General features: G+C 67.7%; 53 protein-coding genes (2 of these 53 cut by a window edge). 26 read left to right on the top strand and 27 right to left on the bottom strand.

Going from position 1 to position 57,002, the window contains the following annotated elements; translation table 11 throughout:
* A protein-coding gene (gene dnaN / locus ACOGXI_RS11980; RefSeq protein WP_419939078.1) for a DNA polymerase III subunit beta crosses the window boundary here: on the bottom strand, positions 1 to 122 show its beginning. 1,006 nt of this gene lie to the left of the window's left edge; 122 of the gene's 1,128 nt are visible here — the first part of the coding sequence; the start codon lies at positions 120 to 122; its stop codon lies off the left edge, out of view.
* 315 nt (positions 123 to 437) lie between these two features.
* A complete protein-coding gene (gene dnaA / locus ACOGXI_RS11985; protein WP_419939079.1) occupies positions 438 to 1,820 on the bottom strand; it encodes a chromosomal replication initiator protein DnaA in 1,383 nt (460 codons plus the stop codon).
* A 250-nt stretch (positions 1,821 to 2,070) separates the two neighbouring features.
* Between dnaA and rpmH the strand changes: the two genes are divergently transcribed.
* From rpmH to yidC, 4 genes are read left to right on the top strand one after another with little or no spacing between them, the layout of a single operon-like run.
* Positions 2,071 to 2,244: a 50S ribosomal protein L34 gene (gene rpmH / locus ACOGXI_RS11990; RefSeq protein WP_419939080.1), complete on the top strand. Its 174-nt coding sequence runs from the start codon at positions 2,071 to 2,073 to the stop codon at positions 2,242 to 2,244.
* Positions 2,210 to 2,614, top strand: coding sequence for a ribonuclease P protein component (locus ACOGXI_RS11995; protein ID WP_419939081.1), 405 nt, complete (start codon positions 2,210 to 2,212; stop codon positions 2,612 to 2,614). Before rpmH ends, ACOGXI_RS11995 begins: the two co-directional genes overlap by 35 nt.
* Positions 2,611 to 2,823, top strand: coding sequence for a membrane protein insertion efficiency factor YidD (yidD, locus tag ACOGXI_RS12000; protein ID WP_419940194.1), 213 nt, complete (start codon positions 2,611 to 2,613; stop codon positions 2,821 to 2,823). Before ACOGXI_RS11995 ends, yidD begins: the two co-directional genes overlap by 4 nt.
* Positions 2,823 to 4,544, top strand: a complete 1,722-nt coding sequence (gene yidC / locus ACOGXI_RS12005) for a membrane protein insertase YidC (protein ID WP_419939082.1) — start codon at positions 2,823 to 2,825, stop codon at positions 4,542 to 4,544. The genes yidD and yidC overlap by 1 nt, the downstream gene beginning before the upstream one ends.
* Before the next feature lie 47 nt (positions 4,545 to 4,591).
* Here yidC and ACOGXI_RS12010 read toward each other — a convergent pair whose 3' ends face one another.
* From ACOGXI_RS12010 to pyrF, 3 genes are all read right to left on the bottom strand, one after another.
* Entirely contained in the window at positions 4,592 to 5,428 is an 837-nt protein-coding gene (locus tag ACOGXI_RS12010; RefSeq protein WP_419939083.1) for a DUF1207 domain-containing protein, read from the bottom strand.
* Positions 5,425 to 6,222: an Fpg/Nei family DNA glycosylase gene (locus ACOGXI_RS12015; RefSeq protein ID WP_419939084.1), complete on the bottom strand. Its 798-nt coding sequence runs from the start codon at positions 6,220 to 6,222 to the stop codon at positions 5,425 to 5,427. Before ACOGXI_RS12015 ends, ACOGXI_RS12010 begins: the two co-directional genes overlap by 4 nt.
* Positions 6,223 to 6,436: 214 nt before the next feature.
* Positions 6,437 to 7,126, bottom strand: coding sequence for an orotidine-5'-phosphate decarboxylase (gene pyrF, locus ACOGXI_RS12020; RefSeq protein ID WP_419939085.1), 690 nt, complete (start codon positions 7,124 to 7,126; stop codon positions 6,437 to 6,439).
* A 434-nt stretch (positions 7,127 to 7,560) separates the two neighbouring features.
* On the opposite strand from pyrF, the gene ACOGXI_RS12025 reads away from it, so the two are divergent.
* From ACOGXI_RS12025 to ACOGXI_RS12055, 7 genes are all read left to right on the top strand, one after another.
* A complete protein-coding gene (locus tag ACOGXI_RS12025; RefSeq protein ID WP_419939086.1) occupies positions 7,561 to 8,325 on the top strand; it encodes a ParA family protein in 765 nt (254 codons plus the stop codon).
* Position 8,326: 1 nt separating this feature from the next.
* On the top strand, positions 8,327 to 9,223 hold the full coding sequence (locus ACOGXI_RS12030; protein ID WP_419939087.1) for a ParB/RepB/Spo0J family partition protein: 897 nt from the start codon (positions 8,327 to 8,329) through the stop codon (positions 9,221 to 9,223).
* Complete coding sequence (locus ACOGXI_RS12035) at positions 9,220 to 10,032, top strand: M23 family metallopeptidase (RefSeq protein WP_419939088.1); 813 nt, start codon at positions 9,220 to 9,222, stop codon at positions 10,030 to 10,032. The genes ACOGXI_RS12030 and ACOGXI_RS12035 overlap by 4 nt, the downstream gene beginning before the upstream one ends.
* Positions 10,033 to 10,083: 51 nt before the next feature.
* Positions 10,084 to 10,479 (top strand): bactofilin family protein, encoded by a 396-nt coding sequence (locus ACOGXI_RS12040; protein ID WP_419939089.1) that lies wholly within the window; start codon positions 10,084 to 10,086, stop codon positions 10,477 to 10,479.
* Between the two features lie 86 nt (positions 10,480 to 10,565).
* A complete protein-coding gene (locus ACOGXI_RS12045) occupies positions 10,566 to 11,561 on the top strand; it encodes a calcium/sodium antiporter (protein ID WP_419939090.1) in 996 nt (331 codons plus the stop codon).
* A 92-nt stretch (positions 11,562 to 11,653) separates the two neighbouring features.
* A complete protein-coding gene (locus tag ACOGXI_RS12050) occupies positions 11,654 to 11,857 on the top strand; it encodes an AbrB/MazE/SpoVT family DNA-binding domain-containing protein (protein WP_419939091.1) in 204 nt (67 codons plus the stop codon).
* Positions 11,858 to 12,328 carry a type II toxin-antitoxin system VapC family toxin gene (locus ACOGXI_RS12055; protein WP_419939092.1) on the top strand — a complete coding sequence of 157 codons (471 nt, stop codon included), beginning with the start codon at positions 11,858 to 11,860 and terminating at the stop codon, positions 12,326 to 12,328.
* 7 nt (positions 12,329 to 12,335) lie between these two features.
* Here the strand turns inward: ACOGXI_RS12055 and ACOGXI_RS12060 are convergent, their stop codons facing one another.
* The 9 genes from ACOGXI_RS12060 to ACOGXI_RS12100 all read right to left on the bottom strand — a co-directional run bounded on the left by ACOGXI_RS12060 (position 12,336) and on the right by ACOGXI_RS12100 (position 22,016).
* Positions 12,336 to 13,076: a succinate dehydrogenase/fumarate reductase iron-sulfur subunit gene (locus ACOGXI_RS12060; RefSeq protein WP_419939093.1), complete on the bottom strand. Its 741-nt coding sequence runs from the start codon at positions 13,074 to 13,076 to the stop codon at positions 12,336 to 12,338.
* Positions 13,077 to 13,080: 4 nt separating this feature from the next.
* Entirely contained in the window at positions 13,081 to 14,877 is a 1,797-nt protein-coding gene (locus ACOGXI_RS12065; RefSeq protein ID WP_419939094.1) for a fumarate reductase/succinate dehydrogenase flavoprotein subunit, read from the bottom strand.
* A 36-nt stretch (positions 14,878 to 14,913) separates the two neighbouring features.
* Positions 14,914 to 15,696, bottom strand: a complete 783-nt coding sequence (locus tag ACOGXI_RS12070) for a succinate dehydrogenase (protein ID WP_419939095.1) — start codon at positions 15,694 to 15,696, stop codon at positions 14,914 to 14,916.
* Positions 15,697 to 15,774: 78 nt separating this feature from the next.
* Positions 15,775 to 17,265, bottom strand: coding sequence for a dihydrolipoamide acetyltransferase family protein (locus ACOGXI_RS12075; protein WP_419939096.1), 1,491 nt, complete (start codon positions 17,263 to 17,265; stop codon positions 15,775 to 15,777).
* Positions 17,266 to 17,300: 35 nt separating this feature from the next.
* Entirely contained in the window at positions 17,301 to 18,275 is a 975-nt protein-coding gene (locus ACOGXI_RS12080) for an alpha-ketoacid dehydrogenase subunit beta (protein ID WP_419939097.1), read from the bottom strand.
* A 56-nt stretch (positions 18,276 to 18,331) separates the two neighbouring features.
* The gene (locus ACOGXI_RS12085; protein WP_419940195.1) at positions 18,332 to 19,411 is read right to left on the bottom strand and encodes a YgfZ/GcvT domain-containing protein; all 1,080 of its coding nucleotides are present in this window, start codon (positions 19,409 to 19,411) and stop codon (positions 18,332 to 18,334) included.
* Positions 19,412 to 19,523: 112 nt separating this feature from the next.
* Positions 19,524 to 20,162, bottom strand: coding sequence for an OmpA family protein (locus tag ACOGXI_RS12090; RefSeq protein ID WP_419939098.1), 639 nt, complete (start codon positions 20,160 to 20,162; stop codon positions 19,524 to 19,526).
* 26 nt (positions 20,163 to 20,188) lie between these two features.
* Positions 20,189 to 20,860, bottom strand: coding sequence for a hypothetical protein (locus ACOGXI_RS12095; protein ID WP_419939099.1), 672 nt, complete (start codon positions 20,858 to 20,860; stop codon positions 20,189 to 20,191).
* Positions 20,861 to 21,104: 244 nt separating this feature from the next.
* The gene (locus tag ACOGXI_RS12100; RefSeq protein ID WP_419940196.1) at positions 21,105 to 22,016 is read right to left on the bottom strand and encodes an NAD(P)H-binding protein; all 912 of its coding nucleotides are present in this window, start codon (positions 22,014 to 22,016) and stop codon (positions 21,105 to 21,107) included.
* Positions 22,017 to 22,067: 51 nt separating this feature from the next.
* Between ACOGXI_RS12100 and ACOGXI_RS12105 the strand changes: the two genes are divergently transcribed.
* A complete protein-coding gene (locus ACOGXI_RS12105) occupies positions 22,068 to 23,846 on the top strand; it encodes an SLC13 family permease (RefSeq protein ID WP_419939100.1) in 1,779 nt (592 codons plus the stop codon).
* A 29-nt stretch (positions 23,847 to 23,875) separates the two neighbouring features.
* Positions 23,876 to 25,900, top strand: a complete 2,025-nt coding sequence (locus ACOGXI_RS12110; protein ID WP_419939101.1) for an aconitase family protein — start codon at positions 23,876 to 23,878, stop codon at positions 25,898 to 25,900.
* 22 nt (positions 25,901 to 25,922) lie between these two features.
* Here ACOGXI_RS12110 and fdhF read toward each other — a convergent pair whose 3' ends face one another.
* The gene (gene fdhF / locus ACOGXI_RS12115) at positions 25,923 to 28,652 is read right to left on the bottom strand and encodes a formate dehydrogenase subunit alpha (protein ID WP_419939102.1); all 2,730 of its coding nucleotides are present in this window, start codon (positions 28,650 to 28,652) and stop codon (positions 25,923 to 25,925) included.
* Positions 28,653 to 28,761: 109 nt separating this feature from the next.
* The gene (locus ACOGXI_RS12120) at positions 28,762 to 30,426 is read right to left on the bottom strand and encodes an NADH-ubiquinone oxidoreductase-F iron-sulfur binding region domain-containing protein (protein WP_419939103.1); all 1,665 of its coding nucleotides are present in this window, start codon (positions 30,424 to 30,426) and stop codon (positions 28,762 to 28,764) included.
* Positions 30,427 to 30,560: 134 nt separating this feature from the next.
* Here ACOGXI_RS12120 and fdhD point away from each other — a divergent pair, with 134 nt between their 5' ends.
* Complete coding sequence (fdhD, locus tag ACOGXI_RS12125; RefSeq protein WP_419939104.1) at positions 30,561 to 31,394, top strand: formate dehydrogenase accessory sulfurtransferase FdhD; 834 nt, start codon at positions 30,561 to 30,563, stop codon at positions 31,392 to 31,394.
* Positions 31,395 to 31,404: 10 nt separating this feature from the next.
* Here the strand turns inward: fdhD and ACOGXI_RS12130 are convergent, their stop codons facing one another.
* Positions 31,405 to 32,874 carry a dihydrolipoyl dehydrogenase family protein gene (locus ACOGXI_RS12130; protein WP_419939105.1) on the bottom strand — a complete coding sequence of 490 codons (1,470 nt, stop codon included), beginning with the start codon at positions 32,872 to 32,874 and terminating at the stop codon, positions 31,405 to 31,407.
* A 181-nt stretch (positions 32,875 to 33,055) separates the two neighbouring features.
* Here ACOGXI_RS12130 and ACOGXI_RS12135 point away from each other — a divergent pair, with 181 nt between their 5' ends.
* The 10 genes from ACOGXI_RS12135 to ACOGXI_RS12180 all read left to right on the top strand — a co-directional run bounded on the left by ACOGXI_RS12135 (position 33,056) and on the right by ACOGXI_RS12180 (position 45,045).
* Positions 33,056 to 34,258, top strand: a complete 1,203-nt coding sequence (locus ACOGXI_RS12135; protein WP_419939106.1) for an aminotransferase class I/II-fold pyridoxal phosphate-dependent enzyme — start codon at positions 33,056 to 33,058, stop codon at positions 34,256 to 34,258.
* Between the two features lie 16 nt (positions 34,259 to 34,274).
* Positions 34,275 to 35,405: an N-acetyltransferase gene (locus ACOGXI_RS12140; protein WP_419939107.1), complete on the top strand. Its 1,131-nt coding sequence runs from the start codon at positions 34,275 to 34,277 to the stop codon at positions 35,403 to 35,405.
* Entirely contained in the window at positions 35,405 to 36,358 is a 954-nt protein-coding gene (locus ACOGXI_RS12145; RefSeq protein ID WP_419939108.1) for an NAD-dependent epimerase/dehydratase family protein, read from the top strand. Before ACOGXI_RS12140 ends, ACOGXI_RS12145 begins: the two co-directional genes overlap by 1 nt.
* Complete coding sequence (locus ACOGXI_RS12150) at positions 36,355 to 37,239, top strand: phosphatase PAP2 family protein (RefSeq protein ID WP_419939109.1); 885 nt, start codon at positions 36,355 to 36,357, stop codon at positions 37,237 to 37,239. Before ACOGXI_RS12145 ends, ACOGXI_RS12150 begins: the two co-directional genes overlap by 4 nt.
* A 49-nt stretch (positions 37,240 to 37,288) precedes the next feature.
* Positions 37,289 to 37,846 (top strand): RNA polymerase sigma factor, encoded by a 558-nt coding sequence (locus tag ACOGXI_RS12155; RefSeq protein ID WP_419939110.1) that lies wholly within the window; start codon positions 37,289 to 37,291, stop codon positions 37,844 to 37,846.
* A gap of 26 nt (positions 37,847 to 37,872) precedes the next feature.
* On the top strand, positions 37,873 to 38,568 hold the full coding sequence (locus ACOGXI_RS12160; RefSeq protein ID WP_419939111.1) for a hypothetical protein: 696 nt from the start codon (positions 37,873 to 37,875) through the stop codon (positions 38,566 to 38,568).
* Between the two features lie 2 nt (positions 38,569 to 38,570).
* Entirely contained in the window at positions 38,571 to 39,686 is a 1,116-nt protein-coding gene (locus tag ACOGXI_RS12165; RefSeq protein WP_419940197.1) for a PDZ domain-containing protein, read from the top strand.
* Positions 39,687 to 40,285: 599 nt separating this feature from the next.
* Positions 40,286 to 40,795, top strand: a complete 510-nt coding sequence (locus ACOGXI_RS12170) for a hypothetical protein (protein ID WP_419939112.1) — start codon at positions 40,286 to 40,288, stop codon at positions 40,793 to 40,795.
* 212 nt (positions 40,796 to 41,007) lie between these two features.
* A complete protein-coding gene (gene icd / locus ACOGXI_RS12175; RefSeq protein ID WP_419939113.1) occupies positions 41,008 to 42,261 on the top strand; it encodes an NADP-dependent isocitrate dehydrogenase in 1,254 nt (417 codons plus the stop codon).
* A 30-nt stretch (positions 42,262 to 42,291) separates the two neighbouring features.
* On the top strand, positions 42,292 to 45,045 hold the full coding sequence (locus ACOGXI_RS12180) for a M16 family metallopeptidase (protein ID WP_419939114.1): 2,754 nt from the start codon (positions 42,292 to 42,294) through the stop codon (positions 45,043 to 45,045).
* A 36-nt stretch (positions 45,046 to 45,081) separates the two neighbouring features.
* Here ACOGXI_RS12180 and ACOGXI_RS12185 read toward each other — a convergent pair whose 3' ends face one another.
* The 5 genes from ACOGXI_RS12185 to ACOGXI_RS12205 all read right to left on the bottom strand — a co-directional run bounded on the left by ACOGXI_RS12185 (position 45,082) and on the right by ACOGXI_RS12205 (position 51,715).
* Positions 45,082 to 47,649, bottom strand: coding sequence for a DPP IV N-terminal domain-containing protein (locus ACOGXI_RS12185; protein WP_419939115.1), 2,568 nt, complete (start codon positions 47,647 to 47,649; stop codon positions 45,082 to 45,084).
* Between the two features lie 181 nt (positions 47,650 to 47,830).
* Positions 47,831 to 48,238: a hypothetical protein gene (locus tag ACOGXI_RS12190; RefSeq protein WP_419939116.1), complete on the bottom strand. Its 408-nt coding sequence runs from the start codon at positions 48,236 to 48,238 to the stop codon at positions 47,831 to 47,833.
* A gap of 152 nt (positions 48,239 to 48,390) precedes the next feature.
* Complete coding sequence (locus ACOGXI_RS12195; RefSeq protein ID WP_419939117.1) at positions 48,391 to 49,881, bottom strand: amidohydrolase; 1,491 nt, start codon at positions 49,879 to 49,881, stop codon at positions 48,391 to 48,393.
* A 74-nt stretch (positions 49,882 to 49,955) separates the two neighbouring features.
* Positions 49,956 to 51,317 carry a hypothetical protein gene (locus ACOGXI_RS12200; protein WP_419939118.1) on the bottom strand — a complete coding sequence of 454 codons (1,362 nt, stop codon included), beginning with the start codon at positions 51,315 to 51,317 and terminating at the stop codon, positions 49,956 to 49,958.
* A gap of 23 nt (positions 51,318 to 51,340) precedes the next feature.
* Positions 51,341 to 51,715: a VOC family protein gene (locus ACOGXI_RS12205; RefSeq protein ID WP_419939119.1), complete on the bottom strand. Its 375-nt coding sequence runs from the start codon at positions 51,713 to 51,715 to the stop codon at positions 51,341 to 51,343.
* Between the two features lie 142 nt (positions 51,716 to 51,857).
* Here ACOGXI_RS12205 and ACOGXI_RS12210 point away from each other — a divergent pair, with 142 nt between their 5' ends.
* Positions 51,858 to 52,997: a diaminopropionate ammonia-lyase gene (locus ACOGXI_RS12210; RefSeq protein WP_419939120.1), complete on the top strand. Its 1,140-nt coding sequence runs from the start codon at positions 51,858 to 51,860 to the stop codon at positions 52,995 to 52,997.
* A gap of 142 nt (positions 52,998 to 53,139) precedes the next feature.
* Entirely contained in the window at positions 53,140 to 54,513 is a 1,374-nt protein-coding gene (locus tag ACOGXI_RS12215; RefSeq protein ID WP_419939121.1) for a dipeptidase, read from the top strand.
* A 31-nt stretch (positions 54,514 to 54,544) separates the two neighbouring features.
* On the opposite strand, the gene ACOGXI_RS12220 is transcribed toward ACOGXI_RS12215, so the two are convergent.
* The 5 genes in view from ACOGXI_RS12220 to sufU are tightly spaced (at most 34 nt apart) and all read right to left on the bottom strand, a layout consistent with a single transcriptional unit that may run on beyond the window.
* A complete protein-coding gene (locus ACOGXI_RS12220; protein ID WP_419940198.1) occupies positions 54,545 to 54,817 on the bottom strand; it encodes an OsmC family protein in 273 nt (90 codons plus the stop codon).
* Positions 54,818 to 55,012, bottom strand: a complete 195-nt coding sequence (locus tag ACOGXI_RS12225) for a hypothetical protein (RefSeq protein WP_419939122.1) — start codon at positions 55,010 to 55,012, stop codon at positions 54,818 to 54,820.
* On the bottom strand, positions 55,009 to 55,620 hold the full coding sequence (locus ACOGXI_RS12230) for an NUDIX hydrolase (protein ID WP_419939123.1): 612 nt from the start codon (positions 55,618 to 55,620) through the stop codon (positions 55,009 to 55,011). Before ACOGXI_RS12230 ends, ACOGXI_RS12225 begins: the two co-directional genes overlap by 4 nt.
* A complete protein-coding gene (gene rsgA, locus ACOGXI_RS12235; protein ID WP_419939124.1) occupies positions 55,617 to 56,588 on the bottom strand; it encodes a ribosome small subunit-dependent GTPase A in 972 nt (323 codons plus the stop codon). The genes ACOGXI_RS12230 and rsgA overlap by 4 nt, the downstream gene beginning before the upstream one ends.
* A 34-nt stretch (positions 56,589 to 56,622) precedes the next feature.
* On the bottom strand, positions 56,623 to 57,002 hold the 3' portion of the coding sequence (sufU, locus tag ACOGXI_RS12240; RefSeq protein ID WP_419939125.1) for a Fe-S cluster assembly sulfur transfer protein SufU. Its footprint extends 118 nt past the window's final position; the window shows 380 of its 498 coding nt (coding positions 119–498); its start codon lies beyond the right edge, outside the window; it ends in the stop codon at positions 56,623 to 56,625.

Here is a 57,002-nt window from a genome sequence, read left to right on the forward strand (position 1 = left end):
GCGTCGTCCTCCGCATGGATCAGGATGTTCGAGAGAACCGGGAGAGCGGCTCGGGTCGGGACGGCGGCAGCGCTTGCCGCCAGACCCTTCTGGAGTGCCTCTCGGGTGATGGAGAATCTCATTTCAACTCCGGCGGTGTCGGTTCGGGTTTTCCACCCTGGGTTCTACGGTGGCGTATGATATACGTATCAACGAAGTAGTAGTAGGGCCTGTCGAAGTGTCGAAAATTCGGGTTTTCCCGTGTTTCTCGTGGCTTGCGACGCATCCGTCCGCTGTCGACACCTGTCGAGACGCCGACACGGTTTGTCGAAGCTCCGGCGAAACCTCGCCGTCGCCGCGGAGACCGTGCGCTCGATGGTGCGCATGAGGAGCGAGTCTTCGTCCGGTTTTGCACAATAGTGGCACATGTGGGACATGGTAATGGACGGGTGGGGGCCTCAGGTTCGGAATAACTCTTGCTGCAGCTGGCCGACGCGGCCGCGAAGCGTGGGATCGGAAGCCATGTCCGCCTCGACCTTGTTGACGGAGTGGATGACGGTGGAGTGATTCCTGCCACCGAAGAGGTGGCCGATGTCGGAGTAGGGAAGGTCGAGATGTGTCTTGATGAGGTACATCGCGACCTGCCGCGGCACGGTCACGGTCCGGTTCCGCCGTTTTGAAACGAGTGCTTCCACGGAGACGCCCCACGAAGCGGCGATGCGGGCACGGACTTCCTCCGCGGACACTTCGATCACCTGCTCAGCGGCGCCGTTGCCCTCCGGCCCCAGCGCGTCGCGCGCCATGTCGAGCGAAATCTCGCGGCGCGTGAGTGAGCTGAAGGCGAGGAGCTTGATGAGGGCCCCCTCGAGTTGCCGCACGGACGTCCGCCGACTCCGCGCCACATACTCGATGACATCGTCGTCGATCTCGATCCCGTCCTCCCCGGCCTTCTTCCGCAGGATGGCGGAGCGCGTCTCCAGGTCCGGGGGCTGGATGTCGGTGACGAGACCCCACTCGAAACGGGAAACGAGGCGCTCCTGGAGCCCGGGGATGTCCTGCGGGGGCCGGTCGCTCGTGATGACGATCTGTTTCTTGGCGTCGTAGAGCGCGTTGAACGTGTGGAAGAACTCCTCCTGAGTTCCTTCCTTGTTCGCGATGAAGTGGACGTCGTCGATGAGCAGGATGTCGATCCGGCGATAACGCTCGCGGAAAAGAGCGGTCTGCCCGGTCCTGATCGCATCGATCATCTCGTTCGTGAACTGCTCCGAGGGGACGTAGGCGACCCGGCAATCCGGGAGTCGGTCGAGAATCGTGTTGCCGATGGCGTGCATCAGGTGTGTCTTGCCGAGACCCGTGCCGCCCCAGATGAAGAGCGGGTTGTATGTCGTGGCCGGTGCGGCGGCCACGCGGTCCGACGCCGCGGCCGCGAGTTCGTTGCTGCCGCCGATGACGAAACGCGCAAAGGTGTAGCGTTCGTTCAGCGCCGCCGCCGCCGGCAGGCCGCCGCGATTCGGCGTCTGCGAAGCCAGCGCATGACCCGGGTCGCCGGGATAGGGTTCCGTGATTTCGGGGAAGTCGAGACGCTCCTCGGCTCCCTTGTGCTCGAAGCGGAGTCGAAGGCTCGCGCCGAGCTCTCGCTCGGAGATCTCCCGCAGCAGCGGCCCGTACTTATCCTCGACCCATTCGACCGCGAACCTGGTGGGGGCGGAAACGACGAGCGTGTCGTCGGATAGCGAGACAGCCTCGGTCGATCCGAGCCAGGTGCGATAGGTCTGCTCCGGGAGCACGAGCTTCGCCGACGCGCGAATCTTGATCCAGGCCTCGTGTGCAGTCAGCTCCATCCGTGACGCGCTGGCATGAGAAAAAGACGGTGGGATAGGGGTTCTGATCTTAGGCGAATCCGCCGACGAGTGTCAACGAAGGGGAAGGGGCTCGCGCCGCGCCGCGCGGAGGGCCGACGGAAGACGGGCGGAGGCGGGCGCCGGGGCCGGCGTCGACGGGTCGAATTGACAGTATCCCGCGTCACGTCTAGACTCCCGGGCTGGCCTCGAAAACTTGACGAGATGACCGGAAAGCCTCGGGTGATGTGAGATGGGAAAGCCCACATACAGCAAGCCGACCAACAGGAAGCGCGTTCGCGATCATGGATTCCGGGCGCGCATGAAGACGAAGGCGGGCCGCCGCACGCTGTCGCGCCGCAGAAGGAAGGGTCGAACTCGGCTCACCGTCAGTGACGCGTTCCGTCGCAAGCGACGAAGCCGCTAGCGGGCGTCCGCCCGAAGGCTTTCGACGGCCTCGCGCGGCTCGGCTGCGCACAGCACGGGAGATTCGCCGAACCGTCCGTGCGGGCCGATGCAGCCGGGGCCGCATCGTGGACGTGTTCTTCGTTCCGTCTCCCTCCGGTCGCTCCAGAGTCGGGGTTGTGACGCCTCGCCACGGGCGCGACGCGGTCGCGCGAAACCTTGTACGCCGACGTCTGACCGAGATCGTTCGCATTCACATTTTGCCCGCCCTTGAAGCCCGCCGGCTCGACCTCGACCTGGTCGTGAGAGCGAAACCGGCCGCCTATGACGCCTCGTATCAGAGGCTTCAAGTGACGTTGATGGATTCGCTGGAGGCCGTATGCGCAGGATGATCATCGGAGCGATTCGCGGCTACCAGCTGGTTGTTTCTCCCTGGTTGCCGCCCGCTTGCCGATACGAGCCGAGTTGCTCGGAATACGCCTTGACCGCGGTGCGGCGCTTCGGCGCCGCCCGGGGGGCCTGGCTGTGCGTGCGGCGTCTTCTTCGCTGTCACCCCCTCGGATCGTGCGGCTACGATCCGGTTCCCGCCCGGGAGCACTGATGGAACGCAGGCTCCTTCTGGCCATAGCGCTGATGGTCGGCGTGATGATCCTCTCGAACGTGTTCTTCCCGCCGGCCGAAAGGCCGCTGGAACCGGTGTCGCCCGACAGCGTGGAGGCGCCGGAAACCCCGAACGCGGAGGACGAGGTGAGCCGTCTTTCCGCCGAGGAAAGGGCGGCTCGGGAGGTGACGGCGGCTCTGGCCGAGGCGGAGGAGACACCCGCGGTGGCGGGGGAGGCGGAGGAAACCGCTCCCGCAGCCGCGGAAGGCTCGATCGTCACGGTTCGGTCGGAGCTGTACGAGTACCGGTTCGACACGCGGGGCGCGCGACTCGTGGGCGCGACGATGCTCGCGCACGAGAACTTCGCCGAGGGTGGACACGGCGGCCCCAACGTCGAGTTGGTGCGGCCCGACGATTCGATCCTCGCGTACGCGTTGACACTGCGTGGCGACACCGTCTCCCTCGCCGCGATTGCGTTCACTGCGTCGACGGACAGGCTCGAGGTGAGGGATGGGCCCGCGGAACTGCGCTTCGAGACCGTCATCGGCGAGGTCACCTTCGATGTCTCGTATCGCTTCCAACCGGACGATTACCGGATCGACGTGAGCGGCGGGCTGCGTGGGCTGGGGGATGTGGGGCACGTCGTTCTCGTAGGGCTCGGTCGCGGGATCGAGCGAAACGAGGCGGTGCCCCGCGAGGACAGGGCTGCGATGTCGCTCGTCACCCGGAGTCGCTCCGGACAGATCGCGGCCGAGCGATTGGACCGCGTGGACGCCGGCGAGAGGCGGCCGGCCTCCGGCGCTCCTTTCAGTTGGGCCGCGTCGAAATCGAAATACTGGCTCGCCGCCGTCGTGGCGCCCCCGGAGGGCCCGGGCATCGGGGGGGTGATGCTGCGGGGCGTGCCCGAGGAAGACGCAGCGGAAATGCAGGCGGCGCTGCCGGTACCCGCGGGCAGTTCCGGCTTCGAGTACGCGGCGTACGTCGGGCCACAGGATTTCGCGCGGCTACAGGCCATGGGGCAGGAACTCCACAACGTGAACCCCGTCGGCTGGCGCTGGCTCCGGTGGTTCACCCGGCCGTTCGGGAACCTGATCGTCGCGATCCTGATCTGGATGCACGAGTCGTTCTCGCTGGCGTACGGCTGGGTTCTGATCCTGTTCGGCGTGGGGTCGCGGATCATCCTGTCGCCGCTGTTCCACATCTCGGGCCGCGCGCAGATGAAGCAGATGGCGCTGCAGCCGGAGATCAAGAAGCTGCAGGAACGCTACAAGGGCGACGCGCAGCGACTGCAGCAGGAGCAGATGAAGTTGTTCCGCGAACACGGGGTCAACCCGCTGGGCGGCTGTCTGCCCATGCTCCTGCCCTTCCCGATCCTGATCACGCTGTTCTTCGTGTTCCAGAACACGATCGAGTTCCGGGGCGTCCCCTTCCTGTGGCTTACGGACCTGTCGCTGAGAGATCCGCTCTTCATCGTCCCGGTCCTGATGGGCGGCTCCATGCTCGGGTTGAACTGGATCACCCAGCGGGGCATGCAGACGAACGCGCAGATGAAGATGATGTCCTACGCGCTGCCGGTCGTCTTCACGTTCTTTTTCGCGAACTTCGCGGCCGGGTTGAACCTCTACTACACCGCCTCCAACATCATGTCGCTGCCGCAGCAGATGTACCTCTCCCGGGCACGAAGGAAAGCACAGCCGCCGTCCGCCCGAAAGAAGGAATAGCGCCGGGGCACGCCGGAGGGGGTCGGCGCCGCCTCGTCAGCGCCTCGTCAGCGCACGTGGGAGACGGAGAGCCCGATCAGGCGCTCGGACTGCCGAAGGAACTGCTCCGCGCGGGAAGGACCGAAGCCCAGGAGCAGTCCGACCCGCGTCCCCCGACCCAGCCCGGCCCCGAGTTCCGCCGCAATGGCGGGCTCCCAATCCAGCTCCGCCCAGCCGAAGTAGTCGACCGAAGCGTGGAAGCGCGCCCGCGCACCCGGCGCCGACTCCCAGGCGGCGCCCGCGCGCAGCGACAGGGGCTCGAAGTCCGGCGTGGCGCGCAGCAGCACCCCCGGGCCTCCGTAGACGGTGAGGCCCGATACCGGAGATCCCTGGAGCAAGAGTTCCAGGCCCTCCCGGCTCGTGCTGATGGGACGGGCGCCGGTGTCGAGGAGGAATTCGTCTCCGAGATGCGAACTCAGGTGATAGAGTTCCGCACGAGCCGCAACCTCCCCGAAACGCGCGCGGAGGAGAGCCCCGATCCGGTAGTGCACTTCGATGAGGGCCTGATCCGGACCTCCGAGGTCGAAGCGGGAGAACACCCCTCCGTGAATCGCTCCCGCGTACTCCACGTCCCCGTCCGGGTCGCGCCGGATCCAGAATCCGAGGCGGTCGCCGACGTCGGCGAGAGCGATGCCGTCGCGGAGCGAGTCACGCGTCGCGCTCAGCAGCGCGAGACGATGCACGGGCTCGAGGGGGGAGCCCGCAGGCGTGCGGAACGGATGGCCGCTCGCGTCCCGGATGCCGCTTGCCGCACCGCGGTTCGCCTGCGCGGCAAGGGGGCGCACCACGGCGACGGGCACGGCCAGCAGCAACAAGCCGACCGCGAGACCGCGCTGGAGCTTCAAGCGGCGCGCTGACACCTCGGGCAGAGCACGGTCTTTCGGCCAGTCACGCGGACGGACGTCAACTCATGTCGGCACCGCGGGCAGGCGCCCCCCGACGAGCGTGAGTTGATCAGCCACCCGGGGTCGGAATGGGCCGCACTCCAGTGCAGTGTGGCCCGCCTCAGGACCCGCCTCAGGTAGCGGTGAAGCCGATCGAGGTGCGCAGGCTCCAGTTGGCCGACCCGACGGTCGGGGCGGACGCCGGCCTGGAAGCAGATTTCGTCCGCGTAGTCGTTGCCGATCCCCGCAATCGCTTTCTGGTTCAGGAGAAAGCCTTTGACGCTGGATCGGGCATTCCCCTCCGCAAGCGCCTCGAAGCGCGCAAGCGTCAGATCGTCGCTCAGCGGGTCGACCCCCAGGCTCTGGAGCGCCCCCTTCTCGTTGAATTCGCTTCCCGCTACGGCCTGGACCGTCCCCTGCGAGCCGGACGACGAGAAGCGGAGTTCTCTGCCGGCCGCAAACTGGAAGCGGATCCGCGTCCGGTCGGTGGGAGGCGCCGTCTGGGATTCGAGGCGCAAGAGACCGTCATCCCCCATGTCGAACATGAGGCTGTAGTCGGAACGGAAGCGGAGGACGACGTAGCGACCGTGGCGTTCAACAGAGTCTACGGCGTGGTTCTCAAGGTGATTCTCGACGATATCGCGCTCGATTGAGGCGACAGCCGGATCGTCGATCCGGATTATGGAGATCGTTTTGCCGGTCGTGTAACCGGCAATGCGCTCGATCATTCTCTCAACATCGGGAAGTTCTATCATTGCATCACGGCTCCGGTGGGCAAGACTGAGTGCAGGTAGCCGTACCCCCGTACGGAAGAAAAGTGCCCCGTGCTTCACGGGAGGCCGAGCAACGAGTATTGCCACCGGGTCTCAACGCCGTGTCAACACTGCCGCGCAACTCCGGGCGCCCGGGGTGCCGTTAATAGGTATAACCGTATGTGAGGCAAGGGGTTATGGTATTTCCGCCGTGCGATTAGCCGACGCGTTGAAACCAGGCGGATATTCTCTCCTGAACCGACGCGGCGGCCCGTGCGGGATCTGCGGCGTTTCGGATGGGTCGGCCCATGACGATGTAGTCGGCCCCGGCCTCGAACGCGGTCTCCACATCCACGGTCCGTTTCTGGTCATCGGCGCCGGCCGCCGTCGCCGCGCGGATGCCCGGGACGACGATGCGAAACGGATGGGACACCGCGGAGCGAATTCGCGCCGCTTCATGACCGGAACTGATGACACCGGCGCAGCCGATACTCTCCGCCCGACGGGCGCGCGAGAGGACGACGGCCCCAATGTCGGCTTCAAAGCCCAGGTCGTCCATGTCCGCCCGGTCGAGACTCGTGAGAACGGTCACCGCCAGGATTCCGAGGTCGCCCTCGGCAGCGTCGCAGGCCGCACGCAGGATCGCATCGTTGCCGTGCACGGTGACGAAATCCACGTCCCGGGTTCGGAGCTGTCGGACAGCGGAGCGGACGGTCTGGGGAACGTCGAAGAGTTTGAGGTCGGCAAACACTTTCTTGTCCCTGGAGCGAAGCCAGTCGGCCAGTTCGAAGTACCCGCCGGAGAGGAAGAGTTCCAGGCCGATCTTGTAGAAGGAAACGGTGTCGGCGAGCGAATCGACGATCTCACGCGCCTCCGAGGCAGTTGGAACATCGAGCGCGAGGATCAACCGGTCGGTTACGGGGACTGTTGTGGAGATATCGGCCTCCCGAAGCAGGGTGCGGCATTGGAGCCAATTTGGGGCGAGTGGAGGACGAAGCTCTTTTCCGGCGTGCATGCCTGCAAGGGGGCCGACGCCGATGTCGAGTAATGGTTTCACGTGAAACGTTGCGTTTCCCGCGCCCGGAGCGGATTGGCTCATCGCCACGTTCATCGCATGTTTCACGTGAAACATGTCCCGCGAACCCGATCCAGGTCGCCCGGGTCACGAGAGCGCCGTATATTGGATTTCTCACGGGAAATGACGTTCCGTAGCGCGATGAACCTACTCTCCGCGCTCGATCGTCATGACACTAATTCGTTACGAAGTATACGCTTACAAGTGCATGTCGGTTCACATCGCCACGTGCGGCGATCAGCAGGGGGCGGATTGATTTGGGTCGGGTGATCGCGATTGCAAATCAGAAGGGTGGGGTCGGCAAGACCACCACGGCGATCAACCTCGGCGCCTCGCTGGCGATCGCGGAGCGCAGCACGCTCGTCATCGATTGCGATCCGCAGGGGAACGCGACGTCCGGGTTCGGACTGCGCAAGGATGGAGATGTCCCCAGCGTGTACGACTGTCTCGTAAACGGACAGCCGCTTCAGGCTGCGGTGCGGCCGGAAGTCCACTTCCCGTGCCTGTCCGTGGTGTCCGCGAGCCGGGACCTGACCGGCGCCGAAGTGGAGCTGATCGACCGGTCGGATCGCCAGCGAATCCTCGGCCGGAAGATCGAAGCGCTGAAGGATGACTTCGAATACATCCTGATCGACTCACCGCCATCCCTCGGACTCCTCACGCTGAACGCGCTGGCCGCTGCGGACGCCGTGCTCATCCCGATTCAGTGCGAGTTCTACGCGCTGGAAGGGCTCAGCCAGCTCCTGAACACCGTGCGGCTGGTGCAACGCAGCATCAACCCGGAACTCGAGATCGAGGGGGTGCTGCTGACGATGTACGATTCGCGCCTCAACCTCGCCAAACAGGTCGCCGCCGAGGCGCGTGAGTACTTCGGGGGCAAGGTCTTCGACACCATGATCCCGAGGAACATTCGGCTCGCCGAGGCCCCGAGTTTCGGAGAGCCGATCGCCCTGTACGACGTCCTGTCGAGTGGGGCCCGGGGATACCTGAGTCTGGCCCGGGAACTGATCGATCGGCACAGGAGTTCGTAGGTTGGCCAGGAACGAACGCCGGCTGGGCAAGGGGCTTGCGGCCCTGTTGAGCGAAAACCTCGGAGCGGAGCGCGTCGCGGGGGAAGCGGAAATTCCCGTGGAGGCCATCCGGGCGAATCCGTTCCAGCCTCGCGGCGACTTCGATCCGGCCCGCCTCGCGGAACTCGCGGACTCCATCCGCGAAAACGGCTTGCTGCAGCCGGTCGTCGTCAGGCCAGTGGGGGAAGCGTTCGAGATCGTCGTGGGCGAGCGACGATTCCGGGCAGTTCAGAGTCTCGGATGGACCTCGGTTCCGGCCCTGGTGCGGACGCTGGACGATGAGCAAATGCTTGTGGTCGCTCTCGTTGAAAATCTGCAACGTCATGACCTGTCAGCACTTGAAGAAGCTCGCGGGTATCGTCGACTGATGGAGGACTTCGGTCTGACGCAGGAGGAAGTGGGGCGGCACGTGGGGCGGGACAGGTCGACCGTGGCAAACGCTCTTCGACTGCTCGCCCTGCCGGAGGCGGTGCTGGGTTTGCTCGCGAATGGGCAACTGTCCGCGGGTCACGGCCGCGCCCTCCTGACGTTGTCCACGCCGGAAGAGCAAACCCGGGTCGCACTGACGGCGGTGGAGCAGGGGTGGTCGGTACGGGAGACGGAACGTCGTGCGCGCCGGGGCCGCACGGCGCGACGGGGGCGGGGGAAGACCAGGAAGAAGGGGCCGGCAGGGTCGGGCGATCCCTTTGTGAGACGGGCCGAACTGGGGCTGGAGCGGGGCTTCGGCACCCAGGTGCGGATCCGGACGCGATCGGATGGGGCCGGCGAAGTCGTCGTGCGCTTCCACGATACGGATGATTTTCTGCGGCTCGTCGCCTTGATGGGTGGGGACGAACTCGCGGCGGAGCTTCGTGAATGACCATCCTCCGGCGATGGACGCTGCAGTTGGTCCGGCGGGATGGCCGGCGGGTGCGGTCTCTGTCGCTCAGCCGCGCGCGGCTGCTTCTCTCGGTGGCGGGCACGATCATCGGCTTGGCAGGCCTGGGGTTTCTGGGAGGTTTCCTTACGGCTTCGCGGGCCGAGTCCAGGCGCGTCCTCGAACTGGAGGCGGAAGTCGCGACGCTCGAGGGCGAGCGCGAAAGGACAAACCGGTTGGCGGGCCGCTTGAACGAACTCGAGGAAGACTTCGGTCTCCTGCAGGATGCGGTAACCTCGGGACGCCCCGCCGAATCTCCTCCGGTGAACGTCGTCCTCGGGGGAGGCGTCGAGATCAGGTCACGGACCTCGGCCGAGGCGGCGACCCCCGCCTGGCCCCTTACGCAGCGCGGATTCATCACCCGGCACTTCGGCTCACGGCCTGCCGATTCACGCGAAGGCCACACGGGGTTGGACATTGCGGTATCGACGGGGTCGTACGTGCGGGCGATTCAGGCGGGACGCGTCGAGGCGGCGGGCGAAGACCCGATCTACGGAAAATTCCTGCGGATTGCGCACGCCGACGGGCTAACGTCATTGTATGGCCACAACGCCTGGCTGTTCGCCGCGGCCGGGGATGCAGTGGAGCGGCTCGAGGTTATCGCCCTCACGGGGAACACGGGAAGATCCTCGGCTCCCCATCTGCACTTGGAACTGGCTCGCAACGGCGTACTATTGGACCCACTCTCGCTGGTGGCGGACCACAGCGGTCGCGATAGCACCGGGGCCCCGGCGGAGAGGCAACCGGAGTAAGGATTAGAGCAAATGGCTAGAGATTCTCGACATGGCGGGCACACCCGTAAGTTGAGCGACGTCGTTTCGGTCGTCGCGCCCGGAATGACGATCCTCGGGGACGTAAAGTGCGACGGTACCGTCCGGGTCGAAGGCAAGATCGAAGGTTCGATCAAGGCAACGAAGTCCGTTGTCGTCGGCAAGGGCGGACGTATTACCGGGGATATCGAGACGCAGGACGTCGTGGTAGCCGGCACCGTGGTGGGCACCGTGGTGGGAGCCAGCCGCGTGGAATTGCAGGAAACCTGCAAGATCGAGGGCGACATCCGGAGCCGCCGAGTGAAGCTCGAAGAGGGAGGCCAGATTGAGGGTCGTCTCCACATGACGGCCAAGGCAGCGGACAAGAAGCCGACTGCCGCTCCATCGATCCAGCCGAAGAAGCCTCAACACGCGGCCGGGCGCAGCTGAAGCGAGGCTTCCACCCGGCCTCCCGATTGCAGGGGTCGCGCCGAACCGGGGCGGGCGATCCGCTTGACGGAATTCCGTAACCGCGGATGAGCGACACCCTCCTCTTCGCCTTCGCGCTCCTGCCCCTGACACTCGGCGCGGACTGGCTCGTTCGCGGCGCCTCCGGCCTGGCGCAGAGATTCGGCGTCAGCCCGCTCGTCGTGGGCCTGACCGTGGTCGCTTTCGGCACCTCGGCACCGGAGTTGGTCGTCAGCGCAATTGCATCGCTGGAGGGTCAACCGGACGTTGCCGTCGGCAACATAATGGGCTCCACGGCGGCGAACGTAGGCTTGATCGTGGGCGTCGGCGCGCTGATTCGGCCGATCGAAGTCCACCGTCGCGTCATCGTGCGCGAGACGCCGCTCGTTATCATCGTTCTCTCTCTCGTGATGGTGCTGTCCCTCAACGATGCTGTCGGGCGTCTGGACGGATTCATACTCGTATCCGGATGGGCGCTCTACCTGTTCTTCCTCCTGAGGTGGGAACGAGTGGGCCTGTTCCGGAGGGCAGGTCGCGCGCAGGATCCGGACGATCCGGACGCGCCTCCGCCGGGTGGCGGCACCGATCCCGAAGCGACCGCCGCGGCGGCGCCGGGAGTCTGGTGGTCGCTCGTACGGATCGGCCTCGGCCTTCCGTGCCTCACCTACGGGGCGACCTGGCTGCTGGAGGGCGCGGAGGGGATCGCCCGTTCGCTGGCCGTGCCGGAGGCGGTGATCGCCGCCACCATGATCGCGGTCGGCACTTCTCTTCCGGAATTGGCTTCCACGCTGGTCGCCGCCTTCCGGCGAATGGGAGACATCGCGATCGGAAACGTGATCGGCTCGAACGTGTTCAATCTCGGCCTCGTGCTCGGGACCTCCGCGCTCGTCCGCCCGCTCGTACTCCATCCAAGCATCGTGGTCGGCTACGTGCTTCCGGCCCTCGCCTTCTCCGTTATCCTCATCCCCCTCGCGCTGCACCGGGGGACGGTGCAGAGGTGGGAGGGCGGGCTGCTCCTGCTCCTGTATCTCGCCTACATCGTGCTCGTCTGGTTGTTCAACTGACCTGAAACGTCCCCCCAAGTCCGCTTTCGGCATCGGGTTGCCAAGCGACACCGTAAAGGGCTAGGGTTTGTCGTATGGTCGTCTCGGTAAAGATGAGCAGCAAGAACCAGATCGTGGTTCCGAAAGCCGCCAGAGAGGCGCTGGACCTGGCGCCCGGCGACCGGCTCGCGGTGTCCGTGGACGGTGACACCGTAAGAATGGAAAAGCTGCCGCCGGCCCGGGAGGACCGCCTGCGGGGCATGCTTCGGGATGTGGTGGACGCCGGAGACCTCTGGCCGGAACTCGAGGAGGCCTGAATGGCGGACGCCGCGAACCACACCGGCCTCGAGGAACGCCTGACCCGGGCCGGGCTCGTTCACGTCGACGCTCGCGTGTTTGCACTTCACTTGATCGGCAGGGGTCCGACGAGACAGACGAGACAAACGGATCTCGCCTTCTCGGGCATTGCGAGCGGCAGCATCAGGGCCCAGACGTCGAGCCTGACGCTGTATCAGATCCTCGTGGAAGTGTATCGGCAGGGGAAGCCGTCATCGGCTCGCGACGTGGCGCGGAACGTGCGACTCTACCCTCGGTTGGACATCGTGGAGGCCAGCGCCGAGATCGCCGTTCAGGCCGCCGAAGTACGCGCGCGGCTTGGCGGTCGGCCGGAACGAGCCCTGCAGATTGCAACGGCGCTCGTGGCGGGCGCCGAGGTGTACCTCACATCAGGTTCGGGACTCCGCCGGATTGCCGGGATGCACGTATTGAACGTTGAAGATTTCGGCTAGCGCGACACTAGCGTCTCCGCACGAGTCTCACGAGCGCCTTCAGCGGGTCGTAGAAGCGGTCGACCACGCGCTCCTTGAGGGGAATGATCGCGTTGTCGGTGATCGTGATGTGCTCGGGGCACACTTCCGTGCAGCACTTCGTGATGTTGCAGTAGCCGATTCCCGCCGCGTCCCGGAGGAACTCGCTACGGTCCTCCACGTCGATCGGATTGAGGCTGTACCCGGCCGTCCTCACAAGGTAGGTGGGGCCGATGAACTCCTCGTGCTTGTTATGTGACCGAAGGACGTGGCAGACGTCCTGGCAGAGGAAACACTCGATGCACTTCCGCATCTCCTGGGCCCGGTCGATCTCGAACTGCTGCATGCGCCAGCCGTCGTCCGCATCGCGCGGGCGCGGCTTGAAACGCGGGATGGAGGCGTTGTTTCGGTACGCCTGAGAGACGTCGGTGACGAGGTCCTTGATGACGGGAAAGGCCTTCATCGGCGTGACCGTGATCGGTTCTTCGTCCTCATAGTCCGAGAGCCGCGTCATGCAGGTCAGGCGGGGCCGCCCGTTGACCTCGCAACTGCAGGATCCGCACTTGCCGGCCTTGCAGTTCCAGCGCACCGCGAGATCCGGCGCGTGCTCCGCCTGGATGCGGTGGATCGCGTCGAGCACGACCATGCCCTGATCGATCTCGACCGTATAGGATTCGAGCTGCCCGTCGTCGTCGGACCCGCGGTAAACCTGGAAAGTTCGTTCCGCCACCTCGCTACACCCCTTCCTCGATGAGCTGCGTCAGATCGGCCGGCGGTTCCGATACCGGTTCCGTGTCCGTCACCATACGACCGTCGGACGCCTGGATGACGACATTGACCCGCCCGAGCGAGGCGTCCGAGTCCGGATAATCGATCCGGGTGTGCGCGCCGCGGCTCTCCCGGCGCTCGAGCGCGGAGAGGACGACCGCCTCGGCCACGGTGAGCATGGCGTGGAGATCGACCCAGGTGTGCCAACCGGGGTTGAAGGCTCGTCCGCCGTGGACCGAACAGGTGTCGAGCGCCCCGCGCAGTCGGCGGACATCCCCGAGGGCCTCGCGGAGTGCCCCCTCCGTGCGGGCGATTCCGACCTTGTCCTGCATGATCTGCTGCAGCTCTTCCTGCACGCCGAACGGATTGCGGCCGTCCTCGCGCGCGAACGGCGCCGTGGCGGCTTCGGCGGCGGTGGACAGCTCCGCGGCCGGGATGTCGGCAAGTTCCACTCCCATCGCCTCCTCCGCCGCCGCCGCGCCCGCGCGCTGCCCGAACACGATGAGGTCCGACAGCGAATTCCCGCCCAGCCGATTTCCCCCATGGAGGCCCGCGGCGACTTCGCCCGCAGCGTACAGGCCGGGAACGCGTGTCGTGGCGGTCTCCGGGTGGACCTTCACGCCGCCCATCGCGTAGTGGGTCGTCGGCCCCACCTCCATCGCGTCGGTCGTGATGTCGACGCCCGCGAGCTCCCTGAACTGGTGATACATGCTCGGGAGCTTGGCCTTGATGTACTCGGGGCTCCGCTTCTCCGAGATATTCAGGAAAACGCCGCCGTGCGGGCTCCCGCGCCCGGCCTCGACCTCCGCGACGATCGCCTTTGCCACGACATCCCGGGTGAGCAGTTCGGGCGGGCGGCGGTTGGCCACGCGGTCGCCTGCCACCCACCGGTCGGCCTCTTCCTGGCTCTCCGCGTAGTCCCCTTCGAACATCTCCGGGACATACCGGAACATGAAGCGGTCGCCGTCCCGGTTCGTGAGCACGCCGCCCTCGCCGCGGACCCCCTCGGTCACGAGAGTGCCGCGCACGCTGGGCGGCCACACCATGCCCGTGGGGTGAAACTGGACGAACTCCATCCCCAGGAGTTCGGCCCCCGCGTCGTAGGCGAGCGCCACCCCGTCGCCGGTGCACTCCCAGGAATTGGAGGTCACCTTCCAGGCCTTCCCCAGTCCCCCGGTGGCGAGAATGACGGTCCGGGCCCGGAAGAGCACGAACTCCCCCGTCGGACGCCAGTACGCGAGCGCGCCCGCCACGCGGCCATCCACTACGATGAGCCGGAAGACCGTGCACTCCATGAAGACGTCGGCGCCTTCGTGCACGGCGTGGTCCTGGAGCGTCCGGATCATTTCCAACCCGGTCCGGTCGCCGACATGCGCCAGCCGTCCGTAGGTGTGGCCTCCGAACGGGCGCTGATTCATGCGTCCGTCTTCCGCCCGGTCGAAGAGGGCGCCCCAGGCCTCGAGCTCTCGCACGCGGTCCGGCGCCTCCCTGGCGTGCGCCCGGGCCATGCGCCAATCGCACAGGCCCTTTCCGCCCCGCATCGTATCGCGGAAGTGTACCTGCCAGTTGTCTTCCGGGCGGTTGTTGCCGAGCGCGGCCGCCATGCCGCCCTCGGCCATGACCGTGTGCGCCTTGCCGAGCAGCGACTTGCCGACGAGTCCCACCGATGCGCCGGCCTCGATGGCCGCGATCGCGGCGCGAAGCCCGGCCCCCCCGGCTCCGATCACGAGGACGTCATGCTCGTGGCGTTCTGAAATCTCCATGCAGAGTCCGCTGTGCCTCAGTTGTGCGTCAGTTAGTCAGAAGAGCCGGGGGTCCTCGAACACGCCCATGGCGACCAGCCGGATGTACAGGTCCGTAACGCAGACGAAGACGAGGCTCAACCAGGCCCAACCCATGTGACGCCTGTTGAACCAGCTCACGCCCTTCCACGCCTTGTATCGAGCCTTGCCGCCGAGCGTGCACGAGTAGCAGTCGACGTTGCCGCCGATCAGATGACGGAGCGAATGGCAGCCGAACCAGTACCCCGACAGCAGGACGAGGTTGACGAGAAGGACGACCGACCCGAGCCCGATGCCGAAGCCGTCCTCGAAGAAGAAGCCGTGCACCGTGTCGTACGTCAGGAAGAGCCAGATGATGATCGAGGCGTACAGGAAGTACCGGTGCAGGTTCTGGAGAACCCACGGAAGCCGGTTCTCGCCCACATACCTGTCGCCGCGGAACTCGCCCACGGCGCAGGCCGGCGGATCGAGGAAGTAGGCGCGGTAGTACGCCTTCCGGTAGTAGTAGCAGGTCCCCCGGAACCCGAGGATCACGCCCATCATCAGTATGGCCGGAGAGAACGGCCACCACTCGATGCCCAGCAGGCGGATCTGCTCCGGACAGCTGGCGGCGATGCACGGCGAGTAGAGGGGGGACAGGTACGGGTCGGCGAAATAGTTGCCGCCCTGCAGGACCGACCAGGTGGCATAGCCTCCGAAGAGGCCGAGCCCCAGCGCTACGCTCAGGGGCGGTACCCACCAGCGATCCCTGCGGAGGGTCTTGCCGAACCCGCGATCTCGAACCGCGACCGAGCTTTCCATCGTCTATCGTCGACTCTTCGTGGGGTGGGGCCGGACCTTGGAGGACGCGGCCAGCCTACCGGGCCGTCAGGATGACTGTCAAGCGGAGTCGTCCGGGAAACCCTCGAGGTATTCCTGGACCCGGTTGAGGAAAAACGCCGCCATGGCGCCGTCCACCACGCGATGGTCGTAGGAAAGACCGAAGTAGGCCCGGTTGCGGATCGCGATCACGTCGTTGCCCAGTTGGTCCTGAACGACGACCGGCCGTTTCTCGATCACCCCGGTGCCGAGGATGGCCACCTGAGGCTGGTTGATGATCGGGGTCCCGAACAGGTTTCCGAAGACGCCCACGTTCGTGATCGTGAACGTCCCGCCCTGGATGTCGTCGAAATCCAGAGCCTTGCCGCGGGCCTTCTCGGCGAGCTCGTTGGAGCGCTGCGCGAGTCCCAGCAGGCTGAGCTGGTCCGCGTCCTTGAGCACGGGCACGATGAGCTCGCGGCCGTCGTTGATCGCCACCGCGATCCCGAGATTGATGTTGCCGTGATACACGATTCGCGATCCGTCGACGGACGAGTTGAGGATCGGATACTCGCCCAGGGCCTCGATCACGGCGCGATAGATGAAGGGGCCGTAGGTGAGCTTCACGCCCTGATCGGCGAAGCGCGACTTGAGTGAACGCCGGAGTTTGACGATCCGCTCGAAGTCCACCTCGGTCACCGACGTCACATGCGCGGAGACGCGCTTGGACATGAGCATGTGTTCCATCGTCCGCAGGCGGACTCTGCTCATCTCCTCGACCCGGTCGCGCTCCCGAATCGGCACGGAACCGAGCCGGACATCGAGCGTGGCCCCGTGGATCGGGATCCGAAGCGTGCCGGGCGTCGCCGTCGCGGGCGCCGTCGTCTCGGGCAGCGCCGGCTCCGACGCCTTCACATCGGGGGCCGGGGCCGGGGCCGGCGGCGGGACCGCGGCGGGCGCCGCGGTGGGAGCGGGCGCCGCGGCGGGAACGGTGGAAACGGGCGCCACGTCCGTCCCGCCGGCGGAGATGAACGCCAGAATGTCATCCCGGGTCACACGACCGGAGGTACCCGTTCCGGGCACCTGGTGGATGTCGACCCCGTGCTCCGCGGCGATCTTCCGCACCAGCGGCGTCGATCGTGTCCGCAGCCGCTCATCCCGGCTGGCCGGTGGCGCCTCCGCCGTCGACTCCGGGGATACGGGCGTGGCGCGCGCTGGCGCAACTGCGGGGATTGCCGCCGCCGCGGTCGAGGTCACGGGGTCCGCCGCCCTCGCCTCCGCCGGCGGGTCGGCCGCGGGCGCCGACGGTGCGGCGGATGTCGCGACTGTGGCGTCGGTCTCGATGCGGGCCACCACGGTGTTGATCTCCACCGTCTCCCCGCTCTGCACCAGAACCTCGGCCAGCACCCCTCCCGCCGGAGACGGAATGTCCGCGTCCACCTTGTCAGTGGATATCTCGAACAGGTCCTCGTCCCGCTCGACGGCATCCCCGACATTCTTGAGCCAGCGCGTCAACGTCCCCTCCGCGATGGACTCCCCCATCTGCGGCATGATGACATCCACTTTGGACATGGTGTTCTTCCCCGGCTTGAAGCCGCGTGGGTTGTTCAGTAACTGAGTTGCAGGCGCGCCGCCGAGACGACGTCCGCGACCTGGGGTAGATGAGCCTCCTCCAGCTCCGCCGCATAGGGCACCGGCGTGTCGAGCGCGGCGACGCGCCGGATCGGAGCGTCGAGCCACTCGAACGCACGCTCGCTGACCAACGCGGCCACCTCGCCGCCGAACCCGCCGAACCGCGGCGCTTCGTGCAGGAGGAGAACTCTCCCCGTTTTCTTCACGCTCTCGAGGATCGCCGCGCTATCAAGCGGTTGCAGCGTCCTCAAGTCGATGATCTCGATCTCCGCGCCATCCTCCGCGGCCAACTGCTCCGCGGCCTCCTGCGCCGTGTGGACCATGGCGCCATACGTGACCAGCGTCAGGTCCGTTCCTCCGCGGTGCGTTCGCGCCTTCCCCAGCGGAGTCAGGAAATCCTCGCCTTCCTCCAGCTCTTCACGGAGTCTTCGATACAGGTACTTGTGCTCGAAGAAGAGGACCGGATCCGGGTCCCGAATCGCGGCCTTGAGCAGTCCTTTCGCATCCCGCACGGTGGCCGGGGCCACCAGCTTGAGACCCGGCACGTTGGCGAAGTACGACTCGACATTCTGGGAGTGAAACGGCCCTGCGCGTACGCCCGCGCCGCAGGGTCCCCGAATCACCAGCCCGGCCCCCACCCCCGTCCGGTACCGGACCTTGGCGGCGAAGTTGACGATCACGTTGAACGCCGGCGCGATGAAGTCGATGAACTGCATCTCGCACACCGGCTTGAGGCCCATCTGCGCGGCCCCGATCGCCGCGCCCACGATCGCCGCCTCGCTGATCGGCGTGTCGATGACGCGATCCTCACCGAATTCCGCGAGCAGGCCCTCCGTAATCTTGAAGGCGCCGCCGTAGGCGCCAATGTCCTCGCCCATGACAAAGACATCGTCGTCCGCCCGCATCTCCTCACGGATCGCCTGTCGGATCGCCTCGAGATAGGTAGCCACGGCGCAAAGAATAACCGCGCGCCGTCCGCATCAGCAACGCCTCGCGTTGCGCCCCTTTACCCGTGCGTAAAGGGCACATCCGTCACATGCAGCGCGACTCCCGGATGGTCTACCGGCTCGAGTACGGCGCCGAGGGCGATCTCCCGCCGAACGTAGCCCAGGCCGATGGGGCCGAATCGTGGAGAATGAACCGCGGACGTGACGACCCCGACGGGCCTGGCGCCATCGGAGGGCGCGTGAAGGTCGGCCCCCACGAGGTCGCGTGCCTGACGGAGGGCGTCCGGGGCCCAGCGGAGCCCCCTCAGATGACGGTTCACATGGCCGCGGTAGTGGATGCGGGCGACGACCTCCTGCCCCGTGAAGCACCCCTTGGAAAAGCTGATCGCCCGGCCATCCTGGCCCGCCTCCTGCGCCAGTCGCTCCGCGCCCAGCTCGGACCCGAAGACCGGCAATCCTCGCTCCAGGCGCAGGATTTCCCAGTCTCCGCGGCCGGCGGCGGCTCCCCCGACCCGCGCAACGGCGTCGTCCAGTTGTCTCAAGAGCGGTTTGGCGTCGCGTGCGTCGCCAGCGTGATCGACATACAGGTCGAACCCGGCTCCCTCGATTTCCTCCCGGCGAGCCGCGAGGGCTGCCTTGCCCCCGACATGCACGGTGGTCGCTTCGAGAGGGGCCAATTCGCCGGCGGGGCGCAGGAACGAGACTCCCGCAGCCGCTCCCCAGCGTTCGAGCGCTTCGGTCGCCCGCGGTCCGATGAGCGTATGCACGGCAACGCTCGTCACGCCGTGCCTGGCAAGCATCGGAGGCACGTATTTCCGAAGGTGATCCTCCAGAGCCGGCAAGGCATCGCCCGGCGTATCCAGCCACAGCGTTTCCGTTCCCGAGTCTCCGGCGTCGCGCTCGAAGCCCGCCGCGGGGAGAATCCGGAGATCGACGACGACGCGGCCGCGGCGATCCAGGAGGAAGGAATAGACGCCCCGGCCCGACGGGACATCCTTCACATCGTTCGAGGCGAGGCCGTTCACGACTCGCAGCGCCCCCGCACCCGAGACCGCGACGACACCGCGCCGAGAGCTCGAGAACAGTCCCACGCGTTCGACCGCGGCACGATACCCTTCCGACCCGGAGCCCCCCGGCATCACGTCGACGCGGCCCGCCGGGTCAGGCGATGCGGCAAAAAAAGCTCCCGGGCCGAAACCCGGGAGCCTGACTCCAACCTGGCCATGAAGTGCAACTCAGGACATCGCCGATCTAATTCGAGCCTGATCCGGCCCACTCGACCACGAACGTCGCACGTCGGTTCTCGATCCCGCTCTGGCGATCATCGACCCCGGTGTCCTCGTTTACGAGGCGCGTTTCACCCATGGCCGCAATGCCGATGTTATCGGCGTTCATCCCCGCGGTCTGCACGAGATAGTCCCTCACGCTCTCGGCGCGCTCCCGAGACAGGCTCAGGTTGTACGCTGCGGATCCGGCCCGGTCGGCAGAGCCTTCCACGGTGACTCGGGCCTGGGGGAAGGACCCCTGGATCGCCGCCGCGAACGCGTCCAGAATCGGGCGGTCGACCGCGCGCACCTCGGAACTGTTGAAGTCGAAATGCACCGGCAGGGAAACGGCGAGTCCCGCCCCGTGCATGTCGTCGTCACTGACGTGTCCTCCGAACTCCTGCTGCAGACGATCAAGCTGATTCCGCAGCTCCTCTATGTCGCCCTGAAGCGCCTCCACCGCAGCCGTATTGGCGGCGATGCGGGTCTCATGATCGGCCAGTTGCCCGTTCACGGGCTCCATGACGCGATCGAGTTCCCATTGGCGTACGAGCTGCATGCAACCCGCAGACAGGAAGGCTAGAGTCACCACAACCATCGGCACCCACACCCTGTTCTGGCGCATCCTGAACTACTCCTTCTTTTCTCGACTCAAGGGAAGTTGACCCGGAGGCCAACGGAGAGCGGGATTTCCATGATGGCGCTGAACCCGGGCGAGTTGTTGAGTGCACCGTACACGGCCGTCGCCGACTCGTCCGCCATGACGTAGCGGAGGTCGGCCGACGCGAAGAGCGTGACCATCGGAACTCCGCTGTCGGCGTGTCGGGCGAGGTTGAACCCCGCCTTGATGCCGGCGTTGACGGAGGGGTACGACCCGTTTACGAGACCCACCTTATGGCGTCCCGGACTCGGGTCGTTCAGCAGCAGAATCGGGTCCGAGTCGAGCGTCGAAGCACCCACGCCGAAATCGACCGCCACGGTGGCGCTCCCCATCGGATCCGTGAGGTGATACTCGATCCCGCCGGTCAGGTGCAGGATCTGAAAGTTCGGGTCGACCGCTCCCTTCGTGCCGAGCATGTCGAGCGCTCCCTCGGCCCGCAGCGCCAGCCGCGGACGCAGGAAGTAGGATGCCGCGCCCGAGAACGAGGGACCCGACTCGGCGGCATCGGCGATGTCGCCCATCGGCATGGCCAACCCGACGCCGCCCTCGAAGGACCAGAACATTGGAGAGTAGGGACTCTGGGCCTCGGCCCGGATCGGCAGAAAAGCGAACGCAGCCATCGCGCCAACCGCCAACACCAGCTTCTTGAACACATCCTTCATATCGACCTCCTGCGAGTTGTGAGGCCGCCGAGGAACGCGCGGGCTGTCTGATTCGCCACGCAAACCAAGCACGAACATCCAACTGCAACCAACGACACCCGGCCTCCGATGTCGCTGGAAAAATCAATCCAAGCTAAGCCCTATGTCGAATAACATGCAAGATATCCAACGCGTACTCCGGCGCGTGCCGGAACCTCGTTCGGGGATGGCCGATCAGGCTTCCGAACATGCGAAGATCCGCGGTTCAGGTGCGGGAGACGTACTCCGCCAATCCGGTCGCGAGGTCGCGCGGACGGAACGCCGGAAAGCGACGCCGGGCCGGGTCCGAATCGGCGACCCCATCCTGGGTTACGAAGTCCACGGCGTCGCGCGACAGGACCTGACCGGGGAGAAGCTCCGCACACGCGGCCCCGAGCTTTGCGAGACCCGCCGGGATGTGGAGAATCGCCCGGCGCCGTCCGAGCGCCGCCATGGCCGTTCGAACGACGTCGTCCAGCGACAGGACATGCGGACCGCCCGCCTCGAGCGTGAGTCCGTCTCCGGCCGAACCCAGCGTCGCCTCGCACACGAGGTCCGCCAGATCATTCACGTGGATCGGGGTGATCCGCCCGGAACCGTCCCCGAGTTGGGGAAAAACGAGCGGAATCCCGCGAATGAGCGCGATGAAGCGATTCAGGCTCCGGTCCTCGGGGCCGTAGACCCATGAGGGTCGGACGATGACGTGGTCGAGGCCCGAGTCCCGCACGGACGCCTCCGCCAGCCCCTTTGCGCGATACCAGGTCCGCGCGGAGCCGGGATCGGCGCCGACCCCGGACAGGTAGACGAGCTTGCGCGCGCCCGCCTCCGCGGCGGCCTCCACCAGGGCGGCGGTGCCGCGGGCGTCGACCTCCATGAACGTCCGGCCCCGCGCGGGCGCCTCCACCGGATAGCCCGGGAACTGGACGGAAAGGATGGCTGCGTCCACGCCGCGCATCGCCGCTGCGAGCGCGCCGGGCCGCCGCACGTCTCCCTGGACGTATTCCGCCGGGAGCCCGAGACGCCCGGCGCCGGCGGGGTTTCGGGTCAGCACGGCGACCTGCGCCCCGCGACGGTGCAGCCCCCGGACAAAGGCCCGCCCGAGGAAGCCGGTCCCGCCCGCGACGAGGACCCGCGGCATCACTTCACCTCCCGGCTGGCGCCGGGGCGCGCATCGCCTGAACATCCCCGGATGACGTTCGACATCGTATTCGTGCTCGCACTGGCGCTCGCGGCCCTGGTCCTGTTCGCGATCGACCGGCTCCGCCTCGACCAGGTCGCCATGGCGATTCCCGTCGCCCTGCTCCTCGGCGGCATCCTCACGCCGGCGGAAGCGGTGTCGGGCCTTTCCTCCACCGCCACGGTCACGGTCGGCGCGATGCTCGTCCTCGGTCTGGGGCTCCGCAAGACCGGCCTCGTGGCCGCCATCGGGACCTGGGCGCGGACCGCACCGCTCGGCGGGCCGCACCGCCGCATGTTCGTCCTCTGTCTCATCGTCGCCCTCCTGTCCCCTTTCCTCAACAACACCGCCGTGGTGATGGTGTTCATCCCCGTCTTCGTTTCGCTCGCGGAACAGGCGGAGGAACCGGCGTCGATGTACCTCATGCCGCTTTCGTTCGTCTCGATTCTCGGGGGCACGGTCACCCTCATCGGCACGTCCACGAACCTCGTCGTCCATGGAGAGGCGGTGCGGAGGGGGTACGACGACCTCGGCATGTTCTCCATCGCGCCGCTGGGGCTGATCATGCTCGCGATAGGTCTCCTCTACATGTTCACGATCGGCCGGGCCCAGATGCCGCGGCGCACGCGTCCGCCCGACCTGTCCAGCAAGTACGACGTCCGGCGCTTCGTCACCGAACTCCTCGTGACGCCGGACTCGCCCGCCGAGGGAAGGTCGCTGGCGGAGCTGAAGTGGGGTGAACGGTACGGCGTCACCGTGCTGGGGATCGAGAGGGGTGAGCAGGACATCACCACGCCGCGCGGCGAACGCCACATCCGGCCGGACGATATCCTCTATGTACAGGGCGCGGCCGATCGACTGCTGGACCTTGCGCGTCGGCAGCGGCTCGTGACCCCGAGGGAGCGCACGCGGCGCCAGCTCAAGCTCACGTCCGGCGGCGGCCGCATGGTGGAGATCATCGTCGCCCCGAGCTCGCCCCTCGTGGGCCGAACCCTGCGAGACCAGGGTTTCGCGCAGCGCTACGATGCGACGGTGCTCGCGATTCAGCAGCACGGCGTCACGGTGACCGAACGGCTCGCCGAGATCGAGTTCGGCGTCGGCGATCTCCTCCTCGTGCACGGTACCACGGCGGCCCTCGAGCGCCTCGCGGACGACCCCGCCTTCATCCCGATGTCGGAGGTAAAGACGCCTTCGGGAGACCGGCCGCGCGCCGCCGTGGCCGCCGCGATCATGGTCGGGGTCGTCGCGCTGGCGGGGTTCGGCGTTCTCAACATCATGACCGCCGCCCTGACGGGCGTGGGTCTGATGGTGTTCACCAGCTGCGTGAAGGTCGAGGAGATCTACGAGGAGGTGGACTGGCTCGTGATCTTCGTCCTCGCGGGGCTGATCCCCCTGGGCGTAGCCCTCGAGTCCACCGGAGCGGCCTCGTGGCTGGCCGGGTGGGTGGTGATACTCACCGCGAACCTGGGCGAGGTCGGTCTCATCGCCGCCTTCTACCTGGTGACCGCGATCCTCACGGCTATCGTCTCCAACGCGGCGACCGCCGTCATGCTCACGCCGGTCGCGATCCTCACGGCAATAGAAGCGGGCGTGAATCCGTACGCCCTGCTCGTCGCCGTGATGTTCGGGGCTTCGGCCTCCTTCGTCACACCGTTCGGGTACCAGACGAACGTCATGATCTACGCGCCGGGCGGGTACCGCTTCTCGGACTTCGTGAAGGTGGGCGGGGTGCTCAACCTCCTCCTCCTCGTGGCGGCCGCCATCTTCATCCCGATCTTCTGGCCCAGTTAGGGCGGAGTACAACCAGGGCGGAGTACAACATGCTGGAACATCTGCTCGAGACCGACGTGGCGAAGCGCCCGCCGACCGTGCGCCTCAAGGGCCGGATCCTCTTTCTTACCGAAGATCCGGACCTCATCCGCCGCCAGCTCGCCGGGGAGGACCTCGACTGGGACCCGTCGATCCCTCTGCGCGACGACATTTCGACCGATGAGATCACGCCCGGCTGGGTCTGCTACCACTTCGACGAGAAGCTGGGGGATTACCCGTATGTCGGCCTCCTCTGCGGCGACGAGCGCCCGATCGGCCGCAACGACATCCGGAAGGGCGGCTTCGTGTGTTCCGTGTCCGGGAAGAGGCGCGGGAAAGGGTCGAGTCGGGAGGCTTCGCCGTATGCCGAGCGCGCCGCGGGCCTGCGCGTCGTCATCGGAGAGAACATCGAGCGCATCTATGGGGAGAATTGCGCGAACATCGGCCTCCTCGCATCGACGGATTTCTCTCTGATCGAGAAGATCCGGCGCGGGGAGGAAATCCCGCTCGACGCGTTCATCGGAGACGCGGGGCGCATTCAGCGCGACATCATCGAGTACGGCGGGTTGCTCGACTACGCCGTGGCGCGGCTGAAGGGACTCGTCGCGCTCCCGGACATCACGACCCCCGCGGACCGCCCGCAGACGATTGCGGAAAAGATCATGGCGCGGCACTGGGTCGCCGACGCGGCCTCCGGCAGGCTGGGCGTTCCGGCCGTGCAGCCGGGCGACACGGGCTTCCTCCGGGCCGATCTTCGCTTCTCCCACGAGTACGTGACTCCGATGGCGTCGACGTTCTGGGAGGACTTCGCGGGCGATGCGGGTCTGAACCACACCGAGTCCATCGTCTTCTTCCGCGACCACCTCGCGTTCCTCGACGAGGTCATCACGGAGGAGAGGAAGGCGGCCGGCCTGCTCGACGCGGCGCACGCCCTGCACGACCGCCAGCGGGAGTTCGCCGCCGCCAAGGGCGTGCGCCTGCACGGCGAACTGCCCGACCGCACGGGGAGCGAGGGGATCTGCCATATCATGGTGCAGGACCGCTACGCGCTCCCCGGCCAGATCATCATCGGCAGCGATTCGCACACCCCGCATTCGGGTGCGCTCGGATGCGTGGCCTTCGGCGTGGGCACGTCCGCGATCGTCAACGCCTGGGCGACACGCGACGTTCGGCTGGAGGTGCCGGAATCGATCCGGGTGAACGTCACGGGCGAGCCGCCGCCCGGAGTCGTGGCGAAAGACCTCATCCTCGAACTGCTGCGTCACCCGACCGTCAGGAGCGGCGAGGCGATCGGACGGATCATCGAGTTCACGGGGGAGGCCGTGGAGGCGCTGTCCATCGACGAACGCGCGACGCTGACGAACATGGCGGCCGAGGTCGGGGGGTTCACCGGCATCATCGCCCCGGACGCGAAGGCCGTGGCCTGGATCGCCGGGCGGCGGGGGGTGTCGGCGGACGAGATCCGGGCGCTGTGCGATGGACTGTACAGCGACGCGGGGGCGGACTACGCGGCGACGATCGAGATGGACGCGAGCGGCATCGAACCGATGGTCGCGACCCCCGGCGATCCCGGGAACGGCGTGCCCGTCTCGGCCCTCGGCGGGGACGTGAGCGTGGATACCGTGTTCGTCGGGGCCTGCACGGGGGCGAAGCGGGCGGACTTCGAGATGTACGGGACGGTGGCGCGCGAGGCGGTGGCGGCGGGGAAGCGCGTGCCCTCGGCCGTCCGCGCCTATGCCCAGTACGGTTCCATCGATGTGGAGGCGTGGAGCCGGGAGCAGGGGCACGACCGGGCCCTCCGGGATGCGGGGTTCGACGTTCTCGCTCCCGGCTGCGGCGCTTGCATCAACGCGGGGCCCGGAGTGTCGACGACCGCCGGGCAGGTCACGATCAGCTCGATCAATCGGAACTTCCCGGGCCGCAGCGGTCCGGGGCAGGTGTACCTGGCGAGTCCGCTGACGTGCGTGGCCTCGGCGATCGAGGGGCGGATCGTGGCGTACGGCGAGCAGGAGTGGAACCGCGGGGCCGCCCGCTGACAGCGGGGTCCGGCCACCGCGTCTAGGCGGGTTCGACCCTCACCGGACACACCTTCAGTTCCGCCGTGTGCGTGACCGGATCGTAGCCGCCTCCGGTGAGGAAGTTCACCGGCACGTCGTTGAAGCTGAATGAGGCGAAGACGGTTCCGGGGGGGGATCGGTCGTTGGCCTCGACCTTGATCCGTACCTGGCCGCGCGGGCTCGACATCGTTGCCCAGCCGCCGTCCACGAGACCCCACTTCGACACGTCCGCCGGGTGCATCTCGAGGCGCTCCTCCGACAACAGGTACTCGATGCCGGCCGACCGCCCCGTCTGCGTCCTCGTGTGATAGGCCGGCAGCCGGCGTCCGGTCGTGAGCCAGATCGGATACTCCTCCGAGATCGTCTCCGCCGGATCCCGGTATCGGATCAACTGGAAGATCCCGCGTCCGTTCTCGAACTCGCCCTCGTGAAGGATGGGCGTGCCGGGGTGACCCCGCTCCGGCACCGGCCAGTGGTACTCGCCGCGTTCGATGAGATCCCAGTCCAGGCCGGCGTAGATCGGTGAGAGCGAGCAGAGTTCGTTGAACACCTGTTTTGCCGACTCGAACTCGAAGCCCTCCAGCCCCATACGCTGCGCGATACGGGACACGCACCACCAGTCGGGTTTCGCCTCGCCCGGCGGATCCACCGCCTTCCGCAGGCGCTGGACGCGCCGCTCCGTGTTCGAACACACGCCATCCGTCTCCGCCCAGGCAGTGGCCGGCAGCACGACATCGGCCAGTTGCGCCGTCTCGGTGAGGAAGATGTCGATCACGACGAGGTGGTCGAGGCTCCTGAGCGCGTGCTCGCAATGCTCCCGGTCGGGGTCGGTGACGACCGTGTTCTCGCCGTTGATGATCATGGCGCGGATCCGGTCGCCGCACATGTCGAGCGCCGTGACCTTGGTGGGCCCCAGTTCGAGGTCCGTCTCCCGGCCGTAGGCGGCGGCGAACTTCGCCTGAGACGCCGGGTCGAGCACGTCCTGGAAGCCGGGGTAGTTGTTCGGCAGCGCCCCGCAGTCTCCCGCGCCCTGGATGTTGTTCTGGCCGCGCATCGGATTGATCCCGGTTCCCTCGCGGCCGACGTTGCCCGTCATGAGGGCCAGATTGCAGAGACTCTGCACGTTGTCCACGCCGCAGATGTGCTCCGTGATCCCGAGCGTGTAGTAGATCGCTCCGCGTTCGGCCTTCGCATACCAGCGCGCCGCCTCCGCGATCAACTTCGCGTCCACCCCGCTGATGGATTCGGCCCATTCCGGCGGGTACTCCAGGACGTGCTCCATGAAGTCGCGGCCTTCCGTCGTGCGGTCGGCCACGAAGCTCTCGTCCATCAGCCCCTCGCGCACGATCACGTGGGCCATGCCGAGCAGGAGCGCGACGTCCGACCCGACGCGGAGCGGCAGGTAGATGTCGGCCATCTCGGCCAGCGGAATCCGTCTCGGATCGGCGACGATGAGCTTGGCGCCCCGCGCCACCGCGCGCTTGATGCGGGTGGCCGCGACGGGGTGGCACTCGGTCATGTTGGTCCCGATGCAGAAGATCACATCGGGCTTTTCCATGTCCGCGAGCGGATTCGACATCGCCCCCCGTCCGATAGAGGCCGCCAGACCGGCGACCGTGGGGGCGTGTCAGGCACGGCTGCAGTTGTCGATCTGGTTGGTACCGAACGCGCCCCGGATGAACCGCTGCATCATGTAGGCCGCTTCGTGCGGCGCCCGTCCGGAGGCGACGCCGTACACGGAGTGTCGGCCGTGATTCTCGACCGCCGCCGTGAAACCCGCCGCCGCGCGGTCGAGCGCCGTGTCCCAGTCGGTTTCGTGGAGTTCGCCGTCGTCGCCGCGCACCATCGGATAGGCAAGCCGGTCCGGGTGCTGCACGAAGTCGAACGCGAACTGCCCCTTGACGCAGAGCGCGCCCTCGTTGGCGGGGCCATCCATCGCCGGCAGGACGCCGATCAGCTTGTCGTCCCGCGACATGAGGTCGACGGAACAACCGACGCCGCAGTAGGGGCAGACGGTCCGCGTCTTCTTCGTCTCACCCGGGACGGCGGCGTTCGCGAGCGCCTTGATGTCCGCGAGGGCGCCGGTCGGGCACGTCTGGATGCACTGACCGCAGAACGTGCACGCGGAATCATTGAGCAGTCCCTCGAACTCCGTCGTGATCCGCGTCTCGAAGCCACGATTCATGACCGAGATCGCGTAGTCGCCCTCCTGCTCCGCGCAGACCCGCACGCACCGGTAGCAGGAGATGCAGTTGTCGTAGTCGCGAAGGATGAACGGGTTGTCGTCGTCCGGCCGGCTGCGGCCGGAGGTGACCCCGGCGAAGCGGCCCGTCCGGGCCTCGTAGCGGTCGAGCAGCACCGCCATCTCCTGCGAGGCGTATCCGGAGAGCGGGTCGACGTCCGTGTCGCGGTTCTCGGAGGCGACCATCTCCATGAGCACGCGGCGGTGCATGTCGAGCCGCGCCGAGCGGGTCGTGATCCGCATCCCGGGCTCCGCGCGCATCGTGCAGGAGGCGACCGGGTTGCGGGCGCCCTCGAGTTCCACGATGCAGAGGCGACAGGCGCCGAAGGCCTCCAGGCGCGGGTCGTAGCACAGCGTCGGGATCTCCTTGCGGTGCCGCTCGGAGACCTCGTACAGGCTCTCGCCCCGACGGACGCCGACCTTCTCGCCGTCGAGCGCGATCTCGAAATCGAAGCGCGTGCTGTTGCCGGAATTGTCGCTCAAACCCACCTCCGGAGGCGCGAGAACCCCGCACCGCTGGAAACTGCCGGGCCCACCAACATGACGCGCCGCGCCCGCCGCGACAAATCCGGGCGGCGTCCAGGTCCGGCCTTGTGCGCTAGGCGGACCCGGTGACGTGGCTCGACACGCGATCCGGGAAGTAGCGGATCAGGCTCTCCGTGATGAGGGGGGCCGCCTGCCCGAGGCCGCAGGCGCTCGTCTGCATCATCGTGTCGCCCAGATCGTGCACCTCGTCGATCCAGGCGCCGATGTCGGGCGGGCCATCGCCGTGCAGGCGCTCCGTCAGGCGCTGTGTGCCGATGCGGCAGGGGAAGCACTTGCCGCAGGATTCCTCGGCGAAGAATTCCATGGCGGAATGCGCCACCTCGATCATGTCGCGCGAGTCGTCGAAGACCATGATCCCGCCCGCACCCAGGAACGACCCCTTCGCGCGGATGTCGGGCTCGTCGAGCGTGACATCGAGATCATCCCCCGCCAGGAAGCCGCCCGAGAGCCCCGCCATCGTCACCGCCCGGATCCTGCGCCCGCCCGGGACGCCGCCGGCCCGGTCGTCGATCAGGGTCAGCAGGGGGAAGCCCATGGGTACTTCGTAGTTGCCGGGGCGAGCGATGTCCCCGGAGAGCGAGATCACCTTCGTGCCCGCGTGGTCGCCGATCCCGAGATCCCGGTACCAGTCGGCGCCGTGTACGAGGATATGGGGGACGGAAGCCAGCGTCTCGACGTTGTTCACGACGGTGGGAAGGTCCTCGTACCCGTGCGTCACCGGAAACGGCGGCCGGTTCCGGGGGAACGGGTGCTTGCCCTCGAGGCTGTTGAGAAGAGACGTCTCCTCGCCGCAGATGTAGGCGCCCGCGCCGCGGCGCACCCAGAGGTCGAACGGTCGTCCGGGCCCGAAGGCTTCCGGTCCCAGCAGCCCGTCGCCGCGGGCTTCCTCCAGGGCCGTCTCCAGGATGTGGAACGTGTCCGGATACTCGTAGCGGAGGTAGATGAACCCGCGCGTGGCCCCCGTGGCGAAGCCGGCGGCGATCATCCCCTCGATCACCGCGTGCGGGTCGTAGTCCATCAGCGCCCGGTCCTTGAAACAGCCCGGCTCCCCCTCGTCCGCGTTGCAGACGATGGTTTTGGGCTCCCCCGCGGCCTCCGCCACGGCCCGCCATTTCCGCCCCGTGGGAAAGCCGGCGCCGCCCCGCCCCGCCAGACCGCTCGCGTCGATGGCATCGAGGAGCGCTTCGGGCCGCCCGCGAAGGGCGTTCTCGAGCCCGGAATAGCCGCCCGTCGCCCGATAGCCCGCCAGCGTGGCGCGTCCCGGAGTTCGGATGTGCGCGAATACACATTCCTCGATGTCCGGGTGTGGAGCGGGCGGGAGCGGAGAGGGTCGAGAGGAGAGTTCCGCGATCGTCGTTCCACAGAGCACCCGGTCGCGGTCCAGGACGGGAATCGGCTCATCGCACCGGCCCGGGCACGGCATCGCCTTCGCCTTCGGCAGCCCGGACAGAAGTCCGTCCGCCCCCAGCAGGGCGCAAATGGGTCCCGTACACACACGCGCGCGCGCATAGCCCTCCGGGTCTCGCGAAAAGTGATGATAGAAGGTCACCGTGCCGAACAGATCCGCGATGGGAATCCGAAGATCATCGGAGACGGCCCGCAGCGCTGCCTCGGAGAGGAACCCGTCCCTCTCGTGGAACTCGTGCAGCAGGGGAAGCAGGGGCGCCGGCTCGTCCCGCCATCTCGCGAGGAGCTCTGCGTCCGAAGGCGTGTTCATGCCGTCATAGTTACCCGACAAGCCCCAAGGCGGCAAACGACTTGAACCCGCGCGGCGTGACCATCCGGGGAACCCGGGGAACCCGGGGAACCGTTGCGTCGACGCCGTCAGCGTCGACACCGTACCTTCGCCCTATGATCACACCGCGCAGGAACACGGCCCGCGTCGAGATCGATCGCGTCTCCGAGGCATCGAGCCGAAGAAGGCGGGATGCCGTGGCGGTCGAGGAGCCGCTCGAGATCCGGATCGCGACCGTTGAAGGCGAGGAACACCAGGTGGCCGTGACGATGCGCACGCCGGGGGATGATTTCGATCTCACGGCAGGGTTCCTCTTCTCGGAGGGGCTGCTGTCACACCGCTCGGATGTGGCCGACCTGCGATACTGCGTCGATGTCGAGACGCAGGAATACAACATCATGACGGTGTACCTGAGCGAAGCGGCCCGCTTCGATCCGGCGGAGCTGACCCGGAACTTCTACACCACCTCCAGCTGTGGCGTTTGCGGCAAAGCGTCTCTCGAAGCGATAGAGATCCGGGGTTGTGCCCCGATCCCGGCGGGAGCAACGGTATCCGCCGACGTCGTGCGATCGCTCCCGGACGCCCTGCGTCGCCGGCAGCCGGTGTTCGAGCGAACCGGCGGACTCCACGCGGCCGGCCTGTTCGACCCGGCGGGCGAACTGCAACTCCTCCGTGAGGATGTCGGTCGCCACAACGCGCTCGACAAGGTGATCGGCGAGCGGTTCCTGGGCGGGGCACTCCCCCTGGGCGAGTCCGTGCTCGCGGTGAGCGGGCGCGCCTCGTTCGAGATCATGCAGAAGGCGCTCGCCGCCGCCGTGCCGATCGTCGTCGCCGTCGGCGCGCCGTCCAGCCTCGCGGTGGATGTGGCGAAGGAGTTCGGGATGACGCTCATCGGCTTCGCCAAGCCGACGGGGTTCAACGTCTACACGGGCCGCCACCGCATCGACTGAAGCACCGGGTTCACGGCGGCAGCCTTCTCCCCACCCTTAGCGCCAGATCGACGGCGGACTTCCTCCAGCCCGTCAGCGTCGATCTGCGGTAGGCGTCAGCGGTACGCTTCACCCCCTCGCTCATCGTCGGGTAGGGGTGAACCAGCGACCCGAGCGTCCCCAGCTTCACTCCCGCCTTCATGGCGAGCGAGATCTCCGCGATCATCGTCCCCGCGCCCGGGGCGAGGATATGTCCGCCCAGGATCCGGCCCCCCTTCCCGACGACGATCTTCACGCGCCCGATGGCGGCGCGCTCCGCGATGGCGCGATCCAGGTTCCCGATGTCGTAGACGTGCGCGGAGACCGCGGAGCCGTGGCGATCCTCGGCCTCGGCTTCGGTGAGCCCGACGTGAGCGAGTTCGGGCTCCGTGTACGTGCACCACGGGATCACGCCGTAGTCGATGTTCGCGCGCACGGGGAAGAGCGCGTTCTGCACGACGGTGCGCGCTTCGTGGTCGGCGACGTGCGTGAACAGGAAGCCGCCGATGACATCGCCGGCGGCGAAGATGTGTTTCCGGGAGGTGCGCAGCTTCGAATCGACGGTGACCCAGCCTTTCGCGGTCTCCACCCCCGCCGCGTCGAGTCCCATGTCCTCCGTGTTCGGCGCGCGCCCCGCGGCGACCAGCACCTCGTCGACCTCGGACGTCTCGGGCGCGGCCGCCGGATGGTCGCCGACTGCGTCCCCGGCGGCGGCGATCGTCACGCGCCGCCGATCTCCGGCCCGGTCGACCCGCGTCACGACATGGCCGGTCCGGATCTCGATGCCCTCCCCGCGAAGCCTGCTCGTCAGCAACTCCGCGAGTTCGGGCTCTTCGCGCACCATGAGCCGGTTGAGCAACTCCACGACCGTGACCTCCGAGCCGAGGCGACGGAAGGCCTGGGCGAGTTCGACGCCGATCGGCCCGCCCCCGACCACGGCGAGCGAGGCGGGAATCGTGTCGCGGTCGAAAGCCTCGGCGTGAGTGAAGTAACCCGCCTCCTCGAGCCCCGGGATCGGCGGCACCGCGGCCCGGGAGCCGGAGGCGACGACGAAACGGCGCGCACGGATGCGGCGGCCGTCCACCTCGACTTCGTGCGGCGAGACGAAGCGGGCCGCTCCCTCGACCACATCGACACCCATGGCGCGAAAACGCTCCGGATCGTCGTGCGGCTCGATCTCGGCCCGAGCGGCGCGAACGCTGGCGAGGACATCCGCTCCCTCGATCTGCGGCTGGACGGGACGCAGGCCGTGCGCGGCGGCGTCACGAAAATGATGCGCCACCCGGGCCGAGCTGATCAGGGCCTTGGAGGGGACGCATCCGGTCCAGAGGCAGTCGCCGCCCAGGCGGTCGCGCTCGATCAAGGCCACGCTCGCACCCAGCCCCGCGCTCCCCGCAGCCGTTACGAGACCGGCGGTGCCTCCGCCGATGGCGACGATGTCGAACATCTGGTCTCGAGCCACGTTGCTACTCCCCGTAGAGGTTTCTCCGCGAACGCTGCTTCACTGTACACCCGCTGCACACCCGCTGCGGAGAAACCGTGCCGGGCATGGCCGATTTTCCTTGCCGCGCGTCCCGATTCACGCTTAGCTTCGCTTCGTGCAGAATCCTACATCCCAAGCTGCGGTGTCACGGTCGGGCTCAATGAAAAGCCGCGTCCAGCCGCCTCCGATCCTTGACAAGTGTCGTGAACTAGCGACCGTGAACGGTCTCCGCGAGGCCGGCCTCTATCCATACTTCATGCCCATAGAGGCCTCGCACGACACCTGGGTCGTCATCGACGGCGCGCGCAAGATCATGGTGGGCTCCAACAACTACATGGGGCTCACGCACGATCCGCGCGTCCTCGAGGCGGCCCGTGACGCCCTCAACAAGTTCGGAAGCGGCAACACGGGCAGCCGCTTCCTCAACGGCAACCTCAATCTGCATGAGCAACTCGAGGCCGAACTCGCCGACTTCACCTGCATGGAGGCCGCGCTCGTATTCTCGACCGGCTACCAGACGAATCTGGGTACGCTGGGCGCGTTGATCGGCCGCGCGGACACGGTCTACATCGACAAGCTGGACCATGCCAGCCTCCAGGACGGTGCACGCATGGGGCTCGGCCGCACCCGGCGCTTCAATCACAACGACTTCGCGACCCTGCGGCGCATGCTCGAGGCCGAGACGCCCTCGCGCGGCAAGCTCATCGCGGTGGACGGCGTGTACAGCATGGAAGGCGACATCGCCGATCTGCCCACCCTGGTCGAACTGAGGCGAGAGTACGGCGCGGCCATCCTGGTGGATGACGCGCACGCCGTGGGCGTGCTGGGCGAGACCGGGGCCGGGACCGCCGAGCACTGGGGACTCACCGACGAAGTGGACCTGATCCTCGGCACCTTCTCCAAGTCCTTCGCCTCGATCGGTGGCTTCGTGGCGGGTCGCGCGGACGTCATCGACTACCTCCAGCACAACGCCCGCGCCCTCATGTTCAGCGCGAGCATGCCTCCCGCCTCCGCCGCCACCGTGCTGAAGGCGCTGGAGATCATCCGCGATGAGCCGGAGCGCCGGGAGCAGCTCTGGAAGAACACCTACCGGATGATGGAGGGGTTCAAGTCGATCGGGTTCGACATCGGGCCGACCGAGACCCCGATCATCCCCATCCTCATCGGACCCATGGAGAAGACCTTCGTGTTCTGGCGCGCGCTGTTCGAAGCCGGCGTCTTCACGAACCCGGTGGTTCCGCCCGCGGTTCCGGAGGGGAGTTGCCGCCTGCGCACGAGCTACATGGCGACGCACTCGGATGACGACCTCGATTTCGTGCTCGACCAGGTAGAGCGCGTGGGGAAGAAGCTCGGCGTCGTCTGAACCGGCGCCTTCCCCCATGACGAGCCTCGCCTCCTCCGTGCGCGTCGTCCCCGTCGAAAGCCGCGCCGACCTCAAGCGCTTCATCGACCTGCCGTGGTCGATCTATCGGGGCGATCCCGACTGGGTGCCCCCGCTGAAGAGAGACGTGCGGGCGGCCTTCGATCCCGCGAAACACCCGTTCCACCTGCACTCGGAGGTCCAGCCCTGGCTCGCATTGCGCGACGGCCGGGCAGTGGGCCGAATCTGCGCGATCCGGAACCGGAATCATGAGCGGATACACGACGAAGCCGTAGGGTTCTTCGGCTGGTTCGAGTGCATCGACGACCCGGAAGTGGCCGGGGCGCTGCTCGACGTGGTTCGGGTTTGGCTCCGCGCGCGCGGCCTCACCGCGATGCGCGGCCCCACGAGCTTCTCGACCAACGAGACCTGTGGCCTGCTCATCGACGGAGATCCCGGGCCGCCGGTCGTCCTGATGGCCTACAACCCGCCGTACTATCCGGGGCTGATGGAGGCTGCCGGGCTGCGGAAGGTCAAGGATCTCTTCGCCTGGCACATGAAGAAGGGCGATTGGCCGCCGCACCTGTTCCGCGCCGAGAAGGTCGTGACACGCAGGTACGGCATCCGGATCAAGACGCTGGACATGTCGCGATTCGACGAAGAACTCGGCCGCGTCCAGCGCCTGTACAACGCGGCCTGGGAGAAGAACTGGGGTTTCGTCCCCATGACCGAGGCCGAGATGGATCACATGGCCGCGGAACTCAAGCCCATACTCGACCCCGAACTCGCGCTCTTCGCGGAGACGCCGGAGGGCGAAACCGCCGGCTTCGCGCTCGCCCTCCCGGACTTCAACCAGGTGCTGCGCCGGATGAACGGCAGGCTCTTCCCCTTCGGAATTCTCAAGGCGCTCATCTACCGGCGCAGAATCACGTGCATGCGCGTCATCATCCTGGGGCTCGCCGAGGAATGGCGCGGCAAGGCCGTCGATGTCCTCCTCTACCTGTGGCTGTTCAGGAAGGGAATCGCCGCCGGAATGACGTCCGCCGAGCAGTCGTGGATCCTCGAGGACAACCAGAAGATGAACCAGGCCATCGAGCGTCTCGGCGGCAGGGTCTACCGGACCTACCGGCTGTACGAAGCGGCCCTGTAGTGGCATCGGTCTTCCTGACGGGGGGGAGCGGGTTCCTCGGCAGCCATCTCGCCGAGGCACTCGTCGCCGCCGGACATCAGGTCACCGCGAGCGTGCGGCGAACGAGCGACACGCGTCGTCTCGATCGCCTCGAACTGACGAAGGTCGAACTCGATCTCGGGCTGAAGGACGAGCCGGCAGCGGCCGCGGCACTCGCGGAGTGCGCCGCCATCGTGCACTGCGGGGCGCTCACGCGGGCGCGCAACGCGTCGGAGTTCATGGCCGTGAACGCGGCCGGCACGCTGAGGCTTGCGAGGGCGGCGGCGGATGCGGGAGTCCCGCGGTTCGTGTTCATCAGCAGCCTCGCCGCCCGGGGCCCGGACGGAGCGGACGGACCCGTGAGCCCGTACGGTCGGTCGAAAGCCGAGGCCGAGGCCGCGCTCGCGTCCATCCGCGGGCCGATGGAGGTCACCGTGCTCAGACCGGGAGGGGTGTACGGCCCGCGCGACTCCGACCTGCTCCCGCTCTTTCGGCTCGCGGCGCGAGGGTGGACCGCGATTCCGCGCAGCCGCGCGCCCCTGCAGCCGGTGTATGTCGCCGATGTCGTCTCGGCCGTCCTGGCCGCCCTCGAGGCGGCGCCGGCGCCGTCTCCGCTTCCCATCGCCGCGGCGGAACGGCATTCCTGGCGCGCCCTGGCGGGAGCGCTGATGGCGGCCGTGAACCGCCCCGGTCGCGTCCTGCGGCTACCGTCCGCCCTCTTTCTCACCGCGGGGGCGCTGTCGGAACTCGCGGGCCGCCTGGCGGGAACCGCCCCGGCCTTCGACCGGAGGCGCGCGCGGGATCTGTCCGCGTACGCCTGGACCTGCGACATCGAGTCGAGCCAGGAATATCTCGACTCCTGGCGCCCGCGGGTCGGCATCGAAGAGGGGCTCGCGCGCACGGCGGAGTGGTATCGCCGCATGGGCTGGCTGTGAGCGGCGGCAGCGGACGGCTCCTGCCCGTCGATCGCCTCACCATCGGCTACTTCGGTTGCACGGGCCTCGTTTCCCTGGTGTTCGGCGGCCTGCCCGGGGCGGGAATCGCAGCGGCCCACGCGATCGCCATCTTCGGGATCACGCGACTCGCGGCCTGGCACCCCCGCGCCGGCCTCGCCGCGATCGCAAGGGCGGCGTACGCCGTGTTCCTCACGCCCCTCCTGTATGCGGAACTCGCCGTCCTCAACCGCTTCTTCACGCAACGGTACTTCGACGCCACGGTGCAGGCGTGGGATGCCGCCGTCTTCGGCGGGCAGCCCAGCATCGGCCTCAGCGCCCTGTTCCCCTGGCTCTCCTTCTCCGAGGTGTTGCACCTGGGCTACTTCGCCTACTACGCCATCATCCCCGCCGCCATCCTGGGCGTGTTCGCGACGCGGGGGATCGAGGCGCTGCAGCGCACCGCCCTCGCCGTAGCCGCCGCCTTCTTCGTCTCCTATCTCATCTTCATGTTCTTCCCGGTCGCCGGACCCCGATACGAGTTTGCGCAGATCGGAGGCGGGATCGGCGAAGGCACGCTGTTCGGCATCGTGCACGGGATCCTGGAGGCCGGATCGTCGAAGGGCACGGCCTTCCCCAGTTCCCACATCGCCGCCTCCCTGGCCGCGGTCGTGACCGCCGGAGGCGAGGATCGGCGCTGGTTCTGGCTCCTCCTCATCCCGGAACTCGCGTTGACTGCGGGGACGGTGTACGGTCGCTTCCATTATGCGACCGACGCCCTCGCGGGCATCCTGCTCGGACTGCTGATCTGCGCGGTAGTGCGCGCGTCCCGCTCCGGGGCCGAAGGCGCCCAAGTGGCCGAGGGCGGGCAACCCGCAGCCTGAACCGCGCATCATAGCGGTGGATCCGGAAGGTGACCTTCAGAGGGATGACGTGGAAGAACGCGACCTGATCGCACGCGCCAAAGCGGGAGAGCGATCCGCGATGGGGGAGTTGTACGAACGCCACGCGCGGCGCGTCTACACCGTGATTCGCCGTCTCGTGGGCGACGACCACCTCGCGGAGGACCTCTCCCAGGAAGCGTGGATCCGCGCGTTCGAGAAACTCCACCTCTTCCGGGGCGATGCGGCCTTCGGCACGTGGCTCTACCGGTTGGCGACGAATGTGGCGCTCAACCGGCTGCGCCGGTCGGCAAAGCGGCGTCCGGTGGAATCCGCCGCCGAGCTGCCCCGCGTGGCGCGGGCGCACGACGACGTGATCGTGACGCGGCGGGTCCTGACCCGGGCGCTGGACCAGTTGCCGCCGGGGTACCGGAGGGTCCTCGTGCTGCACGACGTGGAGGGATGGACGCACAACGACATCGCCGAGGCTCTGGGTTGTGCGCCCGGCACGTCGAAATCGCAGTTGCACAAGGCGCGGGCGCGCATGCGGAAGCTCATCGCTCCGGAAGATTCCGGGAACGGCGGTGCGCGGGGCGAAGCCCGGCTGTGAGTAGGGATAGAAGAGGGATGGAAGAGATGGCGAATCACATGGATGCCGAGCGAATCTCGGCGCTGCTCGACGAGCCGTGGGCCGACCGGGACTGCCGGGGCCACCTCGAAGCGTGCGGGGATTGCCAGGCGGAGTTCGAGCGGTTGAGCCGGCTGCGCATGGCGCTGTCCGCGCTCCCGGATGAGAAGGCGCCTGCCGGGCAGTGGGCCGCCATCGAAGCAGCACTCGACGCCAGCGAGACGCGGTTCGGCGTCCGCGGGGTCGGAGGAGGCCTCGTCGGCCGTCTCCTGGCTCGGGGACCGCTTCAGGCCGCCGCCGCCGTCATGCTGTTCGCCGGCGGCGTGATCGCCGGCCTCCAGTTCACGGGCGCGCGATCCGCGAACCCGCTGTATCCGGCCGAGGATCTCCCCGCCGTCGTTGCCACCGATGACGGCCGCGCGCTCGTGGACGGGCTCAACCAGATGGAATCGCTGCGGTCGCCGCTCAGGCAGGTGGGAGCGGGCGGGGCGGGCCCGGCTTCGGAGGGAGGGCCGAGCGGGAGAGGCCAACTGGAGACGGCCCAGCAATTGGCGAGGCTGGAGGGGTTGATCCGGGCACTGCGCGACGACCTGGAGACGAGTCCCGATGATCCCCTCGCCAGCGCCTACCTCCTGGAACTCGTGGAGACGCGCGACCGGCTCGCGGAGGATCTCGGCCGGGCGAGCGGGACGCGAACGTGGTGACGATGCTTCGCTCGCGGTCTCTGCGCCCGCTCGCCGCAGCTCTCGCCGTGGGCGTCCCGTCGCTCACGCCCCTGTCCGGTGCGGCGCAGGAGACCCCGGAGGTCGAAGCCGCCGGCTGGATCGGGGTTCGGGTCGACGAGCGCTACAACTGCGGCTGGGAGACACAGGAAGACTGGAAGAACTGTACGCTCGTCATCCAGGTTCGTGAAATGCAGGAAGACGGGCCGGCAGCGCGTGCGGGGCTCCACGTCGGCGATCGGCTGGCGGCGATGAACGGTGTGAGGTTGACCCTCGCCAATCTGCCCGACCTGCTTGCATCGATCCGCCCGAGCGTCCCGGTACGGGTGCAGGTCACGCGAGACGGGGCGGAGCGCACCCTGGAAGTCATTCCCGACACGCGACCCCCGGATGCGGACGACCTTCCGATGGTGGGCGGCCGCACGATCGTGGCCACGACCGGGAACCCGCGGAGCGGCACGTTCGTCCTGTGGCTGACGGATTCCGCCGAGCCCGACTCCACCGAGCCCGACCGTGCCGGCGTCGCCCTCGCGTTCCGGGATACGGATGACACCGGCGTGGCCGTGGAGCCCTCCGCCGTGCGGGTCGTGGACGGTCGACTCAACGTGCTGCCCGTGGGCGACCGCCCGGTCTCGGAGCTGCCGGCGCTCCGCGCGGAGATACTTCGCGATCTGCAGCGCGAGACGGAGTCCGCCTATCGCGACTTCACGCTTGCGCTGCAGCATGTCGGCGCCGTGCGGGCGCGCCTTTCGGCGGTGGAGTTCCGGCGCCGGGTGGCGCGAGCCGCTCAGGTGGCATTGCCGGAACTCGGTCTCGCCGCCCGCCTCCGCCGCACGTTCGCGGGGGCGGAGTTCGAGCCTGTGCGCGACTTTTCCGACCGGTCCGGCCTCGACGGTCTCCTCGTGCTCCGGGTCGCACGGGGGACGATCACGGCCCGACTCGGGCTCAGGCCCGGAGATCTCCTCGTGAGAGCGGGCGACCGCCGGATACGCGACCTGGAAGACCTCGTCGCCGCGCTCGAGTCGGAACGCGAACGAGGTCTCGGCGTGGCGTGGGTCCGGGGAAGTGAAGAGATGAGCGGGGTCTGGCCCCGGCGCTGACGGCAGCTCGCGGATCCTCGGGGAACGACGCTGGATTTTCGCATGGCTCAAAACCGTCCACGACTGTGGATCGACACCAGCAGTAGACGAAGCGCACGCGTCCGAATGGACGCGCTCGCCGTCGTCGGAGCCTTCCTCATCGGCATCGGGCCGGGCACGCCCGTTCAGCCCTGCCCGAAGCATCAGGCGGCGCACGGCGACGAGCCGGAGTCCCCCGCCGGCACGCTCCATGAGACGCATGCGGAAAGCGGCCGCGCGCACAGCCACGCGGGGCATCCTCCCGCCGACGACGCCGGCGCCACAACGCCTCCGCATCCGCATTCGGGCGGACCGTGCGACTGCCTCGGCACCTGTCTGACCTGCTGTGGTCCTGCGCTCGTGGACTCTCCGCAGCGCGCCGCCCAGCCAACCTCTGCAAGCCACGCACGGCGCGGGACCCGGCCCCGGCTCCGGCCCGCCCCCGCCCCCGCCGCTTACCTCAGGCCGTTCGGTCAACCGCCCCCCGCCTGACTCCTCGACACAGACCCGTACGAGTCGCCCGGAGCCGCGAACCGCGCCGGCCACGAAGTCGGTCCGTGTCCTCGCGCCCGGCGCATCCCTTGTCGAACGCCATGGGGATGGAAGTCCAACTCCCCTACCCCATGCAGATCGGCTCCGGCACGTTCGACCTGCGCCCCGGCCTCACCTGGCTGGGCCAGGCCGGCGACTGGTCCTGGGGAGCCCAGGGGAACGCCGTGATGCGCATGGGCACGAACAACCGTGATTGGTCACTGGGCAACCAGCTGCAGGGCACCGCGTGGTGGGCCCGGGTGCTGGGTCGCCGTCTTGCGGCCGGCGTGCGCCTCGTCGCCACCCGGACGGGCGACATCGACGGCATGGACGTGGCGCCGAGCGTGAACCCGGCCATCGTCCCCACGGCGCGAACGGACCTGCGCGCCGGCACCGTGGTGGAGGGAGGATTGAGCCTCAACCTCTACATCCCCCGGGCCAGGGCCTTTCGCGTCGCCGCCGAGGTGCTCCTGCCGCTCATGCGCGACCTCGACGGACCCCAGCTCGAGACCGATCTGACCTTCGTGTTGGGCTTCCGGGTCGTACCCATAAGCCACTAGACGGCAGCGCGTTATCACTGCGGGGGCCGATCCTCGCCGGCCCCCGCAGCGCGCCGCCGCCGGCCCCCTTCGACACGGAGAGCGTATACATAACTCACGAGTGTATACACATTATACGGTTTGTCATCGCTCAAGGCCGGGCGTACTCTCCCCACCCGCCGCCACCGATCCCCGGTGCGCGAAGAAGGCCCCGAACCATTCGAGAAATCCCCATGTCCGACGCGTCTCCTGCATATGACACTCTGCGCACGCCCTCCGGCGGGGAAGCCATCCGCATGGCGGGCGACCGCCTGGACGTGCCCGATCGTCCGATCGTGCCCTTCATCGAGGGAGACGGCATCGGCCCCGACATCTGGCGCGCCGCGAGCGCGGTGCTCGAAGCGGCCGTCGAGAAGGCGTACGGCGGCAGGCGGCGGATCGCGTGGTTCGAGGTGCTCGCCGGCCAGAAGGCGTTCGACCGCACCGGGGACTGGCTCCCCGCGGACACGCTGCGTGCGATTCGGCATCACCTCGTCGCGATCAAGGGGCCGCTGACGACGCCGGTGGGTGGAGGGATCCGATCGCTCAACGTGGCGCTGCGCCAGAAACTCGACCTGTTCGCGTGCGTCCGCCCCGTGCGCTGGTTCGAGGGCGTCCCGTCGCCGGTTCGCCAGCCGGACCTCGTCGACATGACGATCTTCCGCGAGAACACCGAGGACATCTACGCCGGGATCGAATGGGAGGCCGGGAGCGAGGAGGCCCGCCGTCTGCGCGCCTTCCTGTGCGACGAGATGGGCGTCTCGACGATCCGTTTCCCGGACACCAGTTCATTCGGCGTGAAGCCGATCTCGCGGCAAGGGACGCGGCGGCTCGTCCGCGCCGCGATCCGCTACGCCCGCGACCGTGGATGCGGCAGCGTCACGCTGGTCCACAAGGGGAACATCATGAAGTTCACCGAGGGCGGCTTCCGCGACTGGGGCTACGAACTCGCGAAGGACGAATTCGGGGCGCGGGAGTTCGGCGGCGGTCCCTGGTGCCGGACCTCGGACGGCATCGTCGTCAAGGATGTGATCGCCGACGCCTTCCTCCAGCAGATCCTCACGCGGCCCGCGGAGTACGACGTGATCGCGACCATGAACCTGAACGGGGACTACATCTCGGACGCGCTCGCGGCGCAGGTGGGCGGGATCGGCATCGCCCCCGGCGCGAACATCAACTACGAGACGGGCCACGCGATCTTCGAGGCGACACACGGCACCGCGCCGAAGTACGCCGGGCAGGACAAGGTGAACCCCGGATCCGTCATCCTGTCCGGCGAGATGATGCTGCGGCATCTGGGGTGGAACGAAGCCGCCGACCTTATTGTATTCTCCTTGAGCGCAACCATAGGCGAGAAGCGCGTGACGTACGACTTCGAGCGCCTGATGGAAGGCGCCACCCTCGTCAGGTGCAGCGAGTTCGGTCAGGCCATGATCGACCACATGTGACGGACCCGGCACAATCCGATGGAGAAAGAGATGAGCAAGACAGGCAGGTTTGCGACGGTCGCAGGACTGGTGTCCGCGCTGGCGGTACCGGTCGCGGTCGAGGCCCAGCTTCCCGCGGGCATTACGGAGGTCGCCAGCGTAGAGGGCATTACGGAGTACCGGCTCGACAACGGACTCCGCTTTCTGCTCTTCCCCGACCAGAGCAAACAGCAGATTACCGTGAACATCACCTATCTCGTCGGCTCGAGACACGAAGGCTACGGCGAGACGGGGATGGCCCACCTCCTCGAGCACCTCGTGTTCAAGGGGACGCCGGACCACCCGGACATCCCGAAGGAACTCGACGAACATGGCGCCTTCCCGAACGGCACCACCTGGTTCGACCGCACGAACTACTTCGAGACGTTCCCCGCCACCGATGAGAACCTCGACTGGGCGCTCGACCTCGAAGCGGACCGCATGGTGAACTCGTTCATCGCGGCGGCGGACCTCGAATCCGAGATGACCGTCGTTCGGAACGAATGGGAGGCGGGGGAGAACAGCCCACAGGGCGTGCTCCAGAAGCGGGTGATGTCCGCCGCCTACGACTGGCACAACTACGGCAACTCCACCATCGGAGCCCGCGCGGACCTCGAGAACGTGCCCATCGACCGTCTGCAGGCCTTCTACCGCAAGTACTACCAGCCGGACAACGCCATCCTCGTCGTGGCCGGCCGCTTCGAACCGGCGCGGGCGCTCGCACTCGTCGCCGAGAAGTTCGGCGGCATCCCGCGGCCCGAACGGACGGGTGCCAACCAGCTCTTCCGTACGTACACCGCCGAGCCCGCGCAGGACGGCGAGCGGACGGTGACGCTGCGGCGCGTCGGGGATGTCCAGCTCGTGATGGCGGCGTACCACATGCCGCCCGGGTCGCACGAACAGTTCGCGGCCGTCGACGTGATGACGCACCTGCTCTCCACCCGCCCCGCCGGCCGACTCTACAAGGCCCTCGTGGAAACGGGACTCGCGGCCGGCGCTTTCGCCTTCAACTACCAGCTCAACGAGCCCGGCATGCTCCTGACCGCGGCCGAGGTCCGCGAGGAGGATTCCCTTGAGACCGCGGCCGAGACGTTGCTGGAGACCGTGCAGGCGCTGGTCGACGACCCACCGACGGAGGAAGAGGTCGAGCGCGCGAGGACCGACTACCTCTCCAGCATCGAACTCGCCTTCAACAACCCGCAGGGAATCGCGCTTCAACTGAGCGAGTGGGCGTCGATGGGGGACTGGCGCCTCTTCTTCCTGCACCGCGATCGGCTTGAGCGCGTGACGCCGGAGGCGGTGCACCAGGTCGCCCAGGCTTACCTGAAGCCGTCGAATCGGACCATCGGGTACTTCTACCCGGCCGAAGAGACGCCGGCGAGGGCGGAGATTCCGGCCGCCCCGGACGTCGAGGCGCTCGTCGCGTCCTACACGGGACGGGAGGCCGTAGCAGAGGGGGAGGCCTTCGATCCGACGATCGAGAACATCGAGACCCGGACGGAACGGTTCGAACTGCCCAATGGCCTCAAGGTCGCCTTCCTCCAAAAGGAAAACCGGGGCGACGCCGTGAACGTCGGCTTTGCGCTCCGTCACGGCACCGAGAGCGCCCTCATGGGGCAGGCCACCGCCGCGTCGCTCGCCGGCGCCATGCTGATGCGGGGGACGACGAGCCGCTCCCGCCAGGAGATCTCCGACGAACTCGATCGCCTGAAGGCCCAGGGCGGCATCGGCGGGGGCGTCACTTCGGCGAACGGGTCGTTCACCACCGTGCGAGAGAATCTCCCGGCCGTCCTCCGGCTCGGCGCGGAGATCCTCCGGCAGCCGGCCTTCGACGCGGAAGAGTTCGAACTGCTGCGCGAGGAGCGTCTGGCGGGCATCGAGTCGCAGATGTCGGAGCCCCAGGCCCTCGTGATCCAGGCGTTTCAGCGCCACTTCGGCGACTATCCGGCGGATCACCCCCGCTACTCGCCGACCTTCGAGGAGCAGATCGAGCGCCTCGAGGCCGCGACGGTGGATGAGGCGCGCGCCTTCTGGGAGGGCTTCTACGGGGCGCAGGGCGGCACCCTGTCCGTGGTCGGCGATTTCGAGGCCGCGGAGATCCGGGCCCTGATCGAGGAACTGTTCGGCGACTGGACCGCGAACGAAGCTTACGCCCGCGTTCCGATCCAATACCGCGAGATCGAGCCGCTAACCCTCGACATCGAGACGCCGGACAAGGCGAACGCCATGATGTTCGCCGGACTTACGATTCGGATGCGCGACGATCACCCCGACTACCCCGCCCTGCTCCTCGGCAACCACATCCTGGGCGGCGGCATGAACTCTCGTCTGTTCAGCCGCATCCGGGGAGAAGAAGGCCTGTCGTACGGCGTGGGTTCGAACTACGGCGCGCCCCCGATCGATGACAACGCGCAGTTCGCCGCGTTCGCCATCTTCGCGCCGGAGAATGGGGACAAGGTCGTGGCGTCGTTCACGGACGTCCTCGACACCACGCTGGCCGACGGGTTCACGGAGGAGGAGTTCGAGGGCTCGAAGCGCGGATATCTCGACCAGGCGCAGAACAGCCGCTCGAACGACGCGGTCATCGCGAACATGCTGTCGAACAGCCTGTTCCTGGACCGTCCGCTCTCGTTCACGAGCGAACAGGAAGCCGCGATCGAGGCGCTGACGGTGGACGAGGTCGTGGCCGCGATGCGGCGGCACATCGACCCGGCGAAGCTGACGATCATCCGGGGCGGCGACTTCGCCAACAAGCTCGTCCCTTAAGCGCGAGCCCGCCGAGCGGAGCGGCGGGCGGCCGGATCAGCGGCCGCCCGTCTGCTCCCGCTCCACGTTCAACTGCGCGATGTCCGGACTCCACCGCGTGTCGCCCAGCAGGTGCTCCACGAAGTACTCCGCGCGCAGCCAGAACCAGTAGTCGCTCATGTCCCCGTAGCCGTGCCGCTGGCCGGGGAAGACGAAGTAGTCGAAGCGCTTGTTGGCCCGGATCAGCGCCTCCGCCATGCGGTGCGTGCCGGCATGGTGGACGTTGTTGTCGATGTCCCCGGTCGTGAGCAACAGGCGCCCCTTGAGGTTCGCGGCCAGGTCCGAGTTGCGCTCGATCTCGTACTCGAACGTCACGTTCCCGCTGTCGTCGACGACTTCCCGCACGCCGTGGTGTTTCTCGGACCAGTTCTGGTTGTACACATCGTTGTTGTGGTTCCCGGACGAGGAGACCGCGACCTTGAAGAAGTCCGGGTAGACGAGCATCGCCGCCGTCGACATGAAGCCGCCCCCGGAGTGCCCGTAGATGCCCACGCGGTCGATGTCGATGAAGTCGTGCCGGTCGACCAGTTGCTCGATCGCGGTCTTCTTGTCCGCCAGCCCGTAGTCGCGGAGGTTCCCGTACCCGTAGTTGTGGTACCACTTCGAGCGCGCCGGGTGGCCGCCCCGGTTCCCCACCGTGATCACGATCATCCCGAACTGGGCCAGCGCCGTCTCGTAGCGCGCGGTCGAGAACGATTTCGCGACGGCCTCCGTCTGCGGCCCCGGGTACACATAGGCGACGATCGGGTACGTCTTCGACGGGTCGAAGTCGAACGGCTTGTACATGACGCCGTACAGGTCCGTGACCCCATCGTCCGCCTTCACCGTGTAGGGCTCGGGGAATCCATACCCCGCCTCGTGCAGCTTCGAGAAGTCGGCGGTCTCGAGATCCGTGATCCGGCGGCCGTTGGCCGCATGGAGCGCCGCCGCCGGGGTCGTGTTGACGCGCGAATAGTTGCTGACGAAGAAGCGGTTCGACTCCCCCATCTCGACCCGGTGGTCGAAGTCGCCCGGGTTCAGCAGCGTCAGTCCGGAACCGTCCAGGTTCACCCGGTACAGGTGCTGGTAGTAGGGATCCTCGCCCTCCTCGCGCGCGTTGGCCTGGAAGTAGACGACGCCGGCCGACTCGTCGACGCCGACCACCTGGCGCACCGACCACGGACCCTCGGTGAGGCGGTTGCGGAGCGTGCCGTCCGGCCCGAACCGGTACAGGTGCGCCCAGCCATCCCGCTCCGACCACCACAGCATGTCGCCCGACTCGAGGAGTTCGAGGCGCTGGAACTCCACGTAGGTGTTGAGCCGCTCCTCGAACAGCACGCGCGCCTCGCCCGTCGCGGCGTCCGCCACCATCACGTCGACGCGGTGCTGGTCGCGGCTCTGCCTCACGAAGTGGAGTTGGTCCGAGTCGGGAGAGAGCCACAGCGAACGGAACGGCTCCTCGCTGTCCGGATAGCGGAACTGGCGCGCGGAGGTCGTGAAGAGCCGGTGGTCCTTCCACTCCTCCGGCATCGCGACTTCGACCATCCCGCGTTCCTGGAGGTCGTAGATGAGGAGTTCGGGCTGGCTCACGGTCTCCTCGCCCGGCATGTCGTACTTGTAGGACTCGAGTTCGGGCCGCTTGTTGCCGACCATGTGGATGACCCACAGGTCCCCCGCCTCTCGCCGGTCGCGGCGGATCAGGGAGAAGCGGCGTGAATCGCGGGACCACGAGATCGACACCCGCTTCCGCTCGTCCGCGTTCTCCCTGCGCTCGATGTCCGTGTCCCCGCGTTCGAACACGGCGTAGCTGTAGTGCTCCTCGCCGTCCGTCGTGAGCTGCGTCTCCTCGACCTCGATCCCCTCCTCCGCCTCGTCCGCCTCGTCCCCGCTCTTCCCGCGGCGCGCCTCGAGGAACTGCTGGTAGTCGTCCCCGCTCATCATGTACAGGTTGTGATGGCGGGCGAAGATGACCGTCTGGCCGTCCGGGGACACGCTGGCCCATGACGGATGGTTGTCGGGCGCCTCCCAGTCCTCGAGTTCACGCAGCACGCGGGTGTTCACGTCGTACTCGAAGTGGAACACCTTCTTCCGGGCGCGACGTCGCTGCTGCTCTCCCTCTTCCTCCTCCTCGTCCAGTTCCTCCATCTCGGATTCCGTCTCGTCTTCCTCCTCGTCCTGCGAGGACTCGACCTCGAACTGGAGCGTGTTGGCGTCGATGAACCTGATCGAGCGGATCGGGAGGTGCTGGCCATCCCAGGGATCGCGCGTGATGCGGGTCAACTCGGCCGCGATCCGGTCGTTGTCGAAGATCTGGCGCTTCGTCCCCGCCACCGGATCCACGATGTGGTAGAACGAGCCGTCCGAACTCTCCCATTCATACCAGAACGATTCGGAGCCCTCGATCCACTGCGGGTCGACCGAGGTCGAGTAGACGAGATCCTGGATCTTGTACGGCGCGAAGCGCGCCGCGAGGCGGAAGTTCGCCGGGTCTTCGGCGGCCTCCTGCGCGGCGAGCGGCGCCGCGAGCAGGATCACGGCGGCGAACGGAAGGAAACGGCGGAGGCCGGCTCGGTAGGCGGATTTCATGGCAAGACTCGTGGTTGTCGTGTAGAGAACGGGCGACGAAAGAACGCGGGAGAACGTGGAGGAGGTGACAGCGGCCTGTCCAGATGGCGGTGGCGCGAGAGGTTTGGGCGCACCCCGCCGGCAGGGGCCGATCCGGGCGACCGACCCCGAGCCGACAGGGGTTGAGGGGATTCGTCGGCGGCTAGTCGCCGCGTCCGAGCATGATGCCGACCACGGCGCCGCCCGCGCCCCACAGGACTGCGGCGACGACGACATCGACGACGGCCCAGGTGAGCGTCGAGATGTTCATCGTGCCCAGCGTCATGAACCCGAAGGCGACGGCGATGAGCGCGCCGACCATGGCGCCGCCCCGAGCGCCGGCCGCGGCGTCCGTCGCGCCCTTCCAGCCGAGGACCGTGGCGAGCACGCCCCCCGAGGCGAGCTGGCCTACCGCGATCCAGAGGAAATCGGGAGACTCCTTCATGACGCCGGTGGCGGTCCCCATGTTGGCTTCGAGGAATCCGCCGAGCACAAGCTCATACAGTACGTAGCCGCCCACAAAAAGGACGACGGCTCCGGCGACCGATGCGACGAGGCACTTCGTGTTCATGGCGTTACCTCCACCTGAGGGTGGGTGGCCCCCCCTGACACGTCCCGTCCCCGATCCGGCGCAGGCTTGAGACCCAGCCTGCCGGATTGAGCATAGGAATCGTTAAAGGCGGCCGGCAAGAGAGGTTGACCGCAGGCGGGTTCGTCACTCCGTCAGGGAAGCGGCGGCTTCTGGTCCTTCGGGATCGCGGATTTCCAGGGGCGGCCCGCCGTAGACCGGCCGTGCGCCTCCCTGGCCGCGGCGAGCAGATCCGGGTCGGTGAGGAGGTCCACTCCCGTCATCGCCATGACTCGCGCTGCCACGTCCGCGGCAGCCGCCGCCCACTCGGTTCCGTGCGAGGCGCTCGTGGCCCACGAGTGCCACGGGACGCCCTTCGGAGCCGACGTCACTTCAAGCTGGACGGTCGGTGTGATCCAACTCACCTCCGCCACATCGGTGGATCCTCCCTGCGCCGGGGTCGCGCGGGTCGCGAGCGGCTGTACGTCGACGTCGAGGCCGGCCTGCTCGATGTCGAGGCCGGCCTGCATCTCGCGGCCCCAGGCCTGGAAGGCGTCCGGGAATCGCGGTCCGCCGACCGCCTCCAGGTTGGCCTGCATCGCCTCCTGCAGCGGACGGTTGAGCAGCAGCGCATGGACGCCGGTGATGAGGGAGACCTCGTGCTCGGTGCGGGTCGCCTGTGCGGCGGCGGCGGCGATGTCGAGCAGCCACTCGTAGTACTCATCGACGTGCGCGCGCAGCGTGTCCCGCACGTAGTACCACGCCTTCGCATACTCGGGGACGACGTTCGGCGCCTCCCCCGCGTTCGGCATCACGTAGTGGATGCGGGTGGAGGGCTGCACGTGCTCCCGCATCAGGTTCGCGCCGTAGTTCATCATCTCCACCGCGTCGAGCGCGCTGCGCCCGTTCCACGGATCGGCCGCCGAGTGCGCCGCCTGTCCCCGGAACTCCACCGTGAAGTTGTTCATCGCCTGCGTCGAGGCGTTCGTGACCCGGGTCTCCGTCATGGGGTGCCAGACGAGCGTCGCGTCGACGTCGTCGAAGACCCCCGCGTTGGCCATGTAGACCTTGCCGACGACCGTCTCCTCGGCCGGCGTGCCGAACAGCCGCACTTCACCCGGGATGTCCCGGTCCGCCATGGCGCGCTTGATCGCAATCGCGGCGCCGACCGACCCCGCCCCGAACAGGTTGTGGCCGCAGCCCTGGCCGCTCGTCACGCCGTCCGCCCGGGCTTCCCGGTGCGGCACCGGTGCGTTCCCGACGCCCGGCAGCGCGTCGTACTCCGCCAGAACTCCGAGCACGGGACCCCCGCTCCCGTGGCGGAAGGTCGCGACGAACGCGGTGGGCATGCCGGCGACGCCGGTCTCGACTTCAAAGCCCTCGGCTTCAAGCAATCCGGCGAGATACTCCGCCGAACGGTGCTCGAGGAGGGCGATCTCCGAGTACTCCCACAGCGTCATCGACATGTCCCTGATCTCGTCCGCCAGGTCGTCGAGCGCTTCCAGCGCCGCCATCTTCCCGGGCGACACGTCCCGCATGAGGGTCGTCGGAACCTGCGACGTCAGGGGAGCGGCGATGAAAAAAAGAACAAACGCCGCCACCCCTGCCGTGAACGACGTCTGCCTCGGGAGGGAGATCCTGAGCATTTCGATGTCCTTGTGCCTTGGGGTCACCGGGCGGCCGGGATGGACCCGCGGCACGGGACCACCCGCGATCTCGACTAGAACCGGTCCAGCCGGGGGTTGACCACGTTGGAGTAGATCGACCCGAAGGTGTAGGAGAAGCCCACCGACACGCCATACTCGAATCCGCTCTGCAGGACGCGCTGCCGGAGCAGCACCTCTTCCGTCGTGGCGTCGCCGGCGGGCACGTTGAGCTGGTCGCGGATGCGCGAGTAGTTCGCGTTCAGCCGGAGCGACAGGCCCCGGAAGATCCGGAAATCGGCCCCCGCGAAGGCCGTGAAGCGGTTCTTCGAGGGGTCGTGGAGAAACTGGGAGAAGGTCAGGAACCCGTAGGATTCGCCCCACGGCTGGCGGACGCTGAGGCGGATCCTGAACCGGTGGTGGGGGAGGGTCTCCTCGTCCTTGAGGAAGACCGTCTGCTCGATGTAGTCGTGGTACCGGAGACCGACCGTGTAGAGGAAGTTGAACTGCCTGCGGGTCGACTCGGAGTAGGGAAAGATGTTGTACTCCAGCGCCGGCCCCACCTGGAGCTGCAGCTCTTCGTTGGCAAAGCTGGAGTGCCCCAGCTCGTACGCGGCGCCCGCCGACCAGTGATCCGAAAGGCTCCATACGCTGAGTCCCTCGGCATCGTAGCTCTCGCGGAGGCTCGTCACGGATGTCGTGTCCGAGGTCTCGAAGAGTCGCCGGTTGTAGCTCCCGCCGATGGAGAACTCGAGCTTCAGGGCATCCGTGACGCGGTCGGCGGAAAACCCTCCGGACAGCTCGTACTCCTCGGTGCGCTCATCCACCTCGAACTCGACGTTCGAGCGCAGCCGGAAGGTCCAGAAGTTCCACGGGTCGTCCTCGGGCCTGGCCGCGATCTCGCCGTGTTCGGCTCCGTCGTAGTGGATATCGATGCTGGGAGCCTGACCGGTGCGCGCGATGTAGCGCAGAAGCCCCAGTTCCAGCGTGTGCGCCACCTCGGTCAGCCGCTGTTCCACCGCGAGATTCGCGCGGGTCACGACTTCGAGGCGGTCCGTGATCTCGATGAACTCCTCGCGTCCGATGAAATCGAGCGTGAAGCGCTGCCCTCCGCTGCCCGTGCCCTCCGAGGTCATGAGCACGTGGACCTGCGCATCCTCGCGGTCGCGCGTGTAGTTCACGTACGGGATCTCGCGCCGGTAGAAATCGAAGTCGCACATGCCGCGGCCGCCCTCGCAGTCGAAGAAGACGCGAAGCGCGCCGTTGCCGTTGGCGGCGGGCGGCTCCTCCTGGGCTTCGAGGGGGACGGCGGCAAGGCAGGCCGCGGCGAGGAGGCCGGCCGCGACCGCAACCGCGCGCGTCCCGGGCGGGGCGGGGGCCGATGACGTTCCCGCGGGAACGCGGAGTGCGCGCCGCGTCGCGTTCGGAGAGGTGTTCAATTGAGGATTCCCTGGCAGACGGCTTAGAAGAACTGGTCGATGAGGATCGGGTTGCCGTCGGGGTCCTCGACGACGATGTGTGCGGGCCCGGCATCGCCCGCTTCCTCCGTCCCGTGCGTGATCTCCACGCCACGTTCCCGCAGCGTCCGTTCGAGTTCCCGGACATCCGTCCAGGACTCCATCGGCTTGCCCTCGAGCGTGAGCCCCGGATTGAAGGTGAGGATGTTCTCCTCGAACATCCCGTGGAAGAGGCCGACCACGGTCTCTCCGTTCATCATGATGAGATAGTTTGCTTCGGCGTCACCGCCCGTCTGCACGAAACCGAGCTTCTCATAGAACGCCTTCGAGGCGGCGAGGTCCTTCACCGTGAGACTGATCGAGAAAAGGCCGAGATCCAAGGGATCGCTCCGCGTTCAGGGCGTCAGGACGACGGTCGCCCGGAAACTGATGCCCGGGGCCCGCGCGGCCAACGGCGCGCGCCGAGACCCGCCGGCTCTCCGATTCCGGCCTTGCGCGCAATGAGGCCGCAATGACGCCGCAATGAGCGCGCTCCGCCTTTCGCTCCGCTCACCGCAGCTGCGGCGCCGGGCCGTGGAAAGGATCCTCGACCCGCCCGCGGCCGCGATTGCTCGGGACGTGATCCGGGGCTGGACTGGATACGACGCGACGCCGATGGTAACACTGCCGGAGCTCGCCGCGTTGCTGGGAGTGGAATCGGTGTGGCTAAAGGATGAATCGCCGCGCTTCGGGCTCGGCTCCTTCAAGGCGCTCGGCGGGGCGTTCGCCGTCCTGCGTGCGCTGCAGGACGAGATCGAGCGCCGGAGCGGTCTCCGGCCGACGACGGCGGAACTGCGGGCCGGGCATCCGCTGGCGGCGGACATTACGGTCACGACCGCCTCGGCGGGGAACCACGGCCGGTCCGTGGCGTGGGGTAGCGCCGAGTTCGGCTGTCGCTGCGTGATCTTCCTTCCGGAAGACGCGATACCGGCGCGCGCCCGGGCGATCGAGGGACACGGAGCGGAGGTGGTCCGCGTGCCCGGCGAGTACGATGGCGTTGTCGGGCACACCGACCGGGAGGCCGCGCGGAATGGCTGGATCGTCGTCTCCGACACGGCGTACGAAGGCTACGAGGAGACGCCGCGCCGCATCATGGCGGGCTACACGCTCCTCGCCGCCGAGATGCTGGACGACCTTGCCGATGCCGGCTCGGCGCCGCTCACGCACCTCTTCGTGCAGGCGGGCGTCGGCGGCCTCGCGACCGGAGTGTGCGGCCATTTCGCGCAGACGTGCGGCGAGGGTCGGCCGCGCTTCATCGCCGTCGAGCCGTGGCGGGCCGACTGCTTCGGCCGGAGCCTGCGACTCGGCCGGGCGAGCATCGCGGAACCGCCGTTCCACACCGCGATGGGCGGTCTCGCCGCCGGCGTCGCGTCGACGATCGCCTGGGATTACCTGGCGCCCCTGCTCGACGCGGCGGTCGCGCTTCCCGAGCCGGTATGGACCGCCGGCGCCGAGGCGCTCGAGTCCGGTCGGCTGGGCGCCCGCATCATCGCGGGCCCGTCCGGCGCCGCCGGCGTAGGGGCGCTCCTCGCCCTGGCCCGCCTCCCCGGCATCCGCCGGCTCCTCGGCCTCGATCGATCCGCCCGCGTCGGCGCGATCGTGACCGAGCAGCGCTTCGACTGACCCCCGGCCGCTGCCAGGGGCGCGGGTCGCGCACCGCTTGCCGCAGCCTCTCTCCTCCCTATAGTCGATCACGTCGATCATCGCGCCGCACGCGCGAACCGGCCACGGCACGCTTGACTCCCGCAACCCGGCCAGGAGCCCCATGTCCGATTTCGCTGCCTATATCGACCGCGAACTCTCGCGGTTCCACGAAGAACTCGAAGCCTTTCTCCGCATTCCCAGCATCAGCACCGATCCCGAGCATGCGGGCGACGTCCGCGCCTGCGCGGAATGGGTCGCCGACCACCTCCTCGCGGCGGGGCTGCACGAGGCCGAGGTCATCGACACCGGGGGACATCCCATCGTCGTCGGCGAACGGATCCACTCCGAAGAGGCCCCCACAGTGCTCGTATACGGGCACTACGATGTACAGCCCTCGGAGCCCGACGAGTTGTGGACGAGCCCGCCGTTTGACCCGGAGGTCCGCGATGGCCGCCTGTACGCCCGCGGATCGATCGACGACAAGGGGCAGGTCCACATGCACATCAAGGCGCTCGAGGCGCGCCTGGCGTCCGGGGCGGATGTCCCCGTCAACCTCAAGCTCGTGATCGAGGGCGAGGAGGAGGTGGGGAGCCGCCACCTCGCGGCCTTCCTCCACGAGCACGCCGAGCGGCTCGCCTGCGATGCGATCCTCGTCAGCGACACCGGGATGTTCTCGCCCGAGTTGCCGTGCATCACGACCGGGCTGCGGGGCATCGTCTACACCGAGATCAACGTCCACGGCCCCAAGTCGGACCTGCACTCCGGCACCTACGGCGGGGCGGTCGTGAACCCCGCCAACGCCCTGGCCGCCATCCTCGCCGGCCTCCGGGACGAACATGGCCAGGCCACCGTGCCGGGATACTACGATGCGGTCCGGCCCATCAGCGCCCGCGAACGGGCTGATCTCGAACGCCTTCCCATGGATGAAGAGACGCTCCGGGCAGAGGTCGGAGCGCCGGCGCTCGGCGGGGAAGCCGGCTTCTCGGCGCTGGAGCGGCTATGGTACCGCCCGACGCTCGACGTCAACGGACTGCTCAGCGGCTTCACCCGCGAAGGCTCGAAAACCGTCCTCCCCTCGCAGGCGATGGCGAAGGTATCGATGCGGCTGGTTCCCGATCAGGACCCGGCGCAGGTGATCGAAGCCTTCGAGGCCCGCGTCCGCGAACTCGCGCCGGAGGGCGTGACCATCGAGATCAAGCGCTCGCACGGCGGCGCCCCATGGGTGGCCGACACCGAACATCCCATCTTCGACGCCGCCTCCGCCGCGCTCGAATCGGGTTTCGGGGCCCCGCCCGCGTACATCCGCGAGGGCGGCTCCATCCCCATCGTGCAGGAATTCGAGGAGACCTTCGGCGCTCCCGCGCTCCTCGTCGGCTTCGCGCTGCCCGGATGCAACATGCATGCGCCGGACGAGTGGATCGATCTCGGGGTCTACCGAAAGGGGATCGCGGCCCTCGCCGACCTCTACGGCCGGCTCGGCGAGCAGTTAACCTAGGCCGCTTGCCTGAGCCGTTGGCGCCGGGGGCTCAGGCGATGGGTACGATGTCGAGTTCCGTCGTGATTTCGATGCAGCCGGAGAGCGTTCGGTAGACCGGGCACTTCGGCGGATGGGCTTCGAACGCGCGCCGAATCGCATCGACGTGCGTCTCATCCGCCTGGAGACGATACCGGGTCCGGATCCGCCGGATCACGAGCACGCCCTCGTCCGTCTCGATCTCGCCCTCCACGTTCGCCACCAACCGTCCCTCGTCCGCCTTGACGCCACGCGCTTCCAGCGCGCCCCCGAAGGTTCCGGCCAGTCAGCCGCCGGTTGCGGCAATGACGTAGTCGAGCGTGGTGGCGATGTCGCGCTGGCCGCTGACTCCGTAGTGTGCGGCGATCGCGGAGTGGACGCCGAACTCGACCGGCGCGTCCGTGACGGGGATCTCCGCCGTGCGGTATGGCCCCTTCTGTCGCACGATCTTCACGTGCGAGCGGTATACGACTTCACTCATTGGCTGGTTCTCTCCGTGATGATGTCGAGGAAGTTCATGACAACCCGGTGGGTGAGCCCCCAAATGGCGTCGCCCTCGTACAAGATGGAGGGCCACACGTGTTCGCGGCCACCATCCGGGTAACGGACCTCGGAGCGCAGAGCGGGGTCACGCAGCGCGCGGAGCGGGGCCCAGATGTGATATTGCACCTCCGCGTTCGTCGAGACCCGGATGTTCTCCCCGTGCCAGGCGACGAAAGGAGAGATGAGGATCGAAGGGATCCGGCGCGTCACCGGGTGCAGGTCGTCGAGGCGGCCCAGGTATCCGCTGCGCGGAAGATCGAGCCCCACTTCCTCCCGCAACTCACGGCGCGCCGTCTCCAGGAGATCCGCATCCGCCGCGTCCCGGTGTCCGCCGGGGAGCGCCATGTGGCCGGACCACGGGTCGCCGGGGACCTCCGCCCGCCGGACGAAAAGCACCTCGAGGTCATGGTCCCGCGGACGGACCACGAGCGTCACGGCGGCGTGGCGCTCCGTCGCGCCGGGGTCGACGACGGCGTGACTCTCCGCTGCGAGCCGACGGGCGACCCCCGTCGCGCTCCAGCCTTCGCTCCCGGATCTTCCTCTCAACGCCCCTTCTCCGCTTCGTCGAGGAGCCGCAGGTAGCTCTCCAGCCGACGCCGCTCGATCGTCCCAGCCTCCACGGCCGTCCGAACCGCGCAATCCGGCTCCACCCGATGGCGACAATCCGCGAACCGGCAGCGCTCGCCCGTCGCGGCGATCTCGACGAAGCCGTCGGCGAGTTCCGCGGGATCCAGCCCCCACAGCGCGAGGTACTGCAGGCCGGGCGTGTCCGCCACGTAGCCGCCCGCCGGATATCGATAGAGCGCCGACGCCACCGTCGTGTGGCGCCCGCGCCCCCGCCGCTCGCTGATCTCGCCCACCCGCAGGTCGAGTTCCGGCACGAGCGCGTTCAACAGGCTCGACTTCCCCACCCCCGACTGGCCGCTGAGCACCGTGATCCGTCCCGCGAGGCGTCCGGCGAGCGCCTTCAGCCCCGCCCTCGATTCCACGCTCGTCCGCAGCGTTTCCACGCCGAGCGCCGCGTACTGTTCGAGGCCGTCTCCGGTTGCGGACTCCCCGAGGGCAGCGCCGGGGCTCGCCAAGTTCGATGCATGCTCCGCCGGCCCCGTCAGGTCCGCCAGATCCATCTTGTTCACGACGAGGAAGGCGTCGATGTCGCTCAGCGCCGCAAGCGCGAGCAGGCGGTCCACCATGAGGAAATCGGGATCGGGCGCCGTCACCGAAACGACGACCGCGACCTGGTCCACGTTCGCGACGATCACCTGCTCGCGCCGCTTGGAGACACCGTGCCGGGACAGCGCGCCGCCTCGCGCACGGAGCCGAACGATCCGCATCTCGTCGCCGACGCGCTCCAACTCGACGAGGTCGCCGACCGAGACGATGCGCGAGTCCGTCCGCTTCAGGCGCCCGCGCAGCGACGCCTGGACCACCGTCGTCGCATCGTCCACGTGATAGATCCCACCCGCGATCCGCAGCACGCGGCCGACGGTAGCGGAGGGCCCACCGGATCTCACGCTGGGTTGCAGCTTCCGAGCGGAGTCGAGGAGTTCACCCGGAGCCGCTGTCCTCGTCCGTCGCGTCGCCCAGTTCCTCGAGACAGTTCCACGCCAGCAGCGCGCACTTGATGCGGACCGGAAACTTCGAGACCCCCGCCAGGGTGCGCAGATCGCCGAGGTCGTCGTCCGACAGCATCGCTCCGTCTCCGTGCAGGAGGTGCGTGAACTTCCCGGAGAGCTCCAGCGCCTGCTCGAGCGACTTCCCCAGCACGCGTCCCGTGAGCATCGACGCCGACGCCTGGCTGATCGAGCACCCGCGGCCCAGGAAGCGCGCCTCCGCGATGCTCCCCCCCTCCACGCGCAACATGAGCTCGATCACGTCGCCGCAAAGGGGGTTGTTCATCGTGATCACGTGGGTGGCTTCGTCCAGGT

Origin of the sequence: Candidatus Palauibacter sp., assembly GCF_965208055.1 — a bacterium.
Taxonomy (GTDB): domain Bacteria; phylum Gemmatimonadota; class Gemmatimonadetes; order Palauibacterales; family Palauibacteraceae; genus Palauibacter.

What these genes read in the sequence shown, in the direction of transcription:
- dnaA (WP_419939079.1), bottom strand. Translation starts at nt 1,820, where the DNA reads ATGGAGCTGACTGCACACGAGGCCTGGATCAAGATTCGCGCGTCGGCG.
- rpmH (WP_419939080.1), top strand. Translation starts at nt 2,071, where the DNA reads ATGGGAAAGCCCACATACAGCAAGCCGACCAACAGGAAGCGCGTTCGC.
- yidD (WP_419940194.1), top strand. Translation starts at nt 2,611, where the DNA reads ATGATCATCGGAGCGATTCGCGGCTACCAGCTGGTTGTTTCTCCCTGG.
- yidC (WP_419939082.1), top strand. Translation starts at nt 2,823, where the DNA reads ATGGAACGCAGGCTCCTTCTGGCCATAGCGCTGATGGTCGGCGTGATG.
- ACOGXI_RS12015 (WP_419939084.1), bottom strand. Translation starts at nt 6,222, where the DNA reads ATGATAGAACTTCCCGATGTTGAGAGAATGATCGAGCGCATTGCCGGT.
- ACOGXI_RS12035 (WP_419939088.1), top strand. Translation starts at nt 9,220, where the DNA reads ATGACCATCCTCCGGCGATGGACGCTGCAGTTGGTCCGGCGGGATGGC.
- ACOGXI_RS12045 (WP_419939090.1), top strand. Translation starts at nt 10,566, where the DNA reads ATGAGCGACACCCTCCTCTTCGCCTTCGCGCTCCTGCCCCTGACACTC.
- ACOGXI_RS12050 (WP_419939091.1), top strand. Translation starts at nt 11,654, where the DNA reads ATGAGCAGCAAGAACCAGATCGTGGTTCCGAAAGCCGCCAGAGAGGCG.
- ACOGXI_RS12055 (WP_419939092.1), top strand. Translation starts at nt 11,858, where the DNA reads ATGGCGGACGCCGCGAACCACACCGGCCTCGAGGAACGCCTGACCCGG.
- ACOGXI_RS12065 (WP_419939094.1), bottom strand. Translation starts at nt 14,877, where the DNA reads ATGGAGATTTCAGAACGCCACGAGCATGACGTCCTCGTGATCGGAGCC.
- ACOGXI_RS12070 (WP_419939095.1), bottom strand. Translation starts at nt 15,696, where the DNA reads ATGGAAAGCTCGGTCGCGGTTCGAGATCGCGGGTTCGGCAAGACCCTC.
- ACOGXI_RS12075 (WP_419939096.1), bottom strand. Translation starts at nt 17,265, where the DNA reads ATGTCCAAAGTGGATGTCATCATGCCGCAGATGGGGGAGTCCATCGCG.
- ACOGXI_RS12085 (WP_419940195.1), bottom strand. Translation starts at nt 19,411, where the DNA reads ATGCCGGGGGGCTCCGGGTCGGAAGGGTATCGTGCCGCGGTCGAACGC.
- ACOGXI_RS12090 (WP_419939098.1), bottom strand. Translation starts at nt 20,162, where the DNA reads ATGCGCCAGAACAGGGTGTGGGTGCCGATGGTTGTGGTGACTCTAGCC.
- ACOGXI_RS12095 (WP_419939099.1), bottom strand. Translation starts at nt 20,860, where the DNA reads ATGAAGGATGTGTTCAAGAAGCTGGTGTTGGCGGTTGGCGCGATGGCT.
- ACOGXI_RS12100 (WP_419940196.1), bottom strand. Translation starts at nt 22,016, where the DNA reads ATGCCGCGGGTCCTCGTCGCGGGCGGGACCGGCTTCCTCGGGCGGGCC.
- ACOGXI_RS12105 (WP_419939100.1), top strand. Translation starts at nt 22,068, where the DNA reads ATGACGTTCGACATCGTATTCGTGCTCGCACTGGCGCTCGCGGCCCTG.
- ACOGXI_RS12110 (WP_419939101.1), top strand. Translation starts at nt 23,876, where the DNA reads ATGCTGGAACATCTGCTCGAGACCGACGTGGCGAAGCGCCCGCCGACC.
- ACOGXI_RS12120 (WP_419939103.1), bottom strand. Translation starts at nt 30,426, where the DNA reads ATGAACACGCCTTCGGACGCAGAGCTCCTCGCGAGATGGCGGGACGAG.
- fdhD (WP_419939104.1), top strand. Translation starts at nt 30,561, where the DNA reads ATGATCACACCGCGCAGGAACACGGCCCGCGTCGAGATCGATCGCGTC.
- ACOGXI_RS12135 (WP_419939106.1), top strand. Translation starts at nt 33,056, where the DNA reads ATGAAAAGCCGCGTCCAGCCGCCTCCGATCCTTGACAAGTGTCGTGAA.
- ACOGXI_RS12140 (WP_419939107.1), top strand. Translation starts at nt 34,275, where the DNA reads ATGACGAGCCTCGCCTCCTCCGTGCGCGTCGTCCCCGTCGAAAGCCGC.
- ACOGXI_RS12160 (WP_419939111.1), top strand. Translation starts at nt 37,873, where the DNA reads ATGGCGAATCACATGGATGCCGAGCGAATCTCGGCGCTGCTCGACGAG.
- ACOGXI_RS12165 (WP_419940197.1), top strand. Translation starts at nt 38,571, where the DNA reads ATGCTTCGCTCGCGGTCTCTGCGCCCGCTCGCCGCAGCTCTCGCCGTG.
- icd (WP_419939113.1), top strand. Translation starts at nt 41,008, where the DNA reads ATGTCCGACGCGTCTCCTGCATATGACACTCTGCGCACGCCCTCCGGC.
- ACOGXI_RS12180 (WP_419939114.1), top strand. Translation starts at nt 42,292, where the DNA reads ATGAGCAAGACAGGCAGGTTTGCGACGGTCGCAGGACTGGTGTCCGCG.
- ACOGXI_RS12185 (WP_419939115.1), bottom strand. Translation starts at nt 47,649, where the DNA reads ATGAAATCCGCCTACCGAGCCGGCCTCCGCCGTTTCCTTCCGTTCGCC.
- ACOGXI_RS12190 (WP_419939116.1), bottom strand. Translation starts at nt 48,238, where the DNA reads ATGAACACGAAGTGCCTCGTCGCATCGGTCGCCGGAGCCGTCGTCCTT.
- ACOGXI_RS12195 (WP_419939117.1), bottom strand. Translation starts at nt 49,881, where the DNA reads ATGCTCAGGATCTCCCTCCCGAGGCAGACGTCGTTCACGGCAGGGGTG.
- ACOGXI_RS12210 (WP_419939120.1), top strand. Translation starts at nt 51,858, where the DNA reads ATGAGCGCGCTCCGCCTTTCGCTCCGCTCACCGCAGCTGCGGCGCCGG.
- ACOGXI_RS12215 (WP_419939121.1), top strand. Translation starts at nt 53,140, where the DNA reads ATGTCCGATTTCGCTGCCTATATCGACCGCGAACTCTCGCGGTTCCAC.
- ACOGXI_RS12225 (WP_419939122.1), bottom strand. Translation starts at nt 55,012, where the DNA reads ATGAGTGAAGTCGTATACCGCTCGCACGTGAAGATCGTGCGACAGAAG.